This window comes from Rhodococcus sp. OK611, assembly GCF_003050885.1.
Lineage (GTDB): Bacteria > Actinomycetota > Actinomycetes > Mycobacteriales > Mycobacteriaceae > Rhodococcus_G > Rhodococcus_G oryzae.
Genome location: NZ_QAOZ01000005.1, coordinates 228,907 through 286,577 on the forward strand (window position 1 = coordinate 228,907; position 57,671 = coordinate 286,577).

At 68.6% G+C, this 57,671-nt stretch carries 35 protein-coding genes (2 of these 35 only partly in view); 31 read left to right on the top strand and 4 right to left on the bottom strand.

Features of this window, described 5'->3' with window-relative positions; genetic code table 11:
* The 8 genes from C8K38_RS08315 to C8K38_RS08350 all read left to right on the top strand — a co-directional run.
* On the top strand, positions 1-564 hold the 3' portion of the coding sequence (locus C8K38_RS08315) for an MCE family protein (RefSeq protein ID WP_097211107.1). 483 nt of this gene lie to the left of the window's left edge; 564 of the gene's 1,047 nt are visible here — the last part of the coding sequence; its start codon lies beyond the left edge, outside the window; its stop codon occupies positions 562-564.
* Entirely contained in the window at positions 561-1,679 is a 1,119-nt protein-coding gene (locus C8K38_RS08320) for an MCE family protein (RefSeq protein ID WP_097211064.1), read from the top strand. Before C8K38_RS08315 ends, C8K38_RS08320 begins: the two co-directional genes overlap by 4 nt.
* The gene (locus tag C8K38_RS08325; RefSeq protein WP_097211065.1) at positions 1,679-2,761 is read left to right on the top strand and encodes an MCE family protein; all 1,083 of its coding nucleotides are present in this window, start codon (positions 1,679-1,681) and stop codon (positions 2,759-2,761) included. The genes C8K38_RS08320 and C8K38_RS08325 overlap by 1 nt, the downstream gene beginning before the upstream one ends.
* Positions 2,758-3,969, top strand: a complete 1,212-nt coding sequence (locus C8K38_RS08330) for an MlaD family protein (RefSeq protein ID WP_097211066.1) — start codon at positions 2,758-2,760, stop codon at positions 3,967-3,969. The genes C8K38_RS08325 and C8K38_RS08330 overlap by 4 nt, the downstream gene beginning before the upstream one ends.
* Positions 3,966-4,547, top strand: a complete 582-nt coding sequence (locus C8K38_RS08335) for a mce associated protein mas1a (RefSeq protein ID WP_179800493.1) — start codon at positions 3,966-3,968, stop codon at positions 4,545-4,547. Before C8K38_RS08330 ends, C8K38_RS08335 begins: the two co-directional genes overlap by 4 nt.
* 24 nt (positions 4,548-4,571) lie before the next feature.
* On the top strand, positions 4,572-5,477 hold the full coding sequence (locus C8K38_RS08340; protein ID WP_097211067.1) for an oxygenase MpaB family protein: 906 nt from the start codon (positions 4,572-4,574) through the stop codon (positions 5,475-5,477).
* Positions 5,478-5,984: 507 nt separating this feature from the next.
* Positions 5,985-15,515: a non-ribosomal peptide synthetase gene (locus C8K38_RS08345; protein ID WP_179800494.1), complete on the top strand. Its 9,531-nt coding sequence runs from the start codon at positions 5,985-5,987 to the stop codon at positions 15,513-15,515.
* Positions 15,516-15,721: 206 nt separating this feature from the next.
* Complete coding sequence (locus C8K38_RS08350; protein ID WP_143548409.1) at positions 15,722-42,106, top strand: non-ribosomal peptide synthase/polyketide synthase; 26,385 nt, start codon at positions 15,722-15,724, stop codon at positions 42,104-42,106.
* 77 nt (positions 42,107-42,183) lie between these two features.
* On the opposite strand, the gene C8K38_RS08355 is transcribed toward C8K38_RS08350, so the two are convergent.
* The 3 genes from C8K38_RS08355 to C8K38_RS08365 are packed head-to-tail and all read right to left on the bottom strand — an operon-like array spanning position 42,184 to position 44,830.
* Positions 42,184-43,038, bottom strand: a complete 855-nt coding sequence (locus C8K38_RS08355) for an ABC transporter permease (protein WP_097211070.1) — start codon at positions 43,036-43,038, stop codon at positions 42,184-42,186.
* Positions 43,035-43,850, bottom strand: a complete 816-nt coding sequence (locus C8K38_RS08360) for an ABC transporter permease (protein WP_257017292.1) — start codon at positions 43,848-43,850, stop codon at positions 43,035-43,037. Before C8K38_RS08360 ends, C8K38_RS08355 begins: the two co-directional genes overlap by 4 nt.
* Positions 43,847-44,830, bottom strand: a complete 984-nt coding sequence (locus C8K38_RS08365) for an ATP-binding cassette domain-containing protein (protein ID WP_077040835.1) — start codon at positions 44,828-44,830, stop codon at positions 43,847-43,849. The genes C8K38_RS08360 and C8K38_RS08365 overlap by 4 nt, the downstream gene beginning before the upstream one ends.
* A gap of 271 nt (positions 44,831-45,101) precedes the next feature.
* Between C8K38_RS08365 and C8K38_RS08370 the strand changes: the two genes are divergently transcribed.
* Entirely contained in the window at positions 45,102-45,905 is an 804-nt protein-coding gene (locus C8K38_RS08370) for an oxygenase MpaB family protein (protein ID WP_257017295.1), read from the top strand.
* 19 nt (positions 45,906-45,924) lie between these two features.
* Here the strand turns inward: C8K38_RS08370 and C8K38_RS08375 are convergent, their stop codons facing one another.
* Entirely contained in the window at positions 45,925-46,401 is a 477-nt protein-coding gene (locus tag C8K38_RS08375; RefSeq protein WP_097211110.1) for a hotdog fold domain-containing protein, read from the bottom strand.
* A 480-nt stretch (positions 46,402-46,881) separates the two neighbouring features.
* On the opposite strand from C8K38_RS08375, the gene rpsJ reads away from it, so the two are divergent.
* The 22 genes from rpsJ to secY all read left to right on the top strand — a co-directional run.
* Positions 46,882-47,187 (top strand): 30S ribosomal protein S10, encoded by a 306-nt coding sequence (gene rpsJ, locus C8K38_RS08380; protein WP_003938093.1) that lies wholly within the window; start codon positions 46,882-46,884, stop codon positions 47,185-47,187.
* A gap of 20 nt (positions 47,188-47,207) precedes the next feature.
* Entirely contained in the window at positions 47,208-47,864 is a 657-nt protein-coding gene (gene rplC / locus C8K38_RS08385) for a 50S ribosomal protein L3 (RefSeq protein ID WP_097211071.1), read from the top strand.
* The gene (gene rplD, locus C8K38_RS08390; protein WP_077040837.1) at positions 47,861-48,541 is read left to right on the top strand and encodes a 50S ribosomal protein L4; all 681 of its coding nucleotides are present in this window, start codon (positions 47,861-47,863) and stop codon (positions 48,539-48,541) included. Before rplC ends, rplD begins: the two co-directional genes overlap by 4 nt.
* Complete coding sequence (rplW, locus tag C8K38_RS08395) at positions 48,538-48,843, top strand: 50S ribosomal protein L23 (RefSeq protein WP_056818486.1); 306 nt, start codon at positions 48,538-48,540, stop codon at positions 48,841-48,843. The genes rplD and rplW overlap by 4 nt, the downstream gene beginning before the upstream one ends.
* Positions 48,844-48,883: 40 nt before the next feature.
* Positions 48,884-49,723 carry a 50S ribosomal protein L2 gene (gene rplB, locus C8K38_RS08400; protein ID WP_077040838.1) on the top strand — a complete coding sequence of 280 codons (840 nt, stop codon included), beginning with the start codon at positions 48,884-48,886 and terminating at the stop codon, positions 49,721-49,723.
* 13 nt (positions 49,724-49,736) lie between these two features.
* A complete protein-coding gene (rpsS, locus tag C8K38_RS08405) occupies positions 49,737-50,018 on the top strand; it encodes a 30S ribosomal protein S19 (protein ID WP_003940820.1) in 282 nt (93 codons plus the stop codon).
* The gene (gene rplV / locus C8K38_RS08410; protein WP_027503154.1) at positions 50,015-50,419 is read left to right on the top strand and encodes a 50S ribosomal protein L22; all 405 of its coding nucleotides are present in this window, start codon (positions 50,015-50,017) and stop codon (positions 50,417-50,419) included. Before rpsS ends, rplV begins: the two co-directional genes overlap by 4 nt.
* Positions 50,419-51,228, top strand: coding sequence for a 30S ribosomal protein S3 (gene rpsC, locus C8K38_RS08415; protein ID WP_097211072.1), 810 nt, complete (start codon positions 50,419-50,421; stop codon positions 51,226-51,228). The genes rplV and rpsC overlap by 1 nt, the downstream gene beginning before the upstream one ends.
* 3 nt (positions 51,229-51,231) lie before the next feature.
* A complete protein-coding gene (gene rplP / locus C8K38_RS08420) occupies positions 51,232-51,648 on the top strand; it encodes a 50S ribosomal protein L16 (protein WP_027503156.1) in 417 nt (138 codons plus the stop codon).
* On the top strand, positions 51,648-51,884 hold the full coding sequence (rpmC, locus tag C8K38_RS08425; protein WP_077040840.1) for a 50S ribosomal protein L29: 237 nt from the start codon (positions 51,648-51,650) through the stop codon (positions 51,882-51,884). The genes rplP and rpmC overlap by 1 nt, the downstream gene beginning before the upstream one ends.
* Complete coding sequence (gene rpsQ, locus C8K38_RS08430; protein WP_077040841.1) at positions 51,881-52,168, top strand: 30S ribosomal protein S17; 288 nt, start codon at positions 51,881-51,883, stop codon at positions 52,166-52,168. Before rpmC ends, rpsQ begins: the two co-directional genes overlap by 4 nt.
* Positions 52,169-52,418: 250 nt before the next feature.
* Positions 52,419-52,787 carry a 50S ribosomal protein L14 gene (rplN, locus tag C8K38_RS08435; RefSeq protein WP_027503159.1) on the top strand — a complete coding sequence of 123 codons (369 nt, stop codon included), beginning with the start codon at positions 52,419-52,421 and terminating at the stop codon, positions 52,785-52,787.
* Entirely contained in the window at positions 52,787-53,101 is a 315-nt protein-coding gene (rplX, locus tag C8K38_RS08440) for a 50S ribosomal protein L24 (protein WP_027503160.1), read from the top strand. Before rplN ends, rplX begins: the two co-directional genes overlap by 1 nt.
* Position 53,102: 1 nt before the next feature.
* The gene (gene rplE / locus C8K38_RS08445; protein ID WP_077040842.1) at positions 53,103-53,669 is read left to right on the top strand and encodes a 50S ribosomal protein L5; all 567 of its coding nucleotides are present in this window, start codon (positions 53,103-53,105) and stop codon (positions 53,667-53,669) included.
* Between the two features lie 3 nt (positions 53,670-53,672).
* Entirely contained in the window at positions 53,673-53,858 is a 186-nt protein-coding gene (locus C8K38_RS08450) for a type Z 30S ribosomal protein S14 (protein ID WP_005239644.1), read from the top strand.
* Between the two features lie 142 nt (positions 53,859-54,000).
* The gene (gene rpsH, locus C8K38_RS08455; RefSeq protein WP_050063876.1) at positions 54,001-54,399 is read left to right on the top strand and encodes a 30S ribosomal protein S8; all 399 of its coding nucleotides are present in this window, start codon (positions 54,001-54,003) and stop codon (positions 54,397-54,399) included.
* Positions 54,400-54,413: 14 nt separating this feature from the next.
* Positions 54,414-54,953 (top strand): 50S ribosomal protein L6, encoded by a 540-nt coding sequence (gene rplF, locus C8K38_RS08460; RefSeq protein WP_097211073.1) that lies wholly within the window; start codon positions 54,414-54,416, stop codon positions 54,951-54,953.
* A 1-nt stretch (position 54,954) separates the two neighbouring features.
* Positions 54,955-55,362, top strand: coding sequence for a 50S ribosomal protein L18 (gene rplR / locus C8K38_RS08465; RefSeq protein WP_077040843.1), 408 nt, complete (start codon positions 54,955-54,957; stop codon positions 55,360-55,362).
* 31 nt (positions 55,363-55,393) lie between these two features.
* The gene (rpsE, locus tag C8K38_RS08470; RefSeq protein ID WP_097211074.1) at positions 55,394-56,044 is read left to right on the top strand and encodes a 30S ribosomal protein S5; all 651 of its coding nucleotides are present in this window, start codon (positions 55,394-55,396) and stop codon (positions 56,042-56,044) included.
* Between the two features lies 1 nt (position 56,045).
* A complete protein-coding gene (gene rpmD / locus C8K38_RS08475) occupies positions 56,046-56,225 on the top strand; it encodes a 50S ribosomal protein L30 (RefSeq protein WP_027503165.1) in 180 nt (59 codons plus the stop codon).
* Positions 56,226-56,227: 2 nt separating this feature from the next.
* Complete coding sequence (gene rplO / locus C8K38_RS08480; RefSeq protein ID WP_077040845.1) at positions 56,228-56,671, top strand: 50S ribosomal protein L15; 444 nt, start codon at positions 56,228-56,230, stop codon at positions 56,669-56,671.
* Positions 56,672-56,853: 182 nt separating this feature from the next.
* A protein-coding gene (gene secY, locus C8K38_RS08485) for a preprotein translocase subunit SecY (RefSeq protein WP_097211075.1) crosses the window boundary here: on the top strand, positions 56,854-57,671 show its 5' portion. Its footprint extends 493 nt past the window's final position; the window shows 818 of its 1,311 coding nt (coding positions 1-818); it begins with the start codon at positions 56,854-56,856; its stop codon lies off the right edge, out of view.

Consider the following 57,671-nt stretch of genomic DNA (forward strand, 5'->3'; position numbering starts at 1 on the left):
ACGGCGGCTGCCGAGGGTGTCGATGTCGACTCGATTCAGGCGATGATGACCACGCTGTCCCAGATCATGCCCGCCGATTCGGACCAACTCGGGAAGACCCTCGCCGGGCTCAGCGGCGCATCGGCCGCGTTCGCCGAGAATGGGCAGCAAATAGACGAACTTCTCGTCATGTCCCGTTCGCTCTCCGATCTCGTTGTCCGTCAGAGTGATTCGCTGGCGACGACGATGTCGAACGCGCAAACCGTGGTGCAGATCCTCGCCGTCAGGAAGCAGGCGCTGACCGAACTGGTGGACAACCTCAGCGCGGTGGTGTCGACCCTGTCCGCCTCGATGTCCGACCATCAGGAGGAGTTCGGACAGCTGGTCACGAACCTCGTGTCGATCACCGACACGCTGAAGGCGAACGCGGGCAACATCGAGGTGCTGATGGACCGGCTGCCACCCGCCCTCCGATCCGCGACCGATGCGACCGGTAACGGGGCCTGGACAGATGTCAACGCGCCTGCCGCGGTGATCCCGGACAACATGCTGTGTTCCCTCGGAGTGATGCAGGGGTGCAGATGACCGCCGCCCGATGGTCGCGAGTGGCGACCGCGCTGACACTCGCCGTCGCGCTGGTGACGGCGGGATGGTTCGTCTTCGCCCGCACCGACGACTCGAAGACGGTGTACGCGAACTTCAGCTACGCCAACGGGATCTACCCCGGTAGCAAGGTCACCGTGCTCGGAGTCCCGGTCGGGTCGGTGATCGCGGTACAGCCGCAGGGCACCTCGGTGCGTGTGACGATGACGGTGCCCGGCGAGGTGGAGCTGCCCGCAGACGCGAGTGCCTATGTGCTCAACGCGTCGGTGATCAGCGACCGGCACGTCGAACTCGGACCCACCTACGGTGGCGGGCCGATGCTCGCGGACGGTGCCGAGATCCCCATGGAACGCAGCCACGCCCCGATCGACTTCGACGGGCTGATGGGCAGCATCAGCACGCTCGCGGATGCCCTCGGTGGCGGTGTACCGGACCGGCCTGGTGGCAGCACCGGCGACCTGTTGACCGAGGTCGCGGACAACTGGCGCGGCAACGGCGACCAGTTCAACTCCGCCATCAAGAGCCTCAGTGCGGCAACGGGAGTGGTGGGAGCGCGGGCCGAGGACATCGGGGCGCTCGTGCGCAACCTCAACACGCTGATGGTGGCGTTGGATGCCCGTCAGGTGAGCCTGGACTCCCTCGTCGCTGACCTCGGCGAGCTCGGGGACGAATGGTCGGCGCGGAAGATCGACATCGCCGGTCCGCTGCAGGACCTGCGCGTGGTGCTCGATCAGGTCAACGCCTTCATGACCCGACACGGAGACGATGTCGGCACGATGGCCGAGAACACGCGGGTGCTCGGCGACACGCTTGCCGCGAACCAGGCCGGCCTCGCCGAGTTCATGGATGTGGTGCCGCTGCTGATGCAGAACCTCTCCAACACCGTCGGGCCCGACAATCGGGGCCGGATCCGGCTGAACGTCTCGACGTCGCTGACCCAGTTCGCTGTCGCGAAGCCGCTCTGTGACGCCTACCCGCTGCCGCTGTGTACCGGGGCCGGGTTCACCAATCCGATCTCGTTCCCGGTCAGTGCGTCTGACCCGCTGGGCATCGTCTCGGCGGTCACCGGGGCCGCGCAGGCGCCGAGGGGGAATTGATGCGCCGCACGTCGGTGGGTCTCGCTTGCGCCACGCTGGCAGGCAGTCTGCTCCTGTCGGGCTGTGGCGTCGGCATCGCGGACCTGCCGCTTGGCCGCTCGGCGGACGGTCCCGGCTACACGGTCACGCTGCAGCTCGCCACCGCGGATGGATTGCTGCCGGGTGCCGATGTGCGGGGTGGGCAGAAGGTGATCGGTCGCGTCGCGGGCCTTGCGACCGACACGGTGGGCGCGAGGGTCTCGTTGAGTCTCGAACTCGCGACCGAACTGCCGGACAACGTCGAGGCGTCCGTGGAACTGCCGTCCGCACTGGGGAACCCGTTCATCCGGCTCACCGAACCCACGCAGCCCTCATCGCGGCCGCTGCGGAACGGCGATGTCATCGCCGAGTCCCGCACGACGATCGGTCCGCAGATCGAGAGTGCGCTGGCCACCCTCGGCACGATCGTCAGCGGAAGCGGGCTGAGTCAACTGCAGACCGTCGTCGGCGAGTTGAACACGGCGTTCGCGGGCCGGTCGGGGGAGGTTCGGGGACTGATGGACACGCTGGCCTCGCTGATGGCGGGCGCGACAGCCAACCAGAGCGAGTTCGATGCCGCCATCGACCTCGCTGCACGGGTCTCGCAGCAGCTGGCAGATCAGCAACGGGTCGTCGACGGCTACCTCGACGCGATGCCGGGTGCGGTCGAACTGCTCACGCAGCAACGGGATTCCATCGCGTCGCTGCTCGCCTCGACGACCGCGCTCGCGACCAATACCGACGCCATCCTCGCTGCGTCGCCGCAGGGCATCGACGGCATGCTTGCCGATGCCGGCACGGTGATCGGGGCATTGAACAGCGTCAACGGCAGGATCGCCACGACGCTGGACAACATGAACACCTTCCTGGGGAACTTCGGGCGCTCGGTGCACGGGGACTACCTGAACTTCGATGGCGCGCTCGATATCCCGGGGGGCATCGACAAGTTGATCACCGGAGGAGCGCTGCCCGGCGGCGCCGCGAGCCCGCCCGCGGGCACGCTGACATCGCTGCTGACCGGCGGTGTCCCGCTGTCCGCGCCGGTCCCGGGTGGTGTCCGATGAGACGCCTGGTGCTCGTCCAGCTGGTGCTGTTCGCCCTCACGTCGGCGATCGTCATCCCGTTCGGTATCAATTACGTCCTCGGGCCGCAGGCGTTCGGGGACCCGGTCCGGGTGCATGCCACGATGACGGACGCGCTCGGGCTCACCGCGGGCACCAGCGTCGCCTACCGGGGGGTCACGGTCGGGAAGGTGGCGGGGGTGTCGCTCGACCCCGACATCCGCGGTGCCCGTGTGGAGTTCGACCTGGACCCGGGGATCCTGATCCCGCGGGACAGCGTCGCCCGGGTCGGGATGGGGACAGCCGCGGGAATCCAGAACGTCGACATCTTCCCCAACACCGAGCTGGGTCCGTACCTCGCGGAGGGTGACGAGCTCGCCGCGCCCGCCGACGCGCAGCCGGTCCAGATGGGTCAGATGATGTTGCAGGCGGCCCGACTGCTCGAGGACATCGATCCGCAGGCGGTCAGCGATATCGGCACGGAGCTCGGCGCGTCGTTCGACGGTCTCGGTCCGGCGATGGCGAGCATGATCGATCACGGTGATCGGCTGTCGGCTCAGCTCGACGAGCAGGCTCCGATGCTTAAGGCCCTTCTCGAGCGGACCACGAGTCTGGTCGGAGCGATGGCGGGACAGTCCGATTCGTTCGGGCGGGGGATGGCGGCCGCGCGCAACTTCACCGAGCAGCTCGACTCGAACGCGCCGGTTCTCGTCTACCTCGCCGACACCTCCCCGCAGGCGCTCGGCAATGCCAGGACCCTGTTCGACCGCTACCACGACACGTTCGGGGCCGTGCTCGCGAACCTGGTGACCGTGGAGCCGATCATCTCGGATCGCAGCGATGCCCTCGCTGCCGGTCTCGTCGGTATTCCACAGGGCCTGGGCAAGCTGGAGTCGATCGTCACCGGGGACCGGGCGAACTTCGCTCTCGTCGCCACGCAGGGGCCGGTCTGCAGCTACGACACCGTGCGCAGGGCGGTCGGCGACGTGAGTCCGACCGAAACCGATCTCACCTACTACTGCCCGCCGGGATCGAACATCGCTCAGCGTGGCGCCAGGAACGCACCCCGTCCCGACGAGCTGGGCCTGCAGAACGCCACAACGCCGGGGACCCCCATCGGTCCCCCCGTTGTCGCCGACCCGATCCTCATCCCCACCGGGGTCGAGGCATTGAACTACTGGAAATCGCTTCTGGAGGATCTCGGACGATGACAACCGACAGCATCACAGCCACTACGCCGCGGGAGTCCGACGCACCCCCGCCCACCGCGGAGAGCGAGATCGGGCCCGTGCCGCCACGTCGCGCGATCGCTTCGCTGCGTCGACCGTCGGCGCTCGTGGCGCTGCTGTTGGTGCTCGCGCTGCTCGCCACGACGGCGGTGTTGACGATCCAGGTACTCCGTGCCCGGCACGTCGACGCGCTACGCGCCGAGGCGGTCGACATCGCGCGGGAGTACTCGGTGGCGATGTCCTCGTTCGACTTCCAGAGCCTGGATGCGAACCGGGACGCGATCATGGAGATGTCGACCCCGGCCTTCGCGGACAAGTACAGCCAGATGGTCGACGCGCTCGCGCAGATCGTCACGGAGGGCAAGGGCCAGGCGACCGCGACCGCGGACCACGTGGCGGTCGAGCGCATCGACGACTCATCCGCGTTGGTGCTCGTCTTCGTGGACCAGCAGGCGAAGAACGTCGTCTCGCCCGACGGCAACTCCCAGAAGTACCGGATGGTGGTCTCTCTCGTCCGTGAGGGCGACCGATGGATCGTCGACAACGTCGACACCAAATAGTCACGGACGAGGACTGGGGAAGCGATGCCCACTCACCACTCGGGTGCCCCGGCCGGCGGATCGGCCCTGACCGCGGCACAGACCCGGATCCGGATCACCTCGTCCGCGCGCAGGTGGACGCGGCGACCCGCGCACATCTCCGAGGCATTGGACTTCTGGTCCTTCGCCGGCGGCGCGGCGAACGTGGTCATGCAGTTGAGCAGGCCCGAGGTGGCCTACGGGGTGATCGAGAGCAAGGTGGAGTCCGGCAGCCTGATGCGCCATCCCTGGAAGCGGGCCAGGACGACCTTTCAGTACCTCACCGTCGCGATTCTGGGAACCGACGAAGAACGCCTGGCCTACCGGGAGGCGGTCAACGTCGCACACCGGCAGGTGCGCTCGGGCGAGAACAGCCCAGTCAAGTACAACGCCTTCAACCGCGAGCTCCAGATGTGGGTGGCGGCCTGCCTGTACATCGGGTTCGAGGACACCCACCAGCTCCTGCACGGAGCGATGTCCGAGGAACAGAAGGAGTCGTTCTATCAATCGTCGAGCACACTGGGCACGACCCTGCAGGTCACCGAGGAGATGTGGCCGGCCACCCGGGCCGACTTCGACCGTTACTGGAACAACGCCTGCCTGCGGGTGTCGATGGACGACACGGTCCGCGCCTATCTTATGGCCCTGGTGAACCTGCGGATGATCGGGTGGCCGCTGCGGCTCGTCTTCGGAAACCTGTTGACGTTCCTGACCGTCGGTTTCCTGCCGCCGCTGTTCCGCGAGCAGCTCCGGGTCGAGTGGAACGAGGACGATCGCAGGCGATTCGAGCACCTGTTCGTATTCGTCTCGTTCGTCAATCGGTTCCTGCCTCGGTTCGTCCGGCACGGAGCCAACTACGTGCTGATGCGCGACATTCGCCGGCGGATCGGCGCCGGACGGGCGCTGATCTAGTCCGCGGGGGCGGGTTTCGCCGAAATGTGATAAACGATAAGTTACTCGCTAGTAACAGTCGGGTGCTGGTAGCAAATAGCGCGTAACGCGTGTCGGCTGAATGGGTCTCCCGTCTTTGGTGTGCGATGATTTCGGTTGCTGTATTGCAGGTCATCAGGGACTGCGTGCTGTGACGGGGGTCATTGGGAGGTGGAGGCAGGCTCCGCAACCTGCACAGGCCGATCGAGCGATCCTCGACGCGGTCGATGGGCCGTGCGCGCTGTTCACTGATGGCGGGCACCCTCGCTGACGTGGACTTATGTGTGCGGCGCAGGGTTACTTCGGGAAAACGGCTAACGCGGATCGTTCGAGCGGCGATGTGATGGGTGGACTGAACGGAAGACCATTTCGCCGCTTGGGCGGGGCCATGACGGGATACAGCGACGGAGTGTCGTCGAGATGGGGGAGCGAACGTTGGACGCCCTGGGTACGGTCGGACCTGCTGAATCTTCGGATGAAGGGGCGCAGGTGAGCGCGCACCCGCAGGATGCCGCACCGTTTCCGCTCTCGTCCGCGCAGCGTGGCATGTGGTTCGCTCAGCAGGCCGCAGGAGATGTTCCGCTCAACATCGCTCAGTACGTCGAGGTCGACGGTGTCCTCGACGTGGACGTCCTCACAGCGGCATGCCGATTCGCCGGCATGGAGCTCGGCTCCGCCTACCTGCGACTGATCGCCGATGACGGTCTTCCCCAGCAGATCGTCGATCGAACGATCGACGATCGCGTCGAGTTCATCGATCTCTCCGGGCACGAGGACCCGATCGCGGCGGCGCAGGCCTGGATGCGCAACGACTACGGATCCGCTCGTGACCTGTTCGTCGAGCGCCTCAACGTGTCGACGGTTCTGAAGCTGGCCGACGATCGCAGCTACTGGTACTGCCGCTTCCATCACATCTCCATCGACGGCTTCGGCGCGATGAACATGCTCAACCGCGCCGCGGAGGTGTACACAGCGCTCGTAGAGGGTCGGGAGATCACTCCGGGCAAGGCTGCCGATCTCGTCGAGATCTACGAGGACGAGCTCGCCTACCGCAACTCCGACCGCTTCCAGCGGGACCGGGAGTACTGGATCGAGCGCGTCGTCGACCTGCCTGCGGCGCCCAGCCTCGCGGGCCGCACCGCGCCCGTCGACTCGCATGCCACCGTGGCGGGCAAGCAGGTACCGCCGTCCACGGCCGAGCTGCTCAGCGCGACGGCGTCCGCGAGCGTCGTCGGCGAGACCCCCGCCATCGTCGCCGCCTTCGCCGGCTACCTCGCCGCGATGACCGGCAACGCCGACGTGGTGCTGAGCCTGCCGGTCTCCGCACGATCGTCCGCGGTTCTGCGCAGGTCGGGTGGCATGGTGTCCAATGTCGTCCCGATCCGGCTGCGGATCGAGGGCGACACCACCGTCGAGGACCTGATCGGGAAGGCGAACCTCGAGCTGACCGGCGCCCTGCGGCGCCAGCGGTACCGGCACGAGGACATGCGCCGCGATGCCGGGACCGTCGACGGCCAGCGCGGTTTCTTCGGACCGTCGATCAACATCATGATGTTCCACCGCGAGATCCGGCTCGGTGATCTCACGGGCCGGTTCACCGTGCTCAGCACGGGCCCCGTCGAGGACCTGGCCGTCAACCTCTACCCGAGCGTTGCGGGCAAGAGCGTCCAGATCGATTTCGAGGGCAACCCCAACCTCTACAGCGCGTCCGATCTCGACGCCTACCACCACCGATTCCTGAGCTATCTCGAGCGCTTCCTGTCGGCGGCGCGCGATTCCGAGGTGCGCGGCATCGACCTCCTCGAGGTGGGGGAGGCGGAGCACCTCCGATCCCTCGGCGCGGGCGGGTCGGCCCCCTTCGAACCGAACATCATCGATCGCTGGGAACAGAGCGTTCGGCGTGACGCAGGCGCTGTCGCGGTTGTCGGGTCCGGAAAGTCCGTCACCAGGGGCGACCTCGACCGGCGCGCCAATCAGCTCGCGCGCGAGCTGATCACCAGGGGCGTCGGGGCCGACGACATCGTGGCGCTGATGGTGCCGCGGTCGGTGGACTGGGTCGTCGGGATGCTGGCCACGTGGAAGGCGGGGGCCGCGTACGCCTACGTCGACCCGACGCTGCCCACCGATCGGGTGCAGTCGATCCTGGAGGACTGCGCGGTGAGCTGCGTGGTCGCCACGAGCGCGTGGGAGCGGGCCGGATTCGACGGCCAGATCATCCTGCTCGACGATCCGATCTCGCAGGCCGCCGTCGCCGAACTCGATCCCACCGCCCCCGCGAATCGGTGGGCCGAGCCGTGCGCGGGCGAGCGCATCGCCTACGTCATCTCGACCTCGGGTTCGACCGGTAGGCCGAAGCCGACGCTGGTCCCGATGCACGGGTTCGCGAACAACGTGGACTGGTACCGCGGAGAGGTTGCGCTGCAGCCCGGCCAAGGCCTGCTCGTGGCCGGCTCACCCAGTTTCGACGCCACCCAGAAGAACGTCTGGGTGGGACTGTCGGAGGGCTGGTCGGTCCATCTCGCGGGCGATCCGTTCGACCCGGTCGAGGTCCTGGACATCGTCGACAGCGAGGTCGTGCGGGTCGCGAACATGGCGCCGAGCCTGTTCAACGTCCTGCTCGATCACGACACCAGGGGTGTCCTGCCCAAGCTCGATGCGGTCTTCCTCGGTGGCGAGGCCATGCGCATGGACCGGCTGGGTCATCTCGCCTCGGCAGGCACCCGACTGGTCAATCATTACGGTCCCACCGAGGTGACCGACATGACGACCTTCCACGAGGTGTCTGTCGACCACGCGAGCTACCCGGATGGGCGGATCCCGATCGGTGGGCCGCTGCCCAACGTCGATCTGTACGTCCTCGACGAGCACCTGCGGCCCGTCCCCGCGGGGGTGACCGGGGAGCTGTACGTCGGTGGTGCCGGTGTCGCGCGTGGATACGGCAACCGGTTCGGCCTCACCGCGTCGACGTTTGTTGCGGACCCCTTCCGCGGCGCCGGGACGCGCATGTACCGCACCGGCGACGTGGTGTGGTGGAACTCCGATGGCGAGCTCGAGTTCCAGGGCCGCAGCGACTTCCAGGTGAAGATCCGCGGACTCCGGATCGAGCTGGGCGACATCGAGGCCGCCGTCCTCGCGCACCCGGACGTGGTGGCGGCCACCGTGCTGGTCCACGAGAGCGATCTCGGGCAGCGACTGATCGGCTACGCCGTTCCTGCCGCGGGCGCCGACCTCGACGTCGCCGCCGTCATCGGTCACGTCGGTGAGCTGGTGCCCAGTTACATGGTGCCCGCATCGATCATCGTCCTGGATCGGCTGCCGCTGACCGCGAACGGGAAGGTGGACCGGAAGGCATTGCCGGAACCGGACTTCCGGACCCCGGTTTCCGCGTTCGTGGCACCGGCCACCGCGATGGAGAAGACCATCGCCGCGGTGTTCGCCGAGGTGCTCGGCCTCGACGAGGTCAGCGTGGAGGACAGCTTCTTCGCCCTCGGCGGCGACAGCATCATGTCGATCCAGCTGGTCTCCCGCGCCAAGGAGGCCGGCGCGGTGTTCACCACCCGCGACGTGTTCGACTGTAAGACAGTCGCGGGCCTCGCCGAGGTGGTCACGCGCCGTCAGCTCAGCGACGACGTCCAGTTCGTGCTCGACGAGTTGCCGGGCGGCGGCGTCGGTGACCTCCCGCTGTTGCCGGTGGTCCGGTGGATGGTCGATCGGGGGCGCTTCGATCGGCTGGCCCAGGCGGTCCTGTTGACGCTGCCCGATGCCGTCGACGACGGACACCTGCGGGACGCGCTGCAGTCCGTGCTCGATCACCACGATGCGCTGCGTTCACGCCTGTCGCGACATGCGGACGGGGAGTGGATCTTCCGGGTCGGCGAGCCCGGTGTGGTGCGTGCCGGAGACCTCATGCGCGCGGTCTCCCTCACCGTCGAGCCCGGTACCGATGAGTTCGAGGCCGCCGTCGACGAACTGCTCGACGCGGCTGCCGACCGGCTCGACCCCGCGGCCGGGGTGATGCTGGCCGTGGTCAGGACGACCTCTCCGTCCGGTGCGGGTCGCCTGCTGATCGTGATCCATCACCTCGCCGTCGACGGTGTCTCCTGGCGAGTGCTGATTCCCGACGTCGCGATCGCGTGGTCGAACACCGCCGCCGGACAGCCGGTGGCCCTCGAGCCGGTCGGCACCTCCATGCGCCGGTGGGCGCACGGCCTGTCCGAGGAGTCGGGCAGCGATGCCCGCGCGGACGAGTTCGACCGCTGGCGAGAGGTTCTCGACGGACCGGACCCCGTGCTCGGCTCGCGCGCGCTCGACACGGCCGTAGACACGGCGGAGACCGCACAGACGGTCCGGATCGACATCTCGCCCGAGGTCACCTCGGCCGTGATGACCAGCATCCCCCGTGCGTTCCACGGTGGCGTCAACGACGGACTGCTCTCGGCACTGTTGCTCGCGGTCGCCCGCTGGCGCCGCGACCGCGGCGTCGACGAGTCCTCGGTCCTGTTGTCCCTCGAGGGCCACGGGCGCGACGACGACGTGATCGCCGGGGCCGATCTGTCCCGCACGGTCGGCTGGTTCACCAGCATCTTCCCGGTTCGCCTCGACCTGGCGGGTGCGGATCTCGACGATGCGCTCGCTGCGGGTCCGGCCGCGGGTGCGGTGGTCAAGGCGGTCAAGGAGCAGTTGCTCGCGGTTCCCGATGGCGGCCTCGGCTACGGCATGCTGCGTCACCTCGGGGAGGCGACCGGGGCCCGGCTGGCCGCCATGGCGGAGCCGCAGATCATCTTCAACTACCTGGGACGCACGGCGTCGGTCGGCGAGCACCTGATCGGCGCTCCGTGGACGCCGGACGACTCCGTCGGCATCGGCGGATTCATGTCGACCACCGACGGCACGACCCCGCTGTCGGCGACCGTCGAGATCAACGCAGGCATCGAGGGCGAGGGCCCGAACGCACACCTCGCCGCCTCGTTCACGTTCGCGGGCGGACTGCTCAGCGAGGACGAGACCCGGTCGCTCGGTCACTGGTGGGCGTGCGCCCTCGAGGCGATCGCGACCTTTGCGAGCGGAAGCGACGCGGGCGGACTGACACCGTCCGACCTGAATCTCGTCGAGCTGTCGCAGAAGCAGGTCGACCGGCTCGAGCAGCGGTACCCGAAGCTCACCGACGTGTGGCCGCTGGCGCCGCTGCAGCACGGCATGTACTTCCATTCGCTGCTGTCCTCGGACGTCGACGTCTACACCGCGCAGATCCTGATCGAGCTCGGCGGCGACGTCGATGCCGATCGTCTCCGGACGGCCGGCCAGGCACTGATCGACCGGCACGAGAACTTCCGGACCGCCTTCGTGCAGGACGAGGACGGGGGCGAGGTCCTGCAGGTGCTGCTGCACGACGCGCAGTTGCCCTGGAGCAACACCGACCTGTCGTCGATGGACCCGCAGGCCGCCGCGGTTGAGGTGGAGCGGATCCTGGAGGCGGATCGGACCACCCGATTCGATCTCGGTTCGGCGCCGCTGACCCGCTTCCACCTGATCAAGTCGGCGCCCGCGAAGTGGCTGCTGACGGTCACCAACCACCACATCCTGATGGACGGCTGGTCGACGCCGCTGATCATCCGCGATCTGCTGACCCTCTACGCGGCGTCCGGTTCGTCCGACGTGCTGCCGAGGGCCCGCTCGTACCGGGACTTCCTCTCGTGGCTGGCGGCCCAGGATGCCGAGGCCACCAAGGCCAGGTGGCAGCGCGTGCTCGCGGGCATCGAGGAACCCACCCTGCTGGCGGCGCGGAGCGAGGCGGTCGCGGAGGACGCGGTGCCCGAGGAGGTGTCCGCGGCGCTGTCCGCCGACCTCGACCGGCGCCTGTCCGAGCTGGGTCGCTCCCTCGAGGTCACCACGAACACGCTGCTGCAGGCGGCATGGGGTGTGGTGCTCGGCCAGCTCACTGCCCGCGACGACATCGTCTTCGGTGCCACCGTCTCGGGTCGTCCGCCGGAGTTGGCAGGCGTGGAATCGATGGTCGGTCTCTTCATCAACACGGTCCCCGTCCGGATCGAGCTCGACGCCGAGGAGTCGGTCGCGGAGCTGCTCTCCCGCGTCCAGCGTGAGCAGTCCGAGACCCTCGGCCATCAGCACATGGGTCTCAGCGAGATCCTCACGGCGCAGGGCAAGGGAAACCTATTCGACACCCTGGTGGTGCTCGAGTCCTACCCCGTCGATCGGCAGGGGCTGACCGAGCACTCCGACATCGCGGGCATGCGTCTGCTCGATGTCGGGGTCCGTGACGGCTCGCACTACCCGCTCGCGGTCGTCGGACTGCTCGGCGAGACGCTCGAGCTGAACCTCAAGTACATGCCGTCGGTGTTCGACCGTGCCGCGGTCGAGGGCTTCCTCGGCCGCCTCGTGCGGGTGCTCGAGGCGTTCGCGGCGGACCAGAATGCGCGCGTCGGCGGGATCGAGTTGCTCGGAGCAGACGAGCGCGCCCGGCTGGTACCGGTGCGCGGCACCGGTGCGGTCGCGGGATCGACTCTGCCCGAGCTGCTCTCGGCGGCGGCAACGGCCAACCCGCGGTCGGTGGCGCTGGTCGCAGGCGGCCGTGAGCTGACCTATGCCGAGCTCGACGAGCGCTCGAACCGGGTGGCGCGCGCGCTCATCGCGGCAGGCGTCGGCCCGGAGACGTTCGTGGCGTTGGCATTGCCGCGCTCGGTCGAATCCGTGCTCGGTGTGTGGTCGGTGTCGAAGGCGGGCGGCGCGTATCTGCCGATCGACCCGGGCTACCCCGAGGACCGGATCGCCCACATGGTGTCCGATTCGGGTGTGCGCATCGGGCTGACCGTCGCCGCGCACCGCGCCGGGCTGCCCGAGTCGGTCACCTGGGTCGTGCTCGACGATCCGCAGTTCATCGCGCGCTGCGAGGGCCTCGCGGTGGACGCCGTGGCCGACGAGGAGCGGCAGGCGCCGCTGCGGCTCGAGCACAGCGCCTACATGATCTACACCTCCGGCTCCACCGGGTTGCCGAAGGGCGTCGTCGTCACCCACGCAGGACTGGCGAACTTCGCGAGCGAGCAGCGGGAGCGGTATGCGCTGTCCGCGTCCTCGCGCACGCTGCACTTCTCCTCGCCCAGCTTCGACGCCTCGGTGCTCGAACTGCTGCTCGCGGTCGGTGCCGGAGCGACGATGGTGATCGCAGGACCGGAGATCTACGGAGGCGAGGAACTCCGCGCGCTCCTGGCGACCGAGGGCGTGACCCACGCCTTCGTCACCCCTGCGGCGCTGGCGACCGTCGATCCGTCCGGACTCGACACCGTCCGCACGGTCGTCGTCGGTGGCGACGCCTGCAGCCCGGACCTGGTGGCGCGGTGGTCCGTCGGCCGGGCGATGTTCAACGCCTACGGCCCCTCCGAGGGCACGGTCGCGACCAACATCAGCGACCGGCTCGTCGCGGGCGAGCCCGTCACCATCGGCGGACCGATCCGTGGCGTGTCGGCCGTGGTCCTGGACGCGCGACTGCGCCCGGTCCCGGTCGGCGTCGCGGGCGAGTTGTACGTCTCGGGGGTCGCGCTGGCCCGTGGTTACCACGGCCGGGCAGCCCTGAGCTCCGAGCGCTTCGTGGCCGACCCGTTCGGTGGGCCCGGTAGCCGGATGTACCGCACCGGGGACGTGGTGCGGTGGATCGAGGCGCCGGGCACGGACACCGGCCTGGCAATCGAGTATGTGGGCCGCAGCGACTTCCAGGTGAAGGTGCGCGGCTTCCGCATCGAGCTCGGCGAGGTCGACGCCGCGCTCGGCGCCCACGAATCGGTCGACTTCGCGGTCACGGTCGGGCGTCCCGGTCCGTCCGGCGACATCCTGCTGGCCTCGTACGTGGTCCCGGTCTCCGAGGAGGCGGTCGATGCCGCCGAGTTGAAGGAGTTCCTGGGTCAGAGCCTGCCGGGGCACATGGTGCCCTCATCGATCGTGTTGCTCGACGCGCTGCCGCTGACGGTGAACGGCAAGCTCGATCGCAAGGCGCTGCCGGAACCCGAATTCGTTTCGGACGGGAGCGAATTCGTCGCGCCAGATTCTCCGGTCGAGGAACTGGTGGCCGGGATCTTCGCGGAGGTGCTCGGTCTGGATCGGGTGTCGGCGGCCGATTCGTTCTTCGCCCTCGGCGGGAACTCGTTGTCCGCGACCAGGGTGGTTGCCCGGGTCAACTCGGCGGCGGGCGCGGCACTCGGGGTGCGCGACCTGTTCGAGGCGTCCACGGTGCGGGATCTCGCGGCGCGCGCGGTCAGCACGGACGGACGTGCGCCGCGGCCCGCGCTGGCGGCGGGGGATCGGCCGGATCGCCTCCCGCTCTCGCTCGCGCAGCAGCGGATGTGGCTGATCAACCAGCTCGACACCGCGTCGCCGGTGTACAACATCGCGATCGCCGTGCGGCTGTACGGCAGCCTCGATTTCGACGCGCTCGGCTCGGCCGTGACGGACGTGCTCGCGCGCCACGAATCGGTGCGGACCGTCTACCCGGCGGACGAGGGGGTGCCGCGGCAGGTCGTGCTCCCGGTCTCCTCGGTCCCGATCGATCTCGACCCGGTGGAATGCGCGGAGGAGGCGCTCACCAGCGGGCTGGTCGAGTTCGCCTCCCACGGCTTCGACGTGACCTCGTCGCCGCCGCTGCGGACGCGGTTGTTCCAGGTGGGCGATCAGGAGTTCGTGCTCGCGCTGGTCGTGCACCACATCAGCGCCGACGGCGCCTCCATGGGGCCGCTGGCACGGGACGTCATGCTCGCCTACGGGCAGCGGGTCACCGGGCACGAGCCCGGCTGGGAGCCGCTCCCGGTGCAGTACGCGGACTATGCGCTGTGGCAGCGCGAGGTCCTCGGCGCCGAGGACGACCCCGAGTCGCTGGCCTCGCGTCAGCTCGACTTCTGGGAGCGGACGCTGAGCGGCATGCCTGCGCTGATCGAGCTGCCCACCGACCGGCCGCGGCCGGCGCGGCAGTCGATGGACGGCGGCAAGGTCGACTTCGAGATCGGCGCGGATCTGCTCGCCCGACTGCACGAGATCGCGCGCGGCAACGACGCCACGCTGTTCATGGTCACGCACGCCGCGCTCGCGGTGTTGCTCGCCCGTCTGACCGGCGGCGAGGACATCGCGATCGCCACCCCGGTTGCCGGGCGCGGCGAGGCCGAGCTCGACGGTCTGGTCGGGATGTTCGTGAACACGCTCGTCCTGCGGGCGGGGGTCGACCCGGGCGCGACCTTCACCCAGGTGGTCCAGCAGGCCAAGAAGGTCGACCTCGAGGCCTACGCGCACGCCGACGTGCCCTTCGACAGCGTGGTGGAGCGGCTCAACCCGGAGCGGTCGACCGCCTACTCGCCCTTGGCGCAGGTGATGCTCTCGTTCGAGAACCTGGGACGTCCGACCCTGGAGCTCCCGGACCTGACGGCGTCGGAGTTCGACAGCGGGTTGGTCGCGGCCAAGCTCGACCTGCAGCTGACCCTCGTGGAGAACCGGGACGCGGAGGGCAAGGTGACCAGCCTGTCCGCCTCGTTCAATTACGCGGCCGCCCTCTTCGACGAGGCCACGGTCTCGAGCTTCGCCGATCGCTTCCTGCGGATCGTGACGGCCGTGGCCGATGACGCCGAGGTGATCGTCGGCGACATCGACATCTGGAGCGCGCCCGTCGACGAGTCGCCGAGCATCGTGGGGCCCACCGTCGACGACCTGCCGGTGCTGGTCGCCGCGGTGGCCGAGGTGGTGCCCGCCGAGATCGCTCTCGAGCACGACGGGATCAGCGTCACCTACGGGCAGATGGACGAGCGCCTGAAGCTGCTCACCGCGTCGCTCGCGGACCGCGGCATGGCGGTCGAGGCCATCGTCACGACTGCCCTGACCAGCCTGGTGCCGACCATCCTGCTCGCCGCGGGCGGCAGCGGTGCGGGCGACGGCTTCGCCGACGTGGTCGACCGGCTGGTCGCCGACGCCGCGGCAGCGGCGGCACGACATTCGAAGGATCCGATGGTTCGCCTTGTGACCGGTCACTGATCCACAGCAGCGAGCCTCGTTGTGTCGGTCCCGTATGTTTAGCTGCGGTGATTCGTCGCATCGGACGGCTCGCTGTTCTGTGATGCGTAAACGAACGAACTAGCTCGAATGCTTCGGAGGAACTGTTGTCTGCTGCGGATCTGACTCGATCGATCGCCGCTCTCGCCTCGGACCGCCCGGACACGATCGTAGTGTCGGTCGACGGTATGTCGGTGACGTATCGGGAGCTCGAGGAGCGTCTGCAGCTGCTGGCGGGGGCACTGTCCGATCGCGGGATGGATGCCGATGCCATCGTCTCCGTGGTCCTCACCGGTCTGGTTCCGACGATCGTTGCCGCGGAGGGTGGCATCGGGGGCGTGCTCGACAGGATCCACGCCGACGCCTCCACCCTCGACCTTCCCGAGCAGGCCGCCGAGGCGCCCGCCGACGGATGGCCGATGGTCTCGGCCGTCGCCCTGTGGCAGGAGTGGGTCGAGCGCGATCCCGAGGCGATCGCCGTCGTCGAGGACGGCCGCCCGACCACCCGCGGCGAGCTGAACCGCAGGGCCAACCAGTTGGCGCGGGAACTCGCCTCCCATGGGGTGCGACCCGACGATGTGGTCTCCCTGATCGTTCCCCGTTCACTCGAGTGGATCGTCGGCATGCTCGCGGCGTGGAAGCTCGGCGCCGCCTACTCACCGCTCGACCCCGCGTGGGCCATCGAGCGGACCGAGGGGCTCATCGAGGCGAGCGGGGCAAGGGCCGTGGTCGCACTGAGCGGGTGGCCCGCGCTGGCGGACGCTCCCTTCGAGGTGACGGTCCTCGACGACCCCGACACCGTGGAGCGCCTCGAGGCGCACGAGGCAACGGATCCGGAGCGGGATCCGTGGACGGACGACGACGCGGGCCTGCGACTGGCCTATGTCATCTCGACGTCGGGATCGACCGGCCGTCCGAAGCCGACGCTGGTGCCGATGCGCGGCGTCTCCAACACCTTCCAGGCCTACCGCCGCATGCTGGACTTCGGTGCAGGCACCGGCGTCCTGATGGCGAACTCGCCGCTGTTCGACCTGACCCAGAAGAACATCTGGGTCGCGCTCGCGTACGGCGGCACGCTGCATCTGTCCGAGGACGGCTTCGACCCGCAGCCGATCCTGCGTCAGATCGGTACCGGGGACGTCCAGATCGCCAACATGGCGCCGAGCGCCTTCGAGGTGCTGGCCGACCTCGACACCGAGGGCGTACTGACCAACCTGGGCGCCGTGATCCTGGGCGGTGAGCAGATCCGGCCCGCCGCGTACAACGGGTTGATCGGCACGCAGACGCGGATGATCAACAGCTACGGTCCGACCGAGGCCTCCGACGTCACGTCGATCTACGAGCTGGACCTCTCCGCCCCTGACACCGAACAGGGCCAGATCCCGATCGGTACCGCCTGGGAGGGAGTGGATTACCACGTCCTCGACGGCCGCCTGCGGCCGGTGCCCGCGGGTATCACGGGTGAGCTCTACATCGGTGGCAACGCGGTCGGCCGCGGTTACGGCGGCATGACCGCCCTGACCGCATCACGATTCGTTGCGAGCCCGTTCGGTTCCGGCGGCGCCCGGCTGTACCGGACCGGCGACCTGGTGCGCGAGCGCAGCGACGGCGAACTGGTGTTCCTGGGGCGCAGTGACTTCCAGGTCAAGATCCGAGGTCTGCGGATCGAGCTCGGTGAGATCGAATCCGCACTGGTCGCGAATGCCGATGTCCTGCAGTCCATTGTCGTCGTGCACGACGACAACCGGGTGCAGCGTCTCGTGGGGTACGTGACCGCGGTCGCGGGCGCGACGATCGACACCGATCAGGTGCTTGCCGACGTGGGCCGGACCCTGCCGGCGTACATGGTTCCCGACCTGCTGCTCGTGCTCGACGAGATGCCGCTCAACACGAGCGGAAAGATCGACCGGAAGGCGCTGCCGCGCCCGCAGTTCGAGTCGCATTCCGATCACTACCGGGAGCCGTCGACGCCGGCCGAGATCGTGGTGGCACAGATCTTCGGCGAGATCCTCGGCATCGAGCGGGTCGGCGCCGACGATTCGTTCTTCGAGATCGGCGGCAACTCGCTGTCGGCGGCCCGGGTGGTTGCGCGGGCCAACGCGGCACTCGGCTCGGACGTGAATCTGCGCGAGGTGTTCGACGCACCGACGGTGGCCGGGCTGGCCGCCCTCGCGGCCGAGGGAGCGGGGACCGGTCGTCATCGGCCGGAACTCGTGGCGCAGCCGCGACCCGAGCGGATCCCGTTGTCGCTGGCTCAGTCTCGGATGTGGTTCATCAACCAGTTCGACACCTCGTCGCCCGCCTACAACCTCCCGCTCGGTATCCGGCTGACCGGGTCGCTCGACACCGAGGCCTTGGCGGCCGCGGTGGCGAGTGTGCTCGAGCGGCACGAGTCGCTGCGCACCGTGTTCCCGGACGACGGGGACGGCCCGCACCAGGTGGTGCTGCCCGCCGACGGACTCGACATCGATCTGACCCCGGTCCATGTCCGTGACGAGGCCGACCTGATGACGACGCTCGCGGACCTCGCGTCGCGGGGCTTCGACGTGACCGTCGAGATCCCGGTCCGGCCGCGCCTGTTCCGGTTGACCGAGAACGAGCACGTCCTGCTGTTCCTGGTGCATCACATCTCCTCGGACGGCGCGTCGATGGCGCCTCTGGCGAGGGACGTCGTCATCGCGTACTCGAGCTGGGCGAGCGGTCATGGCCCGGAGTGGGCGCCGCTCGAGGTCCAGTACGCGGATTTCGCGATGTGGCAGCGCGAGCTGCTCGGTGTCGAGGACGACCCGGAGTCGCTGCTGGCGCGGCAGGTCGGCTACTGGGTCGACGAGCTCGCCGGGATCCCGGAGGTGCTGCCGCTGCCGACCGATCGCCCGCGTCCCGCGGTCATCTCCATGGAGGGTGCCCGGGTCGAGTTCGAGATCGGTCAGGATCTGCACGGCCGGTTGCTCGAGCTGGCGCGCGAGCACGAGGCGACCCTGTTCACCGCCGTGCACGCCGCGTTCGCCGTGCTCCTCTCCAAGCTGTCCGGCACGGACGACATCGTCCTCGGTACCCCAACCGCGGGTCGTGGCGAGCGTGAACTCGACGACCTCGTCGGCATGTTCGTCAACACCCTCGCGCTGCGGACCGTGGTCGACCCGGCCAAGTCGTTCGTCGAGATGCTGCGCAGCACAAGGGAATCGGACATCGGTGCGCTCGCGCACGCGGACGTACCGTTCGAACGCCTGGTGGAGCTCCTCGCGCCCGAGCGGTCGACCGCGCACTCGCCGATCTTCCAGGTGGTCATCGCGCTGGAGAACACCGAGGCCGCGGTCCTGGAACTGCCCGACCTCGTGGTCGGCGAGGTCGACCCGGGCGTGACCTTCGCGAAGTTCGACCTGCAGCTCTCGGTGGGCGAGAAGGCCGATCACTCGGGGATGACCGGCACCCTGGTCTACGCGACCGACCTGTTCGACGAAACCAGCGTGCGCACCCTCGGGGAGCGGTTCGTGCGCCTGCTCGAGGCGGTCACCGCCGATCCGTCGGTTCCGGTCGGCAACGTGGAGATCACCAGCCCGGACGAGCGCAGGGCCCTCACGCCCGTGCGTGGCGCGGATTCCGCGGCCCCGGTCTCGCTGGCGGAGCTGCTGACCTCCGGAGCCGCGGAACGCGGTGCCCCGGCCCTGGTCTCCGGCGACCGCGTGGTGTCCTACGGGGAGCTCGACGACCGGTCCAGCGCCCTTGCCCGGGTGCTGATCTCGCACGGGGCCGGCCCCGAGACCTTCGTGGCGCTCTCCCTCGCGCGGTCGATCGAGTCGGCGGTCGCGGTGTGGGCGGTCGCGAAGACCGGCGCGGCGTTCGTGCCGATCGATCCCGCCTACCCCGCCGACCGGATCGAGCACATGGCCTCGGACTCGGGGGCGACGCTCGGCCTGACCACGACCGGGGCGCTCGCCGGACTGCCGTCCGGTGTGCGCTGGCTGGCGATGGACGACCCGGGCTTCCTCGCGGACTGGAACGCCGAGCGTACGGATCCGATCCTCGACGCCGATCGCACCACGGCCGCGCACGTGGACAACCCGGCGTTCATGGTCTACACCTCCGGCTCCACCGGCCTCCCCAAGGGCGTCGCGGTCACGCACACCGGCCTGGTCAACATCGTCGCCGAGCACCAGCAGAAGTTCGGCGTGCAGGCCACGTCCAGGGTGCTGCACTTCGCGTCGCCGAGCTTCGACGGCGCGGTGTGGGAACTGCTGATGGCCTCGGTCGCGGGCGCGGCCGCCGTCATCGTGGCACCGGGCATCTACGGCGGCGACGAGCTGCGCGAGGTGATGCTCGAGCAGCGGGTCACGCACGGCTACACGGGACCCGCCGCGTTGAACACCGTCGATCCCACCGGCCTGGTCGACCTGGAGTCGATCTCGGTCGCGGGTGAGGCGGTCAGTCCTGAACTGGTGGCCAAGTGGGCGCCCACCTATCCCTTCCGGAACCTGTACGGCCCCACCGAGACCACCATGATCGCGACCATCTCGGAACCGATGGTCGCGGGCGCGCCCGTCACCATCGGTGGCCCGATCCGCGGGGTGTCCGCGGTGGTCCTCGACGGGCGACTGCGCCCCGTCCCCTTCGGTGTGACGGGTGAGCTCTATCTCGCGGGCCCGGCGCTGGCCCGCGGCTATCACGGCCGCTTCGACCTGACCGCGTCCCGGTTCGTGGCCGACGTGTCCGGAGCGCCTGGCGCCCGGATGTACCGCACCGGTGACCTCGTCCGCTGGGTCGACCGGTCGGTCTCGGGTGACCGGTCCCGGCTCGAGATCGAGTACGTGGGGCGCAGCGACTTCCAGCTCAAGGTGCGCGGCTTCAGGATCGAGCTCGGTGAGATCGACGGCGCACTGGCGGCGCACGAGTCCGTCGACACCGCATACACGATCGGCAGGGAGGGACCGGCCGGTGCCACCGTGCTGGTGTCCTACGTCGTGCCGGTGCCCGGTGCCGCGCTCGCGGACCGCGAGCTGACCGAGTTCGTGTCCCGTTCGCTGGCCCCGCACATGGTGCCGTCGGCGATCGTGGTGATCGACGCGCTGCCCGTGACGATCAACGGCAAGGTGGACCGGAAGGCGTTGCCGGAACCGGACTTCGGCTCGGCCGCGGAATCGTATGTCGCTCCGTCGAATGCGATGGAGGAACTCCTGGCCGGCCTCTTCGCCGAGGTGCTCGGCGTCGACCGGGTCAGCGTCGCCGACTCGTTCTTCGCGCTGGGCGGTGACAGCATCGTCTCGATCCAGTTGGTGGCCAGGGCGAAGGCCGCGGGCGTGCTGATCAAGGCAAGGGACGTCTTCGAGCGCAAGACCGTGACCGGTCTTGCCCTGGTCGCCACGACGGTCGCCGAGGCGGGCGTCGCGGTGCTGGAGGAGCTTCCCGGCGGCGGTGTCGGCGACATGCCGCTGCTGCCGGTGGCGCGCTGGGCGCTGGAGAACGGCGCGGGGTCACGGTTCTCCCAGGCGGTGTTGCTGACGGCGCCGCTCGGACTCGACCGCGGCACCCTGGCTGCGACGGTGCAGGCGGTGCTCGACCAGTATCCGATGCTTCGGTCGGTGCTGGCCTCCGCTGACGGGGACGCGCCCGTGCTGCGCGCCCGTGAGCTCGGCTCGGTCGACGCGAACTCGGTGATCGACCGGATCGAGTTCGATTCCGAGAATGCCCCCGGCAGTGCGGGATTCGAGCGAATTGCGGCCGCGGCACTGGACGCGGCCGCGGACCGACTCGACCCCGCCGCCGGTGCGATGGTGCAGGTCGTCTGGTTCGATCCGGCATCGCAGCTCGGCGAGGCGAACGGACGCCTGCTCCTGGTACTGCACCACCTCGTGGTGGACGGCGTGTCCTGGCGCCTGCTGGTGCCCGCCCTCGCCTCGGCCTGGGGCCAGATCGTCGCAGGCGGTACGCCGAGCTTCGAGCCCGAGGTCACCTCGATGCGTCGGTGGGCGCACGCCCTCGCGGACGAGGCACGTTCGGACTCCCGGGTGACCGAACTCGGTTACTGGCGTGAGGTTCTGGCGACGCCGGAGGCGCCGATCGGATCGCGGCCGCTCGACGCGCGGCTCGACACCGTGGCGACCAGGGGACAGGTCTCTCTCGAGTTGCCTGCCGATGTGACCGACGGGCTGCTCACCGGGGTGCCCGCCCGATTCCGGGGCGGCGCCCAGGACGGACTGCTCGCGGCCCTCGCCGTCGCCGTCGCCGCGTGGCGGCGAGCCCGCGGCGGACGCGGAGCGGCGGAGTCCTCGACCCTGATCACCCTGGAGGGACACGGCCGTGAGGACCAGGTCGTGCCGGGCGCGGATCTCTCGCGGACCGTCGGCTGGTTCACCAGCGTGTACCCCGTTCGGCTCGACCTCGGTGGGGCCGACCTCGATGACGCGCTCGCGGGCGGGGCAGCGGCAGGATCTGCGGTCAAGGCCGTCAAGGAGCAGCTGCTGGCGGTGCCGGACAACGGCATCGGGTACGGCCTGCTGCGGTACCTCAACCCGGAGACCGGCGCGGAGCTGAGCTCCGGGGCGGTTCCCCAGATCAGCTTCAACTACCTCGGCCGGTTCGGGACCGGGGAGCTCACCGACGAGATCCGTGGCCTCGGCTGGATCCCGGTCACCGACGGCGGCGCGCTCGGCGGCGCGGCCGATCCGGCCATGGCGCCCGAGTCCGCGTTGGAGATCAACGCGTCGGTGCTGCCGGGCGGCGGCCTGTCGGCGACCCTGTCGTTCGCGACCGGTGTGCTCAGCGAGGCGGAGGTCGAGGAGTTCGCCGGATTCTGGCGCGCCGCGATGACCGCGATCAGCGCGCACGCGCGCACGGAGGCGGCCGGCGGTCTGACCCCGTCCGACCTGCCACTGGTGTCCCTGTCGCAGGACCAGATCGAACTGTTCGAGTCGCGGTACCCGAGCGTCGAGGACCTGTGGTCCCTGTCCCCGCTGCAGCACGGCCTGCTCTTCCACGCACTGCTCACCGAGGGCATGCCGGACGTGGTGGACGTCTACACCGCGCAGTTCGTGCTCGACCTGACCGGATCGGTCGATGCAGATCGGCTGCGGCGCGCCGCCGACCGGCTCCTGGTCCGGAACCCGAACCTGCGCTCGGTGTTCCTGGTCGACGAGGCCGTGGGATCGGTCCAGGTCGTCGTCGGCGACACCCGGGCCCCGCTCACCCTGCACGATCTCAGCGGCCTCGACGAGGAGTCGAGGGCGGCCGAGCGGCAGCGGATCCTCGATGCGGACCGCGCGACGGGCTTCGATATGGCGACGCCGCCGCTGGTCCGGCTGACCCTGCTCGCGTTGGCGGCCGATCGCTGGCAGCTCGTGTTCACCAACCACCACGTGATCCTGGACGGCTGGTCGACCCCGCTGGTCATCCGCGAGCTGATGGCGCTCTACGCCATGGACGGCGACGATTCGGCGCTGCCGCGGGCCCGGGACTACAAGGACTACCTGCACTGGCTCGCCGGACAGGACCGCGCGCAGTCGCTGGAGACCTGGCGCGACGCGCTCGCCGGAGCGGATGATCCGACCCTGCTGGCGCCTGCGGTGCAGGGCGTCAACCACGCTGCGGTGCCGGGCAAGGTGGAGGGTTCGCTCTCCGCCGAGGAGACCGCGGGTGCCGAGGCGCTCGCGGCGGAGCTGGGCGTCACGCTGAACACGCTGGTGCAGACGGCATGGGGCGTCGTGCTCGGCATGCTCAGCGGTCGCGGCACCGTCGTGTTCGGTGCCACCGTGTCCGGTCGGCCGTCGGACCTGTCCGGCGTGGAGTCGATGGCCGGATTGTTCATCAACACCATTCCCGTTGCCGTGCAGCTCGTTCCGCACGAGCCGGTGCGCGAGCTGCTCGTACGCCTGCAGACGGAGCAGGCGGGGCTGCTCGACCACCACTTCGTGGGGCTGACCGACATCCACCGGGCCGCGGGTGACGCCGCGCTGTTCGACACCGCCGTGATCTACGAGTCCTATCCGGTGGACACCTCCGGTGTTGGCGGCGACGTCGACATCGCCGGGATGCGGTTGATGGGTGTGGAATCCGCGGCCGCGAGCCATTTCCCGCTCTCGATCGTGGCCGCTCCCGTCGACGGCCGTCTGCACCTCGCCGCCGAGTTCCAGCACGAGGCCTTCGACGAGGCGACCGTCGCGGGTCATCTCGACCGCACGATCCGGGTGCTGCGCGAGTTCGTGGCGCGTCCGGAGGCGAACGTCGGTTCGCTGCGCCTGATCACCGACGACGAGCTGCAGCTGCTCGACTCGTACAACCGCACGGAACTCGCCCGCACCCCCGAGACGTTGCTCGAACGCATCGACGCACGGGTCGCCGAGGACGCGTCCGCGATCGCCGTGGTGGCATCGGGCACGAGCGTCACGCGCGGCGAGCTCGACCGTCGCGCCAACAGGTTGGCGCATGAGCTGATCGCCGCGGGCGTCGGCATCGATGACGTGGTGGCCCTGGTCGTCCCGCGTTCGGTGGACTGGGTGGTCGGCATGCTCGCCGCGTGGAAGGTCGGCGCGGCCTACCTGCCGGTCGACACGAAGGCGCCCGCGGACCGGATCGCAGCCGTTCTCGAGGACTGCGAGGTCGGGGCCGTGGTGCTCGCGGACGGGTGGAGCGAGGAGCTCGCCTACTCCGGAGCGCTCGTGCGGCTGGGCGATGCGGACACCGAGGCCCGGCTCGCGAGCAGGCAGGAGACGGCCCCACCGAACCGTTGGACCGAACCCGGTGCCGGTCACCGCCTCGCCTACGTGATCACCACCTCGGGATCGACCGGCAGGCCGAAGCCGACCCTGGTGCCGATGGCCGGCGTCCTCAACACCGCCGAGTGGTACCGCGGTGAGATCCGCCTCGAGCCGGGTGACGGTGCGCTGGTCGCGAACTCGCCGGTCTTCGACCAGACGCAGAAGAACGTGTGGGTCACACTGTCCGACGGTGGCGTGCTGCACCTGGCGGGGGACCCCTTCGACCCGGTCGAGATCCTCGAGATCATCGGTGGCGGCTCGGTGGTCAACGCGAACCTGGCGCCGAGCGCCTTCGCCACGCTGCTCGACGCGGACACGGACCAGTCGGTGCTGCCCGCGCTGCGGTCGTTGCACCTGGGCGGCGAGTCGTTCAACCCGGCCAGGCTCGCGCACCTCGAGGCGGCGGGCACCCGGCTGCACAACAACTACGGGCCGACCGAGGCCACCGACATGATCACCGATCACCGGTTGAGCTCGGTGACCACCGGCTATCCCGACGGCCGGGTCCCGATCGGACCCGCGCTGCCGAACTATGAGCTGTATGTGCTCGACCAGCACCTGCGCCTGGTGCCGCCCGGGGTGCCCGGCGAGCTGTACATCGGTGGTCCGCTGGTGCTCGCCCGCGGCTACGGAAGCCGGTTCGCGCTCACCGCGGCCCGGTTCGTGGCGAACCCGTTCCGGGGCGGCGGCGAGCGGATGTACCAGTCCGGCGACGTCGTGTACTGGAACACCGACGGCGAACTCGAGTACGTCGGCCGCACCGACTTCCAGGTGAAGATCCGTGGTCTGCGGGTCGAGCTCGGCGAGATCGAGATGGCGCTGCTGGCCGACCCGCGGGTGGGCCAGGTCGCCGTGGTGGTCAAGACCACCGAGACCGGGATCGACCGCTTGGTCGCCTACGTGGTCCCCGCCGACACCGCGGACGGACTCGAAGACGCGGTCACCGAGGTGGCCCGACGTGCCCTGCCCGACTACATGGTGCCCTCGGCGGTCGTGGTCCTCGACGAGTTCGCGCTGACCCCCAGCGGAAAGGTCGATCGGAAGGCGCTGCCGGATCCCGATTTCGGCTCCGCGGAGGAGTCCTACCGGGCGCCCGCGAATGTCGTCGAGGAGATCGTCGCGGCCGTGTACGGCGAGCTGCTGTCGGTGCCCCGGGTGTCCGCGACCGACAGCTTCTTCGCCCTCGGCGGCGACTCGCTCGTCGCGACCAAGGTCGTGGCCCGGGTCAACGCGGGGACCGGGGCGGCGCTCCGTCTGCGCGACCTCTTCGAGGCGCCGACGGTGTCCGAACTGGCCGCCCGGATCGAACTCGGGGAAGGCCGCGCCGAGGCGCGCAGCGAACTGTCGGCCCGACCGCGCCCTGGCCGGATCCCGTTGTCGCTGGCTCAGTCTCGTATGTGGTTCCTGAACCAGTACGACACCTCCTCGCCGGTCTACAACATCCCGATGGCGATCAGGCTCACCGGCGCACTCGACACCGACATCCTCCGCTCCGCGCTCGGTGACGTCCTCGAACGCCACGAGTCCCTGCGGACGTTGTTCCCGAACACCGACGACGGTCCCCACCAGCTGATCGTGCCCGCGGCCGATGTCGACCTGGACGTGAGCACCGCGACCGTCTCCGAGTCCGGCCTCGCGGCCGAGCTGGTCGCGTTCTTCTCCCAGGGCTTCGATGTGACGACCGGGATCCCGTTGCGGGTCAAGATCGTCCAGATCGCCGACACGGATGTCGCCGAGCACGTACTGGCGATGTCGATCCATCACATCTCGTCCGACGGCGCCTCGACCGCGCCGCTGGCCAGGGACCTGGTCACCGCCTACCTCGCGCGCACCGCGGGCGAGGCGCCGCGGTGGACCCCGCTCGAGGTCCAGTACGCGGACTTCAGCATCTGGCAGCGCGAGGTCCTCGGCACCCCCGACGATCCGAAGTCGTTGGCGGCGCAGCAGATCGAGTACTGGACAACGGCACTCGCGGGGATCCCCGAGGTCCTCGAACTCCCGGGGGACCGCCCGCGGCCCTCGCAGCAGTCCTTCCGGGCGGGCAGCGTCTCCTTCGCCGTCGACCGCGAGCTGCGTGCACGCCTGGACGCGCTCGCCCGCGAACACGGGGCCACCCTGTTCATGGCCGTGCACGCGGCGCTCGTGGTGTTCCTGTCTCGACTCGGCAACACCGATGACGTCGCCATCGCGACGCCCGTCGCGGGACGCGGCGAACGTCAGCTCGACGATCTCGTCGGCATGTTCGTCAACACGCTGGTGCTGCGTACGGCCATCGATGCGGATGCTTCCTTCGCCGAGCTCCTCGCGCAGGTCAGGGAGACCGACCTCGGTGCCTTCGGCAACGCCGACGTGCCGTTCGAGCAGCTGGTCGAGGCGCTCAACCCCACCCGTTCGCGGGCGCATTCGCCGTTCGCCCAGGTGATCCTCGGATTCCAGAACCTCGAGCAGGCCGCGCTGGAATTGCCGGGGCTCACGGTGAGCGCGCTGGAGAGCGGCCTGCAGGTCGCGAAGTTCGACCTGCAGTTGATGATGATGGAGAGCGACCCCGCGGGCGGCGGCGGGCTGACCGCCGAGTTCACCTACGCCTCCGATCTGTTCGACGAGTCGACGGTCCGGGACTTCGCCACTCGCTTCCTTCGGGTACTGGAGGCCGTCGTCGCGGCTCCGGCGCAGGCGGTCGGCGACCTGAGCCTGCTCGATTCGCGCGAGCGGGCACGACTCGCGCCGGTGTCAGGAACCCCGAGCATCGCGCCGGCCACCCTGCCGGAGTTGCTGGCCGCGGCCGTCGCGCTGAACCCCGATGCGCACGCGGTGGAGTTCGGTGACCTCGCGATGACGTACAGCGAGCTCGACGAACTCTCGAACAGGCTGGCGCGCAGGCTCATCGGAGCAGGCGTCGGCGCCGAGGACTTCGTCGCGGTGGCGCTGTCCCGGTCCGCCGGATCGGTGCTCGCGGTCTGGGCGATCGCCAAGACCGGTGCCGCCTTCGTGCCGCTCGACCTGTCGTACCCGCAGGAGCGGATCGAGTACCTGGCCGCGGATTCCGGCGTCCGGGTCGGACTCACCGACCTGGCCAGCATCGACTCCGTGCCCGGCTCGGTGACCTGGTTGGCGCTCGACGACGTCGAGTTCTCCGCCTCGGTCGACGAACAGTCGTCCGAGCCGATCACCGACACCGATCGGGTTCGGCCGCTGAAGGTCGAGTCCGGGGCCTACATGGTCTACACCTCGGGCTCCACCGGTAAGCCCAAGGGCGTGCTCGTCACGCACACCGGCCTCGCGAACTTCGCTGCGGCGCAGCGAGAGCACTACTCGGTGACCCGTGACTCGCGGACCCTGCACTTCGCGTCGCCGAGCTTCGACGGTGCGGTGCTGGAACTGCTGCTCGCGATCGGCTCGGGCGCCACGATGGTGATCGCGCCGCCCAGCATCTACGGCGGCCAGGAGCTGGGTGACTTCCTGCGTGAGGAGCGGGTGACCCACGCCTTCGTCACGACGGCCGCACTGGCGACCGTCGACCCGGTCGGGCTCGACGAGCTCACCGACGTCGCGGTCGGCGGCGAGGCCGTGCAGGCCGAGCTGGTCGCCAGGTGGGCGCCCGGCAGGCGACTGTTCGACGTCTACGGTCCCACCGAGACGTCGATGGTGATCACCATGAGCCGGCCGATGGTGCCGGGCGGATCGATCAACATCGGCGGTCCCGTCCGCGGTGCCGACGCGATGGTGCTCGACGGTCGCCTGCACCCGGTCCCGGTAGGGGTGCCGGGCGAGCTGTACTTCGCGGGCCCCGCGCTCGGCCGCGGTTATCACCAGCGGTTCGCGCTGACGGCGGACCGCTTCGTCGCGAACCCGTTCGCGGAGGACGGGTCCCGGATGTACCGGACCGGCGACGTGGTGCGCTGGATCGAGACCGACGGAGCGACGGGGGATGACACCGCCGCATTGGCGATCGAATACGTGGGCCGCAGTGACTTCCAGCTCAAGGTGCGCGGCTTCCGCATCGAGCTCGGCGAGATCGACGCGGTTCTCACCCGGCACGAGAGCGTCGAGTTCGCGGCGACGATCGGCCACAAGACCGCCTCGGGCAACACGGTGCTCGTGGCGTACGTGCTCGCAGGCACCGGTCGGAGCATCGACAGGTCGGTCCTCGCCGAGTACGCGGGCGTCGAGATGCCCGCGCACATGGTGCCCTCGGCCTTCGTCGAGCTCGATTCGATCCCGCTGACGCCCAACGGAAAGCTGGATCGCAGGGCACTGCCCGAGCCGGTCTTCGAGTCGGCCGCTGAGTACCGCGCCCCGCGCAACCCGGTGGAAGAGGTGATCGCGGGGGTCTTCGCCGACGTCCTCGGTGTGGACCGGGTCTCGGCGGATCAGGACTTCTTCGACATCGGCGGCAACTCACTGGTGGCCACCCGGGTGGTGGCACGGGTGAACGCCGCGCTCGGCATCTCGATGGGCGTGCGGGAGCTGTTCGACGCCCCAACGGTGGAGTCGCTGGCGGTGGCCGCGGCATCGATGTCCGGCAGGGACGTCAACCGCCCCGCGCTGGTCGCGCGTCCGCGGACCGGCCGGATCCCGCTGTCGATGGCACAGAAGCGGATCTGGTTCCTCAACCAGTTCGACACCGCCTCGGCCGCGTACAACATCCCGCTCGGGGTCAGGTTGTCCGGTGTGCTGAACGTGGAGGCATTGCAGCAGGCCATGTTCGACGTGCTGGCCAGGCACGAGTCGCTGCGGACGATCTACCCCTCCGGCCCGGACGGACCGGAACAGCGCGTGATCGAGGTGGCCGCGGCGTCGATCGAGCTCGACCGGATCGCCGTCACGGAGCCGGAGCTGATGGCCAGGGCGGCGGACTTCGCCGGCCGGGGCTTCGATGTCACGGATTCGATGCCGGTGCGCGCGGCCCTGTTCGAACTGGCAGCCGACCAGCATGTGCTGTTGGTCGTGGTGCACCACATCAGCGCGGACGGCTCCTCGATGGCGCCGCTCGCCCGGGACGTGATGAGTGCCTACGTGGCACGCGCACAGGGCGAGGCGCCGCACTGGGAACCGCTTCCGGTGCAGTACGCCGACTACGCGCTCTGGCAGCGCGAGGTCCTCGGCGCGGAATCGGACCCGGAGTCGGTGATCGCCAAGCAGGTCGACCACTGGCGTGATGCCCTGTCCGGCCTGCCGGACCTGCTGGAGCTGCCCACCGACCGCCCCCGGCCCGCCATGCAGTCGATGCTGGGCGAGCGGGTGGACTTCGAGGTCCCGTCGCAGCTGTCGACCCAGATCGATGCGCTCGCGCGGACGACGGGCACCACCTCGTTCATGGTGATGCAGGCCGCCTACGCGGTGCTGTTGATGCACATGAGCGGCACCGGTGACATCGCGGTCGGCACCGCCGTCGCCGGGCGTGGCGAGGAGGCACTCGACCCGATCGTCGGCATGTTCGTCAACACCCTCGTGTTGCGGACGCAGATGGAGTCGGCCGACACCTTCCGGTCGGTTCTCGAGACGGTCCGCGAGGGCGATCTGCAGGCCTTCTCGCACGCCGATCTGCCGTTCGAGCGGCTCGTCGAGATCCTCGACCCGGAACGGTCGACCGCACACGCCCCGCTGGTGCAGGTGTCGTTCGGCTTCGAGAACGTCGACACCCCGGTCTTCGAGCTGCCCGGCCTGACGGTCAGCGGCCTGTCCACCGACCTGGGCCAGGCGAAGTACGACCTGGAGCTCTCCTTCTCCGAGCAGTCCGACGAGGCCGGGAACACCGGGTTCGCTGGCGTGTTCGGATTCGCGACCTCGCTGTTCGACCGCGAGAGCGTGGAGCGGATGGCGCAGCGGTTCGTCCGGATCCTGACCACGGCCGTCGGCGACCCCGAGGTCGTCGTCGGGGACATCGACCTGCTCGAGCCGGACGAGCGTGAGCGCGTGCTGACCGAGTTCAACCAGACCGCGGTTCCGGTGGAGCCGACCACCCTGGTGGAGCTGATCGACCGTTCGGTCGCGCGGACGCCCGATGCGCCCGCGATGACCTTCGAGGACACCACCCTCAGCTTTGCCGAGTTCGACGCCCGCGTGAATCGTCTGGCCCGGCACCTGATCTCCGAGGGTGTCGGACCCGAGACGCTGGTCGTCCTCGCGGCCCGCCGGTCCCTCGAGATGATGGTCGGGATGTACGCCGTGATGAAGGCGGGCGGCGCCTACGTGCCGGTCGACCCCGATCAGCCGGCCGAACGACTGGAGCTGGTGCTCTCGATCGCGCAGCCCGTCGCCGTCCTCACCACGTCGTGGGACGGGGTCGAGCTGCCCGCGGGTGTTCCGGTCGTGGAGATCGACTCGGCTCCGACCGGTCATCTCGATGCCGCCCCGATCACCGATGCCCAGCGGTTGCGTCCGCTACGCCGCGGCAATCCCGCGTACGTGATCTTCACCTCCGGCTCCACCGGTGTGCCCAAGGGCGTGGCCGTCAGTCATGCCGCGATCGTCAACCAGCTCAGCTGGTTCATCGGCGAGTACGAGATGACGGCCTCGGACGTTGTGCTGCAGAAGACGCCGATCGTGTTCGACCCGTCGGTGTGGGAGCTGTTCGTGCCCTTCATCTCCGGCGGTCACCTGGTGATCGCGAAGCCGGACGGGCACCGCGACGCCGAGTACCTCATCGACGTCTCCCGTCGGTGGAACGTCACCACTCTCGGGTTCGTGCCGTCGATGCTGGCGGCCTTCCTGTCCAGCCCCGAGCTGGCGTTCCCGCAGTCGGTGCGCTCGCTCCAGTTGGCGGGCGAGGCCCTGAGTCCCGAGCTCGCGGCCCGCACGCTGGCAAGCGCGTCGCTCGGGATCAACAACGCCTACGGGCCGACCGAGACCACACTGACCTCGGTGCACTACTGGGCGGACGGCACCGAGACCGGCACCATGCCGATCGGCATCCCGGTGTGGAACAGCCAGGCCTATGTGCTCGACTCGCGCCTGAACCCGGTGGTCCCTGGCGCAAGGGGAGAGCTCTATCTCGCGGGCGGTCAGGTTGCCCGCGGCTACCACGCCCGGTCGGGGCTGACCGCGGAGCGATTCGTGCCGAATCCCTTCGGTGCACCCGGCTCCGTCATGTACCGGACCGGTGACCTCGGGCGCTGGCGCCGCGACGGGCAGCTGGAGTACCTGGGACGCACCGACTTCCAGGTCAAGATCAGGGGTCAGCGGATCGAGCTCGGCGAGATCGAGTCGGCCCTGCTGGACCACCCGTCGGTGGACCAGGCGGTGGTGATCGCGGCGGACACCGAACGGGGTCAGCGCCTGGTCGCCTACCTGGTGGCCGCGACGGGCGTCACCGTCGACACCGGCGACGTGCGGGCCGAGGTGGCCAAGGCGTTGCCCGGCTACATGGTGCCGGACGCCCTCATCGTGCTCGAGGCGATGCCCGTGACCAGCAACGGCAAGCTGGACCGGCGGGCGCTGCCCGCACCGGAGTTCACCTCCGTCGCCGACACCTACGTCGCGCCCCGCACTCCCGCGGAGCAGACGATCGCCGCGGTGTTCGCGGAGGTGCTCGGGTTGGAGCGGGTCAGCGTCGAGGAGTCGTTCTTCGCCCTCGGCGGTGACAGCATCATGTCGATCCAGCTGGTCACCAGGGCGAAGGCCGCAGGCCTGGCCTTCACCGCCCGGCAGGTCTTCGAGCACCGCACGGTCGCCGCACTCGCCGCGGTCGCGGGCGAGGCCGCCGCGGCTGCCATCACCCTGGCGGAGCTGCCGGGCGGCGGCGTCGGCGAGATGCCGCTCACGCCGATCATGCGGGCCACCGCCGAGCGTGGCGGACTGCTGCGCCGGTACTCACAGTCGAGCTTCGTGACATTGCCGCACGGAATCGACCGTGCCACCGTGGAATCGACGATCCAGTCCGTCCTCGACCGGCACGACGCGCTGCGTCTGCGCTGGAACGACGACGGCTCCGGGCTCACCGTCACCGAGGCCGGGTCGGTCCCGTCGGCACGGCTGATCCATCGCGTCGAGTTCGCATCGCGGCCCGGCACCGAGGAGTTCGCCGCGCTGGTCCGTGGCGAGTTCGAGGCGGCCGCAGACCGGCTCGATCCCACGGCGGGGATCGTGGCCCAGTTCGTCTGGTTCGACCCGTCCGCCGGGGCCGGTGACACCAACGGTCGCCTGCTGATGGTGATCCACCACCTGGCCGTCGACGGTGTGTCCTGGCGGATCCTGTTGCCGGACTTTGCCTCTGCGTGGGGTCAGGTGCAGTCGGGTGCGGAGCCCGAGCTGCCCGAGGTCGGTACCTCGCTCCGACGGTGGGCCCACGGACTCGCCGAGGCCGCGGTGTCCGAGCGGCGCACCGAGGAGCTCGGATACTGGCGCAGCGTGCTCGAGGGGGCCGACCCGACGCTCGGGTCGCGTCCGGTCGATCCCGCTCTCGACGTGGTGTCGGCGACCGCGGGGGTCCGGGTCGAGGCATCCGCCGAGACCACCGAGGGGCTGCTCACCGCGGTACCGCGGGCGTTCGGCGGCGGTGTCAACGACGGACTGCTCGCCGCCCTTGCCCTCGCCGTGGCGCGCTGGCGTGAGCGGCGCGGCGTCGCCGCGTCGGCGACCCTGCTCGGCCTGGAGGGACACGGCCGCGAGGAAGAGGCCGTCGAGGGCGCGGACCTGTCCCGCACCGTCGGCTGGTTCACCTCGCTGTTCCCGGTGCGGATCGACGTGTCGGGTGTGGACCTCGACGACGCCTTCGCGGGCGGCCCGGCCGCGGGCCAGGCGATCAAGTCGGTCAAGGAACAGCTCCTCGCCGTCCCGGACCGGGGCATCGGATACGGACTGCTGCGGTACCTGAACGCCGACACGGCCCAGGAGCTGAGCGGTTTCGCCGCCCCGCAGATCGGGTTCAACTACCTCGGCAGGACCGGCGCGTTCGAGGTCACCGACGAGATGCGCGACATGGGCTGGGTGCCGGTCGGCGACGGCGGCGTTCTCGGGTCGGCACTCGACCCGGACATGCCGGTCGCCGCGCTCGACATCAACGCTGTCGTGTCGAACTCCGAAGGCGTCGAGACACTCTCGACGGTGTTCGACTTCGCGACCGGCGTGCTGTCGGCCGCGGACGTCGACGAGCTGGCGGAGCTGTGGACCGATGCGCTCGACGCGATCGCGAGCCATGCGAGCAGCCCGGGCGCGGGCGGGTTCACCCCCTCCGACCTTCCGCTGGTCTCGCTGACCCAGTCGCAGATCGAGCGCTACGAGGCGCGATTCCCGACGATGTCGGACATCTGGTCCCTCTCACCGCTGCAGTACGGCATGTACTTCCATGCGGCGCTGGCAGAGTCCGCCGTCGACGTCTACACGGCACAGCTGTGTCTGCGGCTCGGTGGCGTCGTCGACGCCGACCGGATGCGCCGGGCCGCTCAGGCCCTGATCGATCGGCACCCCAGCTTCCGGACCGCCTTCGTCACCGATGACACGGGCATCGCGGCGCAGGTGGTGCTCGAGGGCACCGAGATCCCGTTCGTCACCGTCGACCTGTCCGGCATGGACGAGGCCGACCGGGGTGCCGAGCGGGCCCGGATCGTCGAGCACGACCGACTGGCCAAGTTCGACCTCGGCGCGCCGCCGCTGATGCGGTTGACGCTGATCACCCTCGGGGAGGGCGAGTACGAGCTGGTGGTGATGAACCACCACATCGCGATCGACGGTTGGTCCACCCCGTTGGTGCTCAAGGAACTGCTGGTGCTGTACGCAGCGGACGGCGACGCCTCGGTGCTGCCGCAGGCACGCTCCTACCGCGATTTCCTGGCGTGGCTGGCCGAGCGTGATCACGTGCGCTCGCTGCAGGCGTGGGAGGACTCGCTCGGTGGTGTCGAGGGGCCGACGCTGCTCATCTCCGGCGACCGGGGTCGTCAGCAGGACAGCACCTCCGGTCAGTACCTCACGCAGTTGGGTGCTGCGGAGACCGCGGAACTCGTCGCCCGCGCACGCGAACTCGGCGTCACGCCGAACACCTTCGTGCAGGTGTCCTGGGCGATCCTGCTCGGGTCGCTGACCGGCCGCGAGGACACCGTCTTCGGTGCCACCGTCTCGGGCCGGCCGCCGGAGATCCCCGGCGTGGAGTCGATGATCGGCCTGTTCATCAACACCGTGCCGCTGCGCGTGCACCTGGACCCGTCGGAGTCGGTGGCGCAGCTGCTCACCCGGGTGCAGGCCGAGCAGGCCGACCTGCTCGACCATCACTACGTCGGCCTGGCCGAGATCCAGCGCGCCGCAGGCGAAGCCGCGATGTTCGACACCCTCGCGGTGTTCGAGTCGTTCCCCGTCGACATGGCGGGTGCGACCTCGCAGACCGACATCGCCGGGATGCGGGTGCTCGGCATGGACGGCATCGATGCCGCGCACTACCCGGTCGCGATGACGGCCAGCCTGGACAGCGCGCTGCACCTGAAGTTCATCCACGCCACCGAACTGGTGGACGAGGACGCGGTCCGGACCCTGTCCGAGCGCTTCCTGCGGGTGCTCGGCACCGTCGTCTCGGCGCCGTCGACCCCGGTCGGCGACGTCGAGGTCACCGATCCGGACGAGCGCGCTGCGCTGTCGCCGGTGTCCGGCCCGGCCGCGGAGCCTGCCACCCGCATGCTGCCCGACTTGCTGGCCGCCGCCGCGACCGACCGGGATGCCCCGGCGTTGGTCTCGGGCGACCGGACCGTGTCGTACGGCGAACTCGACGATCGCTCGAATGCGCTCGCGCGGGTACTGATCGACCGCGGCGTCGGCCCCGAGTCGTTCGTGGCGCTGGCGCTGCCGCGGTCCGTTGAATCGCAGATTGCGTTGTGGGCGATCGCGAAGTCCGGCGGTGCCTTCGTGCCGATGGACCCGGCGTACCCGTCGGACCGGATCGAGCACATGACCACCGATTCGTCCGCCCTCGTCGGCATCACCGATGCCGAGCACCTGGCGGACCTGCCGACCACCGTCTCGTGGCTCGTCCTGGACGACCCCGAGTTCGCGGCGGCCGTGGATCTGGGGTCGACCGATCCGGTCACCGACGCGGATCGCCGTGCGCCGGTTCGAGAGCGGCACGCGGCCTACGTGATCTACACCTCCGGCTCCACTGGACTGCCCAAGGGCGTCGTGGTCAGCCACCAGGGCCTGGCGAACTTCGCCGCGGAGCAGCGCGAGCGCTATGGCGTCACCGCCCGGTCGCGCGCCCTGCACTTCTCGTCGCCGAGCTTCGACGCATCGATGCTCGAGCTGTTGCTCGCCGTCGGCGCGGGCGCGGCCATGGTGATCGTGCCTCCCGGCGTGTACGGCGGCACCGAGCTCGCGGACATCATCTCCTCGGCAGGCGTCACCCACGCGTTCATCACCCCTGGCGCGCTCGCGTCCGTCTCGCCGGAGGGCCTGGACTGCCTGCAGCACCTGGTTGCCGGTGGCGAGGCGGTGCCGGACAACCTGGTGGACATCTGGGCGCCCGGCCGCAGCTTCTACAACGGCTACGGCCCGACCGAGACGATCATCATGGCGACGATCAGCGGGGCACTGACCCCGGGCGAGATCCTCACCATCGGTGGGCCGATCCGCGGCATGTCCGCGACGGTGCTCGACCGCCGGATGCGTCCGGTGCCGGTCGGGGTCGCGGGTGAGCTCTATCTCGCGGGGGCGCAGATGGCACGCGGCTATCACGACCGCCGCGCGCTGACCGCGGACCGCTTCGTGGCGAACCCGTTCGGCGAGGCCGGATCCCGGATGTACCGCACCGGCGACATGGTGCGCTGGGTGGATCGATCCGAGGCGGGCGACCGGTCGAGGCTCGAGATCGAGTACGTCGGACGCAGCGACTTCCAGGTCAAGGTGCGCGGCTTCCGCATCGAGCTCGGCGAGATCGACGCGGCGCTGTCCGCACACGAGTCGGTGGACTTCGCGGTCACCGTCGGCAGGCAGGGACCGTCGGGCGCCACGGTGCTGGTGGCGTACGTCGTCCCGGTCGCGTCCGCGACGGTCGACGTGGCCGCACTGACCGAGTTCGTCGGGCGCTCGCTGCTCGCGCACATGGTGCCGTCGGCGATCGTGGTCCTCGATGCGATCCCGCTGACCGTCAACGGCAAGGTGGACCGCAAGGCGCTGCCCGAGCCCGACTTCGGTTCCTCGCTCGAATCGTTCGTGGCTCCCACGAACCCGGTAGAGGAGATCCTGGCCGGCCTGTTCGCCGAGGTGCTCGGCGTCGAGCGGGTCAGCGTCACGGATTCCTTCTTCGCGCTCGGCGGCGACAGCATTGTCTCGATCCAGCTGGTGACCAGGGCCAAGGCCGCCGGTGTCGTGCTCAAGGCGCGGGATGTGTTCGAGCGCAAGACCGTTGCCGGACTGGCTCAGGTCGCCACGCTGATGTCCGAGTCCGGTGGCGCGACGGTGCTCGCCGAACTCGAGGGCGGGGGAGTAGGCGAGATGCCGCTCACCCCGATCATGCGGTGGATGACCGAGCGGCCCGGCGGCCACAACCGGATGCTCATGCCCGCCTTCCTGGCGCTGCCCGAGGGCATCGACAGGGCCGGGCTGGTGGCGACCCTGCGTGCGGTCTTCGACCAGCACGACATGCTGAGGTCGTCGATCCCGCAGACCGGCGCGGAGCCGATCCTGTCGATCGGCGACGCGGGTTCGGTCGACGTGGACGCGATGGTCGCCCGGGTCGAGTTCGGCGCGGGCGCCCTGCCCGGCAGCGCCGAGTTCGACGCACTCGCGGCACCCGCCTTCGAGGACGCCGCCGCGGAGCTCGACCTCGCCACCGGTTCGGTGGTCCGGTTCGTCTGGTTCGATCCCGAGCCCGATGCCGACGGGTCGGGACGACTGCTCATCGTCGCCCACCACCTCGTCGTCGACGGTGTGTCCTGGCGCATCCTGGTCGCCGATCTGGTGGCCGCCTGGCAGTCCGTCACCACGGGCGCCACTCCGGAGCTCCCGCCCGTCGGGACGTCCATGCGCCGCTGGGCACACGGACTGGCCGAGGAGGCGAACAGCCCGGCCAGGGAAGCCGAGATGGCGTACTGGCGAACGGTGCAGGGCGGGGTGGACCCGTTGCTCGCATCGCGCCCGCTCGACCCCGCGGTCGATCTGTTCGCGTCCATCGCCGAGGTCAAGGTCGTGCTGTCCGAGCAGGCCACCGACGCCCTGCTGACCGCGGTGCCCGCGGCCGTCCGGGGCGGCGTCAACGACGGCCTGCTCGCCGCGCTGGCGCTCGCCGTCTCGGCGTGGCGGCGTGATCGCGGCGTCGACGAGTCCTCGACGCTGATCAAGCTCGAGGGCCACGGTCGCGAGGAAGACACCGTTCCCGGTGCCGACCTGACCAGGACCGTCGGCTGGTTCACCAGCATGTTCCCGCTCCGACTCGACCTGCCCGAGATCGACCTCGACGAGGCCCTTGCAGGCGGACCCGCCGTCGGCTCGGCCGTCAAGGCGGTCAAGGAGCAGCTGTTGGCCGTGCCGAACAAGGGCATCGGGTACGGGTTGTTGCGGTACCTGAACGAGCGGACCGCGGCCGAGCTGGCCGCTCAGCCGTTGCCGCAGATCGGTTTCAACTACCTCGGCCAGCTCGGCGGCGAGGAGCCAACGGGCTCCGCACCGATCGGGTGGCTGCCCGCGCCGAAGGGCGAGCTCTCGGTGTCGGCGGCTCCGGACGCGGACCTGCCCGCGGCCGCGGTCGTCGACATCAACGCCTCGGTGACGGGCGCACGGCTGAGCGCCACCTTCGCGTTCCCCCCTGGCCTGATCGACGAGTCCGAGGTGCGCGAGCTGTCCGAACTCTGGTCCCGGGCCCTCGAGGCCATCGGCCGGTGGGCCGCGGCGACCGGGTCGGCGCAGTTCACACCCTCGGATCTGCCGTTGGTGTCGTTGTCACAGAACGAGATCGAGCGGTTCGAGGCGGAGTACCCGACCCTCGCGGACGTCTGGTCGTTGACGCCGTTGCAGGAGGGCATGCTCTTCCACTCGATGCTGGCGCAGACCTCCACCTCGCTCGACGTCTACACCTCGCAGGTGGTGATCGAACTCGGCGGACTCGTCGACGCCGGCCGCCTGCGCGCGGCCGCTCAGGCACTGGTCGACCGGCACCCGAACCTGCGGGCCGGGTTCCGGCACGACGACGCGGGCAATGCCGTCCAGGTGATCGTGGACGGCGCGCCGGTTCAGTTCCGCGAGGTGGATCTCGGTCACCGCGGTGACGAGGAGCGGCAGCGGGTCCTGGACGAGGACCGGCAGCGCCGGTTCGACATGTCCGAGCCCCCGCTGGTCCGGTTCAGTCTCGTTGGGCGTGCGGACGGCACGTACTCGCTGGCCATGACCAGCCACCACATCCTGGTCGACGGCTGGTCCATGCCGCTGCTCCTCAAGGACCTGATCGTGCTGTACGCGGCGCGCGGCGACGGATCGGTGCTGCCGCCGGTCCGCTCCTACCGGGACTTCCTCGAATGGCTGTCCACCCGCGACGCCGAGGCCTCGCTGGAGCAGTGGGCGGGCTCCATGCTCGGTGCCGAGGAGCCGACGTTGCTCGCGCCCGCGGACCGCGGACGCGAGCAGTCCTCGCTCCCCGGCGAGGTCAGCCTGCACCTGTCGGCCGAGCGCACCGGGGCGCTGTCGGGACTCGCACGTGAGCTCGGCGTCACGCTCAACACCGTCGTGCAGATGGCATGGGGCCTGGTGCTCTCGCGCCTGATCGGCCGCGACGACGTCGTGTTCGGTGCCACGGTCTCCGGGCGCCCGCCCGCGCTGACCGGCGTGGAATCGATGGTCGGCATGTTCATCAACACGCTGCCGGTGCACGTCAGCGTGGACCGGGCGGAGACGGTGACCGAGCTGTTGCTCCGGCTGCAGGGCGAGCAGTCGGACCTGCTCGAACACCACCATGTGGGCCTGCAGACGATCCAGCAGCGCACCGGCACCGGTTCCGTGTTCGACACCATCACCGTGTTCGAGTCCTACCCGGTCGACGCCGCGAGCGCGACCGGCGACGCGGACATCGACGGGATGCGCCTGCTCGGCGTCGGCGGTGTGGACGCGAACACCTTCCCGCTGTCGCTGTACATCGAGGCAGGTGATCGCCTGCAGTTGGACGCGAAGTTCCTGACCGACCTGTTCGCGCCCGACGAGGTCGAGTCGATCCTGGACCGGGTCGATCGGATCCTCTCGGCGATCGAGCGGAACCCGGACGCGAAGGTCGGGGATCTCGACGTGCTCTCCGATGCGGAGTACGCCGAACTCGATCGCTGGAACGCGACCGATCACGAGATCCCGGCCGCGACCCTTGCCGACCTCTTCGATGCCCAGGTGACGCGCACCCCGGATGCGGTGGCGCTGGTCTTCGAGGGCGAGGAACTGACCTACGCGGAATTCGACGCGCGGGCCAACCGGTTGGCGCGGTACCTGATCGAGCTGGGCGTGGGCCCGGAGTCGATGGTGGGCCTGGGAATCCGGCGTTCGCTCGACCTGATGATCGGCATGTACGCGATCGTCAAGGCCGGCGGTGCCTACGTTCCGATCGACCCCGATCATCCGGCCGAGCGAACCACCTACGTGCTGGAGACGGCCGACCCGGTGTGCGTGCTGAGCACACGGCGCGACCGGATCGACGTCGACCTGCGTTTCGAGGTGCTCGAGATCGACCAGCTCGACACCTCGGCCTACGACGATGCCCCGGTGACCGACGCGGACCGGCGTGCGCCGCTGCATCTGGACAACACGGCGTACGTGATGTTCACGTCGGGATCGACCGGAAAGCCGAAGGGTGTCGTCCTGACGCACCGGGCGATCGTGAACCAGCTGGTGTGGAAGCAGTCCGAGTACGGACTGGGTGCCGACGACGTGGTGCTGCAGCAGATCGCGATGACGTTCGACGTCTCGGTATGGGAGTTCTTCTGGGCCCTGCAGAACGGTGCCCGCCTGGTGATCGCCAAGCCCGACGGACACAAGGACATGGAGTACCTGGCCGGGCTGATCGCCGGGCACGGGATCACCACGGCGACCTTCGTGCCGTCGCCACTCGGCGTGTTCGTCGCGGTCGTCGACGCGCCGTCGCTGCGAACGCTCAAGCGGGCCTTCGTGATCGGCGAGGCGTTGCCGCCCGAGACGGCGGCACGATGGCGTGAGCTGACCGACGCGGGCCTGCACAACATGTACGGGCCCACCGAGGCGGCGGTCTCGGTGACCAACTGGGAGGCGCGTCCGGAGGACACGGTCACGACGCCGATCGGCTTGCCGCAGTGGAACGTCCGGGTGCACGTGCTGGACGCGGGGCTGCGGCCCACCCCGGCCGGGGTGGCGGGCGAGCTGTACCTGGCAGGCCCGCAGCTGGCGCGGGGGTACCTGACCCGGCCCGGCATCACCTCGGACCGTTTCGTGGCGAACCCCTTCGGCGCCGAGGGCGACCGGATGTACCGCACCGGCGACCTGGTCCGGCGACGGGCGGACGGGGTCCTCGAGTACATCGGGCGCACCGACTTCCAGGTCAAGCTGCGCGGCCAGCGCATCGAGCTCGAGGAGATCGAGTCGGCGGTGCGGGGCTTCGACGGGGTTCGGCAGACAGCCGTCCTGGTGCAGTCCGACGACCGCGGCGACCACCTGGTCGCGTATGTGGTCCCGCAGGACGGCGCCACGGTGGACCCGGACGAACTGAAGCGGTACGTGGCGACGGTGCTGCCGGTGTACATGGTGCCGAACGCGGTCGTCGGACTCGACGAGTTCCCGCTCAACCCCAGCGGCAAGCTGGACCGCAAGCTGCTTCCGGTGCCGGAGTTCGAGGACACCGGCGAGTACCGGGCCCCGAGCACGGCCACCGAGGCCGCCGTGGCAGAGGTGCTCGCGGAGGTCCTCGAGATCGAGAAGGTGTCCGTGGACGCGTCCTTCTTCGATCTGGGCGGAAACTCGCTGACCGCGACCCGGGTGATGTCCAGGCTGACCGAGGTGCTCGGGGTCACGGTGCCGCTGCGGGCCGTGTTCCTCGACCCGACGGCCGAGGGCATCGCGGCCGCGATCGACGCGGAGTCCGGCGCGGAGGGCGCGAGCGGGACCGGGGCGGACATGTTCGACGTCCTGCTCCCGATCCGCGCCGCGGGTGAGCGGTCGCCGGTCTTCGCCGTGCACCCGGTGCTTGGGCTGTCGTGGGCGTACACCGCCCTGGCCCCGGTGCTGGACGGTGAGACGCCGGTCTACGGTCTGCAGTCGCCCGCCGCGTCCGGCGACGCCACGCTGCCGGACTCGATCGAGGAGATCGCGCACCGCTACGTGACGGAGATCCGGGCCGTTCAGCCGAGCGGGCCGTACCGGCTGCTGGGCTGGTCGCTCGGCGGCGTCATCGCGCACGCCATGGCCGTCGAGCTCCAGGCGGCGGGGGAGTCGGTCGAGCGGCTGATCATGCTCGACAGCTTCGCGGGCGACGCGGCCGACGCACTCGGTGAGGGCGCGGCGGTGACGGCGGAGGAGATCCTCGGCGGCTTCGGTATCGCGGCGACGGCCGACCTCGATCCGTCGGAGGCCGGCATCGACGAGGTGCTGGACCTGATCCGGGCATCCACCGGGGGCCCGCTGTCCGCGGTGTCCGAGGAGTGGCTGCGACAGATGGTCGCTTCGGCCACGAACTCGGCGGAACTGATGCGGCGCTACGTCCCCGGCCGCTTCGACGGCGACCTGGTGCTGTTCACCGCGGCGCAGGGACGCCAGGACGACACCATCGCGGCGCGGTCATGGGGCCAGGCGGTCTCGGGCACGGTCCGGCACCGGTCCGTGCACAGCACGCACTGGGCGATGATGAGCCCCGCCGCGCTCGAGGAGATGGCGCCGGTCCTCCGGGAACTGCTGGCCGGCCCGGTCGAGTAGCGATAGGAAACGAGAAAGGCCCCGCCCGTGAGGGCGGGGCCTTTCTTAGTACGGCGGAGATGGTGTTGGGGCCGGGATCAGGAGGCGGGGTTGTGTGCGGCCCTCTGGTAGCCCTTGATGGCGGGGTAGGTGAACACCAGGATGGCCCCGACCGACCACAACACCGTTTTGATCAGCGGCTCCGCGACCGGGCCGCCAAGTGTCAGGCCCTTCATCGCGTCGATCGCGCACGACATGGGCTGGTTCTCGACAAACGTCTGCAGCCACACCGGGTAGGCCGCGGTCGGCACGAACCCGGAATTGAAGAACATCAACAGGGTGCACAGCAGCGAGAGGAGCTCCACCAGCGGCGCCTTGGCCGCCATCACCGACAGCATGGTGACAAGTGTCGCGAACCCCAGTCCTAGCAGCAGCGGGACGAACAGCATCGCGACGGCGGCGAGGGGGCCCTGGGTGAATCGGAAACCGAGCGGGATCGCCACCAGCACGATCAGCACCGTCGTGATCATGATGCGGATCGACTCGGCGATCAGGCGGCTCACCAATCCGGCCGCCCGGTGCATCGGCAGGATCCAGAAGCGTGCGAGCAGCCCCTTCTTCCACTCCTGCTTCAATGACAGGCCGCTGGCGATGCATCCGAACATGGCGCCGACCAGGGTCATCATCGGGGCGGTGCCGAAGATGCTGTTCACTCCGGTCGCCTTGGTGATCGAGATCCCCAGCACGGCCCAGAACATCAGCATGGTGACGGCGGGGTAGATGACCGCCTGCAGGATGGTGAAGGGGTCGCGGAGCCAGCCGCGGAGCAGCCTGCCCGCCTGCAGCTTGCTGTGCTCGATGAGGGCGGGCCAGGAGGTCTCGGACGGCGGGTCGGTCACGACCGGGAAGCTGTGAGTGAGGGGGCCGGCCTCCCGGGTCTGCAGGTCGGTCATCCTCGCCTCACGTTCGCCCAGATCGACAGCGGGACCGAGACGAGCAGCAGTCCACCGATCCACAGCAGCGACGGCGTCAGTTGGTGCAGGGTGATGCCGCCCTCGGCCATCGAGCGCATCGAGACGGAGAACTGCGAGATCGGCTGGTTCCTGACGAAGCCCTGGGACCACTCGGGGAACTGCGATTCCGGGACGAACCCGCTCGAGAACATGCCGAGGATGAGCTGCGGGAGAGTCAGCGACTGGCTGGTGATCTCCGGGCTCTTGGTCAGGGTGCCGAGGGCATCGCCCGCCATCGCGAGCGTCATGCCGACGGCGAGCGCCAACGCACAGAAGCCAACGGCCAGTGTCGTACCGCCGACGAATTCGAACCCGATGACGTGGCCGTAGGTGACGGCGGCGATGAGGGATATCACCGCATGGATGAACATCGCGGTCACCCGCGAGGCCAGCGGGACGGCGGAGAAGATCGGCATGGTCTGGAAACGCGCGTTCATCCCGTTGGATGCTTCGGTCGCGGCGCGGCCCGCGGCCGAGATCGCGGTGAACGCCATCGCCTGCAGCACGATGATCGGCATCACGAACTGTGCGTAGTCGATGCCCTGGACCTTCATGACGAACTTCAGCGGCAGATAGAAGCCGAGCGTGAAGATCAGGGGAGCCAGGACCGCGACGAAGATCTGGCCGTGCGACCACATGGTGTGCACGTTGCGCCCGGACAGCGCCAGCCACTGCTGCATGCTGGACAGCTGCGGCTTGCGGTGCCGCCCGGTGCGTGCGATCACGACCGGGCTCGCGGCGACGGCGGTCACGACGCAACGCTCGCTTGCTCGGGTTCCTCGTCCTCGGCCCTCGTTCCTGTCAGTGCCAGGAACACGTCATCGAGCGACGGTCGGCGCAGCGCGATGTCGGCGAGCGGGATCCGCGCGATGTCGAGCCGGCGCAGCACCTCGGCCAGGGTCTGCGCGCCGTACTGCGCGGGAATCGAGAGCCGGTCGTGTCCGGTCTCGGTGATGTACTCGGGCGGGACCAGGCTCATCAGCACATTGAAGACCCGCGGCAGATCCGCGAGCTGCACGGGCACGACCTCGCAGTAGCTGCCGCCGGTGCGCTCCTTGAGCTGGTCGGCGGTGCCCTCGGCGATAACGGTGCCCTTGTCGATGACCACGATGTTGTCGCTGAGGACGTCGGCCTCCTCGAGGTACTGCGTCGTCAGCAGGATGGTGATGCCCTGTGCCTTGAGGTCGGACACCAGCGACCACACGCCCTGACGGCTGCGCGGGTCGAGACCGGTGGACGGCTCGTCCAGGAAGACCACTTCGGGACGGGTGACCAGCCCGCAGGCGATGTCGACGCGCCGCCGCATGCCGCCCGAGAATCCGGACACCTTGCGGTCGGCGGCGTACCCCAGATCGAACTGGCGGAGCAGTTCCTCCGCGCGGGCCTTGGCGGACTGCTTGGTCAAGCCCAGGAGCCGCCCGAAGAGCACGAGGTTCTCTCGAGCGGTGAGTGATTCGTCCAGCGCCGCGTACTGACCGGTCGTCATGATGCTGCGTCGCACGGAGGCGGCCTGCTCGACCACGTCATGGCCGGCAACGAACGCGCGGCCCGAATCGGGGCGCAGCAGCGTCGAGAGCACATTGACCGTGGTGGTCTTACCTGCGCCGTTCGGGCCCAGGATGCCGAGCACGGTCCCTCGGGGAACCTCGAAGCTGACGCCGCGCAACGCATGCACGTCGCCGAACGACTTCGTGATTCCCTCGACCAGGACGGCAGAGTGGGGTGAAGGCATGCACGCGAGTATGTCATGCGTCCACTTCGCGGGTGGTCGACAGCGCTGGATTCGTCACATGTCGGGGTCCGGTTTCCCGTCTCGTTGACTCGATGTCGCGGCGAGTTCGTCCACCCCGGTATACAGCCGGTCGCTCACCTGGGCGTTCTGCCGCTAAGTTAACAGCAAATTGAGTCGAAATGACGCTTCTCCGATTTCGTATACTGCTGTTGACCACCGCTTTTTATCTACATTTTGGAAGGTCTGGTGAACAGGGCGGCGGTGTGGTTGCATGACGATCATGACTCGGCGGGCGGCAGTGACAATCCAGGATCTGGCGGGCGAGGGGATCATGCTCGCGGCGGGCGGGCGGGCGATCCTGCTCCAGGTGGCGAATCGTGGCGTCGGTCACGGGGTCGCGGACCACAGTGATTTCGCCTATCGGGCAGTCGACAGGCTGCGGACGACGATGACCTATATATATGCAGTCGTCTACGGCACCGACGAGGAACGCGTGGCCGTCATCAGGATGGTCAACAAGGCGCACGCCAAGGTGCGCTCGGATGACTACAACGCCTTTGATCCGCAGCTTCAGCTGTGGGTGGCCGCCACCCTCTACGAGAGCGCCGTCACCCTGTACGAACGCGTCTTCGGCACGCTCGACGACGCCAATGCCGACGCCCTGTACCGCGAGTACGCGATCCTGGGCACCGCGCTGCAGGTGCCGGACGGACTCTGGCCGCGCGATCGTGCCGAATTCGCCGCGTACTGGAAGCAGCAGATCGACGGTGCCGAGGTGGACGCGAAGGTCCGGGCCGTCTCGAGGGACCTCTTCCACCCGGTCCTGGCGCCGTTTCTCATTCGCGCGAATCTGCCCGCGTATCGGTGGCTCACGACGGGGCTGCTGCCCGAGCGATTGCGCCAGCAGTTCGAGTTGCCATGGAACGAGCGGGACCAGCGCAGGTTCGATCGGGTGATGACGCTCGCTTCCTGGGTCTACCCCCGCATCCCCAGGGCGATCCGGCACGCGCCCAGGTCCGTCTATCTATGGGACATGCGTAGGCGGCTGCGCTCGCGGGGCTCTCTCGCGGCCTGAGCGGCGCAGCCGCCTGCGGCTACTTCGGGCTCACCCAGATGGTGATGTCCGCGTGCACGACTTCGGTGCCTGCCTTGTCGTAGAGCGCGACGGACACCACGAGGTCCGTGCCGGAGGTGATCTCGGTGAAGTCCGGGAGGTCCGGCACCGTCGCCACGGCGCGCAGCCCGGTGTCGGCCTTGGCGAGGTATCGGGTGTTCATCGACTTCGGGATCCATCGGTGGGAGGTGGGCACCGTTGCCTCCGCGAGCATGCCCATCGCTGCCTCGGCGAGGTTGCACGCGGCGATGGCGTGGAAGGTGCCGATGTGGTTGTGCACGCCCCACCACTTGGGTGCCCGCGCCTCGCAGCATCCCGGCTCGAGGCGGGTGACGTGGGGGAGCACTGTCGCGAAGTAGGGCACCCGCAGGCACATGCCCAGCGAGAACAGCGCCCCGCCGATGCGGTTTCGGGGGAGCTTGAGCCAGCCGCGGTAGGTGGGTGTCTGAGTCGTCATGAGCACTATCTTACTTTGGAGTAAGTTACTTGGCGTCCGGTCGCCCCGGATCGGATTTGAACTCCTGGCCGGTCTGCGGCATACTGTTCGGGTTGCCTAGACCCCGGTCGTGTTCCACTGCGTCTGGCGGCGGGCGAGAGATGACCGAAGCTCCGGCAGTCAGTGCGGGGCCGAGGCCAATGCAGGACGGAAGCAGTACCTGCGCTCACTTGCGAGCGCATCCGGTATTCATGTTCAGGGGACAATTGTGCCTTGAGTGTGAGAGGTAGGGCGACACGCCCGACCGCGTGTACCGGAGAACCATGACAGATGAACAGCGGCAGCGGATCGGGTACTTGCCCGGTCGCCAACGTTCGGACAGTCATGGGCAAGGCAGGAACTGTGCAAACGAGGTAGCCCATGACGGGTCTACACGAACGAGGTAGCCCCCCAGGGTCTACAAGGGCCTAATTCATAACGGGCAAGGAAGAGGACACAAGCGTGGCGGGACAGAAGATCCGCATCAGGCTCAAGGCCTACGACCATGAGGCGATCGATGCGTCAGCGCGCAAGATCGTCGAGACGGTGACCCGTACCGGGGCCCGTGTCGTTGGACCGGTGCCGTTGCCGACTGAAAAGAACGTGTACTGCGTCATCCGCTCGCCGCACAAGTACAAGGACTCGCGCGAGCACTTCGAGATGCGTACCCACAAGCGGCTGATTGACATCCTCGACCCGACGCCCAAGACAGTCGACGCGCTCATGCGCATCGATCTGCCGGCCAGCGTTGATGTCAACATCCAGTGAGCGCGGCGGAGACAAAAACAATGACTGAGAACAAGATCAAGGGAATCCTGGGCACCAAGCTCGGCATGACCCAGGTCTTCGACGAGAACAACCGGGTCGTCCCGGTCACCGTCGTGAAGGCCGGACCGAACGTGGTCACCCAGATTCGTACCGAGGAGCGCGACGGCTACAGCGCCGTGCAGCTCGCGTTCGGTGCGATCGACCCGCGCAAGGTCAACAAGCCGGAGTCCGGCCAGTTCGCCAAGGCCGGTGTGACCCCCCGTCGCCACGTCGTGGAGCTCCGCGTTGCGGATGCCTCCGAGTACGAGGTCGGCCAGGAGCTCACCGCCGAGGTCTTCGAGGACGGCGCCTACGTCGACGTCACCGGAACCAGCAAGGGCAAGGGCTTCGCCGGAACCATGAAGCGGCACGGCTTCGCCGGCCAGGGCGCCTCCCACGGCGCGCAGGCCGTGCACCGTCGCCCGGGTTCGATCGGTGGCTGCGCCACCCCCGGCCGCGTGTTCAAGGGCATGCGCATGTCGGGCCGCATGGGTAGCGACCGCATCACGACGCAGAACCTCTCGGTCCACAAGGTGGACGCCGAGAACGGTCTGCTTCTCATCAAGGGTGCGATCCCGGGCCGCAAGGGTGGTCTCGTGATCGTCAAGACCGCAGTGAAGGGTGGTGCGTCCGCATGACCGAGACCGCAACCAAGCTGACCCTCGACGTCAAGGCCGCCGGCGGCAAGACCAACGGCACCGTCGATCTCCCCGCTGAGATCTTCGACGTCACGGCCAACATCGCGCTGATGCACCAGGTCGTCGTCGCGCAGCTCGCCGCTGCACGTCAGGGCACGCACTCCACCAAGACCCGCGGCGAGGTTCGCGGCGGTGGCAAGAAGCCGTGGCGTCAGAAGGGCACCGGCCGCGCCCGTCAGGGCTCGACCCGCGCCCCGCAGTTCGCCGGTGGTGGCGTCGTCCACGGCCCGCAGCCGCGTGACTACAGCCAGCGGACCCCCAAGAAGATGAAGGCAGCCGCCCTGCGCGGTGCCCTCTCCGATCGGGCGCGCAACGAGCGCATCCACGTGATCACCGAACTGGTGTCGGGTCAGACCCCGTCCACCAAGGGCGCGAAGTCGTTCCTCGGCGAGATCTCGGATCGCAAGAAGCTCCTGCTCGTCGTCGGGCGTGCAGACATCGCGGCATGGAAGAGCGTGCAGAACCTGGAAGGCGTGCATCCCATCGCACCCGACCAGCTCAACACGTACGACGTGCTCAACAGCGATGACATTGTGTTCAGCGTCGAGGCGCTCAACGCGTTCATCCACGGGCCGGCCGAGTCCGCCCAGGCAGACAGCAAGGAGGAGAGCAAGTGAGCACCATCGCTGATCCCCGCGACATCTTGCTGGCCCCGGTCATCTCCGAGAAGTCCTACGGACTGATCGAGGAAGGCACCTACACCTTCCTGGTGCACCCGGACTCGAACAAGACGCAGATCAAGATTGCCGTCGAGAAGGTCTTCGGCGTCACTGTGACGAGTGTCAACACCGCCAACCGTCAGGGCAAGCGCAAGCGGACGAAGTTCGGTTACGGCAAGCGCAAGGACACCAAGCGCGCGCTCGTCACCCTCTCCGCCGACAGCAAGCCCATCGAGATCTTCGGAGGACCGGTCGCGTAAGCGGGCGGGACTTGACGAGACATAGAGGACGAGAAGACTCATGGCAATCCGTAAGTACAAGCCGACTACCCCGGGCCGTCGTGGCTCGAGCGTCTCGGACTTCGCCGAGATCACTCGGTCGACTCCCGAGAAGTCGCTTATCCGCCCGCTGCACGGTCGCGGTGGACGTAACGCCCACGGTCGTATCACCACCCGTCACAAGGGTGGCGGTCACAAGCGCGCCTACCGGCTGATCGATTTCCGTCGCAACGACAAGGACGGCGTGCCGGCCAAGGTCGCTCACATCGAGTACGACCCCAACCGCACGGCGAACATCGCCCTGCTGCACTACGCCGACGGCGAGAAGCGCTACATCATCGCGCCGAAGGACCTCAAGCAGGGCGCGAAGGTCGAGTCCGGTGTCGGAGCCGACATCAAGCCGGGCAACAACCTGCCGCTGCGCAACATCCCGACCGGTACCACCATCCACGCGGTGGAGCTGCGTCCGGGCGGCGGCGCCAAGATGGCCCGCTCCGCAGGCGCCAGCATCCAGCTGCTGGGCAAGGAAGGCCCCTACGCGACCCTGCGTATGCCGTCCGGTGAGATCCGTCGCGTCGACGTGCGCTGCCGCGCATCCGTCGGCGAGGTCGGCAACGCCGAGCAGTCGAACATCAACTGGGGCAAGGCCGGCCGTATGCGCTGGAAGGGCAAGCGCCCGACCGTCCGTGGTGTCGTGATGAACCCGGTCGACCACCCGCATGGTGGTGGCGAGGGCAAGACCTCCGGTGGTCGCCACCCGGTCAGCCCGTGGGGACAGCCTGAGGGCCGTACCCGCAAGCCCAACAAGCCGAGCGACAAGCTCATCGTCCGCCGCCGCCGTACCGGCAAGAACAAGCGCTAGGAGGGAGTTCAGAATGCCACGCAGCCTGAAGAAGGGCCCGTTCGTCGATGACCACCTCCTCGCGAAGGTGGATGTGCAGAACGAGAAGGGAACCAAGCAGGTCATCAAGACCTGGTCCCGTCGTTCCACGATCATCCCGGACTTCATCGGACACACGTTTGCGGTCCACGACGGCCGTAAGCACGTCCCCGTGTTCGTCTCCGACTCGATGGTCGGACACAAGCTCGGAGAGTTTGCACCGACCCGCACGTTCAAGGGTCACATCAAGGATGATCGGAAGGCGAAGAGGCGATGAGTAACACCGAAACCGCCAACCCGACCGCCAAGGCCGTCGCGCGCCACGTGCGTGTGACGCCGATGAAGGCGCGTCGCGTTGTGGATCTGGTTCGCGGGCGTTCCGTCGAGGACGCGCTGTCGATCCTGAAGTTCGCGCCGCAGGCAGCGAGCGAGCCGGTCGCCAAGGTGATCGCCTCCGCAGCGGCCAACGCCGAGAACAACCTCGACCTGGACCCGAGCACGCTTGTCGTCGCCACGGCGTTCGTGGACGAGGGTGCGACCCTCAAGCGGTTCCAGCCGCGTGCACAGGGCCGTGCGTTCCGGATCCGCAAGCGCACTAGCCACATCACCGTGATCGTGGAGAGCCTGCCCAAGGCCGGCACCTCGACCCGCAATCGCCGGAAGGGAAGTGCTCAGTAGTGGGCCAGAAAATCAACCCGCACGGCTTCCGCCTCGGCATCACCACCGACTGGAAGTCTCGCTGGTACGCAGACAAGCAGTACGCGGAGTACGTCAAGGAAGACGTCGCCATCCGCAAGCTCCTCGCCACCGGCATGGAGCGGGCCGGCATCGCGAAGGTGGAGATCGAGCGCACCCGTGACCGGGTTCGCGTCGACATCCACACCGCGCGTCCGGGCATCGTCATCGGCCGCCGCGGCGCCGAGGCCGATCGCATCCGCGCCGAGCTGGAGAAGCTGACCGGCAAGCAGGTGCAGCTCAACATCCTCGAGGTCAAGAACGCTGAGGCCGAGGCCCAGCTCGTGGCCCAGGGTGTTGCGGAGCAGCTGTCGAACCGTGTTGCCTTCCGTCGCGCCATGCGCAAGGCCATCCAGTCGGCCATGCGTCAGCCGAACGTCAAGGGCATCCGGGTGCAGTGCTCGGGCCGTCTCGGCGGCGCCGAGATGTCCCGCTCGGAGTTCTACCGCGAGGGTCGGGTTCCGCTGCACACGCTGCGTGCGGACATCGACTACGGGCTCTACGAGGCCAAGACCACCTTCGGCCGCATCGGCGTGAAGGTCTGGATCTACAAGGGCGACATCGTCGGCGGCAAGCGTGAAGCCCTCGCCAGCGCTGCAGCCCCGGCCGGCGATCGCCCCCGTCGCGAGCGTCCGAGCCGTCCGCGTCGCTCCGGTGCCTCGGGCACCACGGCGACCAGCACCGAGGCCGGCCGCGCCGCGACCGCCACCGCAGAAGCTCCGGCTTCGACCGAGACGAATCAGGAGGGCTGACGCATGTTGATCCCCCGTCGGGTCAAGCACCGCAAGCAGCACCACCCGAGCCGTTCGGGTGCCGCCAAGGGCGGAACTCAGGTGACCTTCGGTGACTACGGCATCCAGGCTCTCGAGCCCGCCTACATCACCAACCGTCAGATCGAGTCCGCTCGTATCGCCATGACGCGCCACATCAAGCGTGGCGGCAAGATCTGGATCAACATCTTCCCGGATCGCCCGCTCACGAAGAAGCCGGCCGAGACCCGAATGGGTTCCGGTAAGGGTTCGCCCGAGTGGTGGGTCGCGAACATCAAGCCCGGTCGGGTCATGTTCGAGATGACTTACCCCAACGAGGAGATTGCTCGCGAGGCCCTGCGTCGCGCGATGCACAAGCTCCCGTGCAAGTGCAGGATCGTCACGAGGGAGGAGCAGTTCTGATGGCTACTGGAACCCCAGCCGCAGAGCTCCGTGAGCTCAGCGAAGAAGAGTTGGTCACCCGGCTCCGCGAGTCGAAGGAAGAGCTGTTCAACCTTCGCTTCCAGATGGCGACCGGTCAGTTGGACAACAACCGTCGTCTGCGCGTTGTCCGCCACGAGATCGCGCGCGTCTACACCGTCATGCGCGAGCGTGAGCTCGGCCTCGCAGCCGCCCCGAGTGCGGGAGACGCGGCATGAGTGAGAACGAGAAGGACACCGCAGTGACTGAAGAGCGTGGGACCCGCAAGGTCCGCATCGGCTACGTCGTCTCCGACAAGATGGAGAAGACGATCGTTGTCGAGCTCGAGGATCGTGTGAAGCACCCGCTGTACGGCAAGATCATCCGCCGTACCACCAAGGTGAAGGCGCACGACGAGAACGGCATCGCCGGCATCGGCGACCGCGTCCAGCTCATGGAGACCCGACCGCTGTCGGCGACCAAGCGCTGGCGTCTGGTCGAGGTGCTCGAGAAGGCCAAGTAAGAAGAGCACTACACCGAAACGGCCCGTCCCCGGTTGGGGGCGGGCCGTTTTGTGTGTGCCACCAGCGGGGGAGTGCACAACCACAATCGACGCCGATAGCGCGCGATTTGGATTCCCTCGGCGTGTTCCCTACACTAGAGCGGTTGCCTATGCCTCCGCATGCCCGCATGTGGGTACGGCCGGGTAACAGACCGCGCGCATCGGGTCGGTAATCCGGTGCGTACGAAAATCCAGGTCTTAGGAGAGATCAGTGATTCAGCAGGAGTCGCGACTGCGCGTCGCCGACAACACGGGTGCCAAGGAGATTCTCTGCATCCGCGTTCTCGGCGGTTCGTCTCGTCGCTACGCCGGGATCGGCGACATCATCGTCGCCACCGTCAAGGACGCCATCCCGGGTGGAAACATCAAGAAGGGCGAGGTCGTCAAGGCCGTCATCGTCCGTACCACCAAGGAGCGCCGCCGTCCGGACGGCTCGTACATCAAGTTCGATGAGAACGCTGCCGTTCTCATCAAGCCTGATCACGATCCCCGTGGCACCCGCATCTTCGGACCCGTGGGTCGTGAGCTGCGCGACAAGAAGTTCATGAAGATCGTTTCGCTCGCCCCGGAGGTGCTGTGATGAAGGTGCACAAGGGTGACACCGTTCTGGTCATCGCCGGCAAGGACAAGGGCGCCAAGGGCAAGGTCATCCAGGCCTTCCCGGCGACCGAGAAGGTCCTCGTCGAGGGCGTGAACCGGATCAAGAAGCACACCGCGGTCTCCGCGAACGAGCGTGGCGCCTCCTCCGGCGGCATCGTGACGCAGGAAGCCCCGATCCACGTGTCGAACGTGCAGGTCGTGGACTCGGACGGTAACGCCACTCGCGTGGGCTACCGCACCGATGAGAACGGCAAGCGGGTTCGGATCTCCCGTAAGAACGGGAAGGACATCTGAGATGACTAGCACTGAGAACAAGATCGTTCCCCGTCTGAAGACCCGCTACCGCGCCGAGATCAAGGACGCGCTGAACGCGGAGTTCGAGTACGCGAACGTCATGCAGATCCCCGGCGTGGTCAAGGTCGTCGTCAACATGGGTGTCGGTGACGCCGCCCGCGACGCGAAGCTGATCAACGGCGCGGTCAACGACCTCGAACTGATCACCGGCCAGAAGCCCGAGATCCGCAAGGCTCGCAAGTCCATCGCGCAGTTCAAGCTGCGTGAGGGCATGCCCATCGGCGCGCGCGTCACCCTCCGTGGCGACCGCATGTGGGAGTTCCTCGATCGCCTGGTCAGCATCGCGCTGCCCCGTATCAGGGACTTCCGCGGCCTGTCCGGCAAGCAGTTCGACGGCAACGGCAACTACACCTTCGGTCTCAACGAGCAGTCGATGTTCCACGAGATCGATGTGGACAAGATCGATCGCCCGCGCGGTATGGACATCACCGTCGTGACGACCGCGACCAACAACGAAGAAGGCCGTGCCCTGCTCAAGCACCTCGGCTTCCCGTTCAAGGAGAACTGAGCCATGGCGAAGAAGGCACTGGTCAACAAGGCCAACAAGAAGCCCAAGTTCGCGGTGCGCGCCTACACCCGCTGCCAGCGGTGCGGCCGTCCCCACTCGGTGTTCCGCAAGTTCGGCCTGTGCCGAATCTGCGTTCGCGAGATGGCGCACGCGGGCGAGCTGCCGGGCGTTCACAAGAGCTCCTGGTAACCACAACACTTCTGGCTTGCATCCGTGAGCCAGTCCAAAGGAAAACCCCTTCGCTGTAGGCCCACGGCCGGCAGGCGCTCCACGAGTGCCGACCCCGGTGTTGCATGGGAACCGCTGCGAGAAAGGTGAACAGGTCAACCCCATGACCATGACCGATCCAATCGCAGACTTCTTGACGCGTCTGCGCAACGCCAACTCGGCGTACCACGACGAGGTGAAGCTTCCCCACTCGAAGATCAAGGCGAACATCGCCGAGATCCTCAAGCGCGAGGGCTACATCTCCGATTTCCGTACCGAGGACGCCGAGGTGGGCAAGACCCTCATCGTCGACCTGAAGTACGGACCCAGCCGTGAGCGCAGCCTCGCGGGTGTCCGGCGCGTTTCCAAGCCCGGCCTCCGGGTTTACGCGAAGTCCACCAACCTGCCCAAGGTCCTGGGCGGCCTCGGCGTGGCGATCATCTCCACGTCCTCCGGCCTGCTCACGGATCGTCAGGCGGCCAAGCAGGGCGTCGGCGGCGAAGTCCTCGCCTACGTCTGGTAAGGGAGGCCACCACAATGTCGCGTATTGGAAAGATTCCGGTCACCGTCCCCGCGGGCGTTGACGTCACCATCGAAGGCCAGAACGTCTCGGTCAAGGGCCCCAAGGGCACCCTGGCGCTGACGATCGCCGAGCCGATCAGCGTTGCCAAGAGCGAGGACGGTGCCCTTCTGGTCACCCGTCCGGACGACGAGCGTCGCAGCCGCGCGCTGCACGGCCTCTCGCGCACCCTGGTCGCCAACCTGATCACCGGTGTCACCGAGGGCTACACCACGAAGATGGAGATCCACGGCGTGGGTTACCGCGTCGCGCTCAAGGGCAAGGACCTCGAGTTCGCGCTGGGTTACAGCCACCCGGTGCCGATCGAGGCCCCCGAGGGCATCACCTTCGTCGTCGAGACGCCCACCCGGTTCTCGGTCTCGGGTATCGACAAGCAGAAGGTCGGCCAGATCTCGGCCAACATCCGTCGTCTTCGCCGTCCGGACCCGTACAAGGGTAAGGGCGTGCGTTACGAGGGTGAGCAGATCCGCCGCAAGGTCGGAAAGACGGGTAAGTGATATGAGCCAGACTGCAAACCAGAAAGCCAAGCGGATTCCGCTGGGCAAGGATGCGTCCACCACGCGTCGTCTCTCGAAGACGCGTCGTCACTTCCGTCTGCGCAAGAAGGTCTCGGGCACGCCCGAGCGTCCGCGCCTGGTCGTGAACCGGTCCTCGCGCCACATCCACGTCCAGCTCGTGGACGACCTGGCCGGCCGCACCCTGGCCGCCGCGTCGACCATCGAGCCGGACCTGCGTGCGGCCGAGGGCGACAAGAAGGCCCTGAGCGCGAAGGTCGGTCAGCTGATCGCCGAGCGCGCGAAGGCAGCCGGCGTCGAGGCCGTGGTCTTCGACCACGGTGGCCACGGCTACCACGGTCGCATCGCGGCCCTGGCGGACGCTGCTCGCGAAGGCGGGTTGAAGTTCTGATGATGAAGTTCACGAATGGAAGGACAGTCTGATGCCGGGACGTCAGAGGCGTGACGGCGGCAGCGGACCCGCCGGACAGAATGGCCCCAACACCGGGGACAACCGCGGCGGCGGCGATCGTCGTGGCGGCGGTCGTGACGATCGTCGTGGCGGCCAGGCGGCCCCGAAGTCGGACCACATCGAGCGCGTTGTCACCATCAACCGCGTGTCGAAGGTCGTCAAGGGTGGTCGTCGCTTCAGCTTCACCGCCCTCGTGATCGTGGGCGACGGCAACGGGCTCGTTGGCGTCGGCTACGGCAAGGCCAAGGAAGTTCCCGCGGCCATCCAGAAGGGTGTCGAGGAGGCTCGCAAGAGCTTCTTCCGCGTTCCGATGATCGGTGGCACCATCACTCACCCCATCCAGGGTGAGGCGGCTGCCGGTGTGGTCATGCTCCGTCCGGCCAGCGCCGGTACCGGTGTCATCGCCGGTGGCGCGGTGCGTGCCGTGCTCGAGTGCGCGGGTATCCACGACATCCTGTCGAAGTCGCTCGGTAGCGACAACGCAATCAACGTCGTTCACGCGACCGTCGCCGCCCTCAAGGGCCTCCAGCGTCCCGAGGAGGTGGCCGCTCGCCGCGGACTGCCCATCGAGGACGTGGCCCCGGCCGGCATGCTGCGTGCACGTGCGGGACAGGGAGTCTGAGATGGCTGAACTTAAGGTCACCCAGGTAAAGAGCTCGATCGGTACCAAGAAGAACCAGCGCGACAGCCTGCGCACCCTCGGTCTGAAGGGCATCCGTCAGACCGTCGTCCGCGAGGACAACGCGCAGAACCGTGGCCTGGTCAACGTGGTCCGCCACCTCGTCACAGTTGAGGAGGTCTAACCATGACCATCAAGTTGCACCACCTGCGCCCCGCCCCCGGTGCCAAGTCCGACAAGATCCGCGTCGGTCGAGGCGAGGGCGGCAAGCGAGGTAAGACCGCAGGTCGCGGCACGAAGGGCACCAAGGCCCGCAAGAACGTGCCCGCAGCCTTCGAGGGTGGACAGATGCCGCTGCACATGCGTCTGCCCAAGCTCAAGGGATTCAAGAACCCGTTCCGGACCGAGTACCAGGTCGTCAACGTGGGCGATATCGCCCGGCTGTTCCCCAATGGTGGGACCATCGGCGTTGCCGAGCTCGTCGAGGCAGGCGCGGTTCGCAAGAACCAGCTCGTGAAGGTCCTCGGCGACGGAGAGCTCACGGTGTCCGTTCAGGTCACCGCGAACAAGTTCACCGGTGCCGCCAAGGAGAAGATCGCCGCTGCCGGTGGGACGACCACCGAGCTGTGATCCACCAGTAGTTCGAGACCGATGGCCGCAGCGCATCCCGAAGGGACGTGCTGCGGCCATTCGTCTAACCTGACTCACATGGTCTATCGGGGCTGAGTGAACGGGTGTCACTGCTAGTGTTCTAAAGTTCATTTCGCCTCGTGAGCGATCCCGCTCGCGTTCTGCCAGTGCCAGGAGGATCTTTGCTTTCCGCCTTCGTCTCGGCCCTCAGGACTCCCGACCTGAGGCGGAAGATCCTCTTCACCCTCGGCATCATCGCGTTGTACCGGTTCGGTGCGACGCTGCCGTCGCCCGGTGTCGACTACGCGAACGTCAAGACCTGTATCGATCAGATCTCCGGTGGTGACTCGGCGGGCATCTACTCGCTGATCAACCTGTTCTCCGGTGGCGCGTTGCTGCAGCTGACGGTGTTCGCGATCGGCATCATGCCGTACATCACGGCGAGCATCATCGTGCAGCTGCTGACGGTGGTCATCCCCAGGTTCGAGGAACTCCGCAAGGAGGGCCAGTCGGGCCAGGCGAAGATGACCCAGTACACGCGGTACCTGTCGATCGCGCTGGCCATCCTCCAGGCCACCGGCATCGTTGCGCTCGCAGCGCGCGGCCAGCTGCTGCAGGGTTGCCAGGAAGACATCATCGCCGACCAGTCCATCTTCGGCCTGGTGACCATCGTCCTGGTGATGACGGCCGGTTCGGCCCTGGTGATGTGGTTCGGCGAGCTGATCACCGAGCGCGGCGTCGGCAACGGCATGTCTCTGCTGATCTTCTCGGGCATCGCCTCGCGCATGCCGTCTCAGGGCACGGCCGTCCTCGACAGCCGAGGCGGTCTGGTCTTCGCGATGGTCTGTGTCGCGGCCCTCGCCCTCATCGCAGGCGTCGTCTTCGTCGAGCAGGGCCAGCGGCGCATCCCGGTGCAGTACGCCAAGCGAATGGTCGGCCGGAAGATGTACGGCGGCTCGTCGACGTACCTGCCGCTGAAGGTCAACCAGGCCGGCGTCAT

What these genes read in the sequence shown, in the direction of transcription:
- C8K38_RS08320 (WP_097211064.1), top strand. Translation starts at nt 561, where the DNA reads ATGACCGCCGCCCGATGGTCGCGAGTGGCGACCGCGCTGACACTCGCC.
- C8K38_RS08325 (WP_097211065.1), top strand. Translation starts at nt 1,679, where the DNA reads ATGCGCCGCACGTCGGTGGGTCTCGCTTGCGCCACGCTGGCAGGCAGT.
- C8K38_RS08330 (WP_097211066.1), top strand. Translation starts at nt 2,758, where the DNA reads ATGAGACGCCTGGTGCTCGTCCAGCTGGTGCTGTTCGCCCTCACGTCG.
- C8K38_RS08335 (WP_179800493.1), top strand. Translation starts at nt 3,966, where the DNA reads ATGACAACCGACAGCATCACAGCCACTACGCCGCGGGAGTCCGACGCA.
- C8K38_RS08340 (WP_097211067.1), top strand. Translation starts at nt 4,572, where the DNA reads ATGCCCACTCACCACTCGGGTGCCCCGGCCGGCGGATCGGCCCTGACC.
- C8K38_RS08350 (WP_143548409.1), top strand. Translation starts at nt 15,722, where the DNA reads ATGTCGGTGACGTATCGGGAGCTCGAGGAGCGTCTGCAGCTGCTGGCG.
- C8K38_RS08355 (WP_097211070.1), bottom strand. Translation starts at nt 43,038, where the DNA reads ATGACCGACCTGCAGACCCGGGAGGCCGGCCCCCTCACTCACAGCTTC.
- C8K38_RS08365 (WP_077040835.1), bottom strand. Translation starts at nt 44,830, where the DNA reads ATGCCTTCACCCCACTCTGCCGTCCTGGTCGAGGGAATCACGAAGTCG.
- C8K38_RS08370 (WP_257017295.1), top strand. Translation starts at nt 45,102, where the DNA reads ATGACGATCATGACTCGGCGGGCGGCAGTGACAATCCAGGATCTGGCG.
- C8K38_RS08375 (WP_097211110.1), bottom strand. Translation starts at nt 46,401, where the DNA reads ATGACGACTCAGACACCCACCTACCGCGGCTGGCTCAAGCTCCCCCGA.
- rplC (WP_097211071.1), top strand. Translation starts at nt 47,208, where the DNA reads ATGACTGAGAACAAGATCAAGGGAATCCTGGGCACCAAGCTCGGCATG.
- rplD (WP_077040837.1), top strand. Translation starts at nt 47,861, where the DNA reads ATGACCGAGACCGCAACCAAGCTGACCCTCGACGTCAAGGCCGCCGGC.
- rplB (WP_077040838.1), top strand. Translation starts at nt 48,884, where the DNA reads ATGGCAATCCGTAAGTACAAGCCGACTACCCCGGGCCGTCGTGGCTCG.
- rpsS (WP_003940820.1), top strand. Translation starts at nt 49,737, where the DNA reads ATGCCACGCAGCCTGAAGAAGGGCCCGTTCGTCGATGACCACCTCCTC.
- rplV (WP_027503154.1), top strand. Translation starts at nt 50,015, where the DNA reads ATGAGTAACACCGAAACCGCCAACCCGACCGCCAAGGCCGTCGCGCGC.
- rplP (WP_027503156.1), top strand. Translation starts at nt 51,232, where the DNA reads ATGTTGATCCCCCGTCGGGTCAAGCACCGCAAGCAGCACCACCCGAGC.
- rpmC (WP_077040840.1), top strand. Translation starts at nt 51,648, where the DNA reads ATGGCTACTGGAACCCCAGCCGCAGAGCTCCGTGAGCTCAGCGAAGAA.
- rpsQ (WP_077040841.1), top strand. Translation starts at nt 51,881, where the DNA reads ATGAGTGAGAACGAGAAGGACACCGCAGTGACTGAAGAGCGTGGGACC.
- rplX (WP_027503160.1), top strand. Translation starts at nt 52,787, where the DNA reads ATGAAGGTGCACAAGGGTGACACCGTTCTGGTCATCGCCGGCAAGGAC.
- rplE (WP_077040842.1), top strand. Translation starts at nt 53,103, where the DNA reads ATGACTAGCACTGAGAACAAGATCGTTCCCCGTCTGAAGACCCGCTAC.
- C8K38_RS08450 (WP_005239644.1), top strand. Translation starts at nt 53,673, where the DNA reads ATGGCGAAGAAGGCACTGGTCAACAAGGCCAACAAGAAGCCCAAGTTC.
- rpsH (WP_050063876.1), top strand. Translation starts at nt 54,001, where the DNA reads ATGACCATGACCGATCCAATCGCAGACTTCTTGACGCGTCTGCGCAAC.
- rplF (WP_097211073.1), top strand. Translation starts at nt 54,414, where the DNA reads ATGTCGCGTATTGGAAAGATTCCGGTCACCGTCCCCGCGGGCGTTGAC.
- rplR (WP_077040843.1), top strand. Translation starts at nt 54,955, where the DNA reads ATGAGCCAGACTGCAAACCAGAAAGCCAAGCGGATTCCGCTGGGCAAG.
- rpsE (WP_097211074.1), top strand. Translation starts at nt 55,394, where the DNA reads ATGCCGGGACGTCAGAGGCGTGACGGCGGCAGCGGACCCGCCGGACAG.
- rpmD (WP_027503165.1), top strand. Translation starts at nt 56,046, where the DNA reads ATGGCTGAACTTAAGGTCACCCAGGTAAAGAGCTCGATCGGTACCAAG.
- rplO (WP_077040845.1), top strand. Translation starts at nt 56,228, where the DNA reads ATGACCATCAAGTTGCACCACCTGCGCCCCGCCCCCGGTGCCAAGTCC.